At 43.6% G+C, this 57671-nt stretch carries 56 protein-coding genes and 1 pseudogene (1 of these 57 running past the window's edge); 46 read left to right on the forward strand and 11 right to left on the reverse strand.

Going from position 1 to position 57671, the window contains the following annotated elements; translation table 11 throughout:
- Positions 1-432: 432 nt before the first annotated feature.
- From QZ169_RS03485 to QZ169_RS03575, 19 genes are all read left to right on the forward strand, one after another.
- Complete coding sequence (locus QZ169_RS03485; protein WP_295504938.1) at positions 433-2181, forward strand: glycoside hydrolase family 13 protein; 1749 nt, start codon at positions 433-435, stop codon at positions 2179-2181.
- Positions 2182-2344: 163 nt separating this feature from the next.
- Positions 2345-2887: a ClbS/DfsB family four-helix bundle protein gene (locus tag QZ169_RS03490; protein WP_295504939.1), complete on the forward strand. Its 543-nt coding sequence runs from the start codon at positions 2345-2347 to the stop codon at positions 2885-2887.
- Between the two features lie 34 nt (positions 2888-2921).
- Positions 2922-3767, forward strand: coding sequence for a DUF4300 family protein (locus QZ169_RS03495; RefSeq protein WP_295504940.1), 846 nt, complete (start codon positions 2922-2924; stop codon positions 3765-3767).
- Positions 3768-3813: 46 nt separating this feature from the next.
- Complete coding sequence (locus tag QZ169_RS03500; RefSeq protein ID WP_295504941.1) at positions 3814-4125, forward strand: hypothetical protein; 312 nt, start codon at positions 3814-3816, stop codon at positions 4123-4125.
- A 200-nt stretch (positions 4126-4325) separates the two neighbouring features.
- Entirely contained in the window at positions 4326-7607 is a 3282-nt protein-coding gene (rexB, locus tag QZ169_RS03505) for an ATP-dependent nuclease subunit B (RefSeq protein ID WP_295504942.1), read from the forward strand.
- On the forward strand, positions 7604-11278 hold the full coding sequence (gene addA / locus QZ169_RS03510) for a helicase-exonuclease AddAB subunit AddA (RefSeq protein ID WP_295504943.1): 3675 nt from the start codon (positions 7604-7606) through the stop codon (positions 11276-11278). The genes rexB and addA overlap by 4 nt, the downstream gene beginning before the upstream one ends.
- A 33-nt stretch (positions 11279-11311) precedes the next feature.
- Positions 11312-11617 (forward strand): DUF4298 domain-containing protein, encoded by a 306-nt coding sequence (locus QZ169_RS03515; RefSeq protein ID WP_295504944.1) that lies wholly within the window; start codon positions 11312-11314, stop codon positions 11615-11617.
- A 474-nt stretch (positions 11618-12091) separates the two neighbouring features.
- On the forward strand, positions 12092-13150 hold the full coding sequence (hisC, locus tag QZ169_RS03520; RefSeq protein ID WP_295504945.1) for a histidinol-phosphate transaminase: 1059 nt from the start codon (positions 12092-12094) through the stop codon (positions 13148-13150).
- A gap of 55 nt (positions 13151-13205) precedes the next feature.
- A complete protein-coding gene (locus QZ169_RS03525; protein ID WP_295504946.1) occupies positions 13206-14195 on the forward strand; it encodes an ATP phosphoribosyltransferase regulatory subunit in 990 nt (329 codons plus the stop codon).
- Positions 14192-14836, forward strand: a complete 645-nt coding sequence (hisG, locus tag QZ169_RS03530; protein WP_008809347.1) for an ATP phosphoribosyltransferase — start codon at positions 14192-14194, stop codon at positions 14834-14836. Before QZ169_RS03525 ends, hisG begins: the two co-directional genes overlap by 4 nt.
- Positions 14833-16125 carry a histidinol dehydrogenase gene (gene hisD / locus QZ169_RS03535; protein WP_295504947.1) on the forward strand — a complete coding sequence of 431 codons (1293 nt, stop codon included), beginning with the start codon at positions 14833-14835 and terminating at the stop codon, positions 16123-16125. Before hisG ends, hisD begins: the two co-directional genes overlap by 4 nt.
- Positions 16126-16136: 11 nt before the next feature.
- A complete protein-coding gene (gene hisB, locus QZ169_RS03540) occupies positions 16137-16721 on the forward strand; it encodes an imidazoleglycerol-phosphate dehydratase HisB (protein ID WP_295504948.1) in 585 nt (194 codons plus the stop codon).
- 34 nt (positions 16722-16755) lie between these two features.
- Entirely contained in the window at positions 16756-17379 is a 624-nt protein-coding gene (gene hisH, locus QZ169_RS03545; RefSeq protein ID WP_295504949.1) for an imidazole glycerol phosphate synthase subunit HisH, read from the forward strand.
- A complete protein-coding gene (gene hisA / locus QZ169_RS03550; RefSeq protein WP_295504996.1) occupies positions 17357-18079 on the forward strand; it encodes a 1-(5-phosphoribosyl)-5-[(5-phosphoribosylamino)methylideneamino]imidazole-4-carboxamide isomerase in 723 nt (240 codons plus the stop codon). The genes hisH and hisA overlap by 23 nt, the downstream gene beginning before the upstream one ends.
- Positions 18080-18081: 2 nt before the next feature.
- Complete coding sequence (gene hisF, locus QZ169_RS03555) at positions 18082-18840, forward strand: imidazole glycerol phosphate synthase subunit HisF (protein ID WP_295504950.1); 759 nt, start codon at positions 18082-18084, stop codon at positions 18838-18840.
- Positions 18840-19184 carry a phosphoribosyl-AMP cyclohydrolase gene (gene hisI / locus QZ169_RS03560; protein ID WP_295504951.1) on the forward strand — a complete coding sequence of 115 codons (345 nt, stop codon included), beginning with the start codon at positions 18840-18842 and terminating at the stop codon, positions 19182-19184. Before hisF ends, hisI begins: the two co-directional genes overlap by 1 nt.
- Positions 19185-19310: 126 nt before the next feature.
- Positions 19311-19625, forward strand: a complete 315-nt coding sequence (hisE, locus tag QZ169_RS03565; RefSeq protein ID WP_002924252.1) for a phosphoribosyl-ATP diphosphatase — start codon at positions 19311-19313, stop codon at positions 19623-19625.
- A 33-nt stretch (positions 19626-19658) separates the two neighbouring features.
- Positions 19659-20408, forward strand: a complete 750-nt coding sequence (locus tag QZ169_RS03570) for a PHP domain-containing protein (protein ID WP_295504952.1) — start codon at positions 19659-19661, stop codon at positions 20406-20408.
- 11 nt (positions 20409-20419) lie between these two features.
- Positions 20420-20890 carry a GNAT family N-acetyltransferase gene (locus QZ169_RS03575; RefSeq protein WP_295504953.1) on the forward strand — a complete coding sequence of 157 codons (471 nt, stop codon included), beginning with the start codon at positions 20420-20422 and terminating at the stop codon, positions 20888-20890.
- A gap of 138 nt (positions 20891-21028) precedes the next feature.
- Here QZ169_RS03575 and QZ169_RS03580 read toward each other — a convergent pair whose 3' ends face one another.
- Complete coding sequence (locus QZ169_RS03580) at positions 21029-21199, reverse strand: DUF3042 family protein (protein WP_002895160.1); 171 nt, start codon at positions 21197-21199, stop codon at positions 21029-21031.
- Positions 21200-21281: 82 nt separating this feature from the next.
- Between QZ169_RS03580 and miaA the strand changes: the two genes are divergently transcribed.
- Genes miaA through QZ169_RS03615 form a run of 7 tightly spaced genes read left to right on the forward strand, consistent with a single transcriptional unit; the run spans position 21282 to position 27548 of the window.
- Complete coding sequence (gene miaA / locus QZ169_RS03585) at positions 21282-22166, forward strand: tRNA (adenosine(37)-N6)-dimethylallyltransferase MiaA (RefSeq protein WP_295504954.1); 885 nt, start codon at positions 21282-21284, stop codon at positions 22164-22166.
- A gap of 31 nt (positions 22167-22197) precedes the next feature.
- Positions 22198-23436 (forward strand): GTPase HflX, encoded by a 1239-nt coding sequence (gene hflX, locus QZ169_RS03590; protein ID WP_295504955.1) that lies wholly within the window; start codon positions 22198-22200, stop codon positions 23434-23436.
- A complete protein-coding gene (locus tag QZ169_RS03595) occupies positions 23429-24052 on the forward strand; it encodes a cystathionine beta-lyase (RefSeq protein ID WP_295504957.1) in 624 nt (207 codons plus the stop codon). Before hflX ends, QZ169_RS03595 begins: the two co-directional genes overlap by 8 nt.
- A gap of 10 nt (positions 24053-24062) precedes the next feature.
- Positions 24063-24992 carry a ribonuclease Z gene (gene rnz, locus QZ169_RS03600; protein WP_295504959.1) on the forward strand — a complete coding sequence of 310 codons (930 nt, stop codon included), beginning with the start codon at positions 24063-24065 and terminating at the stop codon, positions 24990-24992.
- Positions 24989-25744 (forward strand): SDR family oxidoreductase, encoded by a 756-nt coding sequence (locus QZ169_RS03605; RefSeq protein ID WP_268701690.1) that lies wholly within the window; start codon positions 24989-24991, stop codon positions 25742-25744. The genes rnz and QZ169_RS03605 overlap by 4 nt, the downstream gene beginning before the upstream one ends.
- 6 nt (positions 25745-25750) lie before the next feature.
- Complete coding sequence (locus QZ169_RS03610; protein ID WP_295504960.1) at positions 25751-26461, forward strand: class I SAM-dependent methyltransferase; 711 nt, start codon at positions 25751-25753, stop codon at positions 26459-26461.
- A 58-nt stretch (positions 26462-26519) separates the two neighbouring features.
- Complete coding sequence (locus QZ169_RS03615; RefSeq protein WP_295504961.1) at positions 26520-27548, forward strand: acyltransferase family protein; 1029 nt, start codon at positions 26520-26522, stop codon at positions 27546-27548.
- 143 nt (positions 27549-27691) lie between these two features.
- Here the strand turns inward: QZ169_RS03615 and QZ169_RS03620 are convergent, their stop codons facing one another.
- The 10 genes from QZ169_RS03620 to QZ169_RS03665 form a co-directional block, all read right to left on the reverse strand.
- A complete protein-coding gene (locus tag QZ169_RS03620; protein ID WP_295504962.1) occupies positions 27692-28768 on the reverse strand; it encodes an HpcH/HpaI aldolase/citrate lyase family protein in 1077 nt (358 codons plus the stop codon).
- Positions 28769-28790: 22 nt separating this feature from the next.
- Positions 28791-29573: an HAD family hydrolase gene (locus QZ169_RS03625; RefSeq protein WP_295504963.1), complete on the reverse strand. Its 783-nt coding sequence runs from the start codon at positions 29571-29573 to the stop codon at positions 28791-28793.
- 398 nt (positions 29574-29971) lie between these two features.
- On the reverse strand, positions 29972-32602 hold the full coding sequence (locus QZ169_RS03630) for a calcium-translocating P-type ATPase, PMCA-type (RefSeq protein ID WP_295504964.1): 2631 nt from the start codon (positions 32600-32602) through the stop codon (positions 29972-29974).
- 99 nt (positions 32603-32701) lie between these two features.
- Positions 32702-33340 carry a TerD family protein gene (locus QZ169_RS03635; RefSeq protein ID WP_295504965.1) on the reverse strand — a complete coding sequence of 213 codons (639 nt, stop codon included), beginning with the start codon at positions 33338-33340 and terminating at the stop codon, positions 32702-32704.
- A 17-nt stretch (positions 33341-33357) separates the two neighbouring features.
- Positions 33358-34053: a TerD family protein gene (locus QZ169_RS03640; RefSeq protein WP_002900105.1), complete on the reverse strand. Its 696-nt coding sequence runs from the start codon at positions 34051-34053 to the stop codon at positions 33358-33360.
- A gap of 25 nt (positions 34054-34078) precedes the next feature.
- Positions 34079-34678: a TerD family protein gene (locus tag QZ169_RS03645; protein ID WP_002900106.1), complete on the reverse strand. Its 600-nt coding sequence runs from the start codon at positions 34676-34678 to the stop codon at positions 34079-34081.
- Positions 34679-34770: 92 nt separating this feature from the next.
- The gene (locus QZ169_RS03650; protein ID WP_295504966.1) at positions 34771-35901 is read right to left on the reverse strand and encodes a toxic anion resistance protein; all 1131 of its coding nucleotides are present in this window, start codon (positions 35899-35901) and stop codon (positions 34771-34773) included.
- Positions 35902-35916: 15 nt separating this feature from the next.
- Entirely contained in the window at positions 35917-37485 is a 1569-nt protein-coding gene (locus QZ169_RS03655; RefSeq protein ID WP_295504967.1) for a YceG family protein, read from the reverse strand.
- A gap of 188 nt (positions 37486-37673) precedes the next feature.
- On the reverse strand, positions 37674-38765 hold the full coding sequence (locus QZ169_RS03660) for a cysteine protease StiP family protein (RefSeq protein WP_295504968.1): 1092 nt from the start codon (positions 38763-38765) through the stop codon (positions 37674-37676).
- Positions 38766-38776: 11 nt separating this feature from the next.
- Positions 38777-39913, reverse strand: coding sequence for a phosphoribosyltransferase domain-containing protein (locus tag QZ169_RS03665; RefSeq protein ID WP_295504969.1), 1137 nt, complete (start codon positions 39911-39913; stop codon positions 38777-38779).
- A 156-nt stretch (positions 39914-40069) separates the two neighbouring features.
- Here QZ169_RS03665 and QZ169_RS03670 point away from each other — a divergent pair, with 156 nt between their 5' ends.
- From QZ169_RS03670 to QZ169_RS03765, 20 genes and pseudogenes are all read left to right on the forward strand, one after another.
- On the forward strand, positions 40070-40660 hold the full coding sequence (locus tag QZ169_RS03670; protein WP_295504970.1) for an HD domain-containing protein: 591 nt from the start codon (positions 40070-40072) through the stop codon (positions 40658-40660).
- A 105-nt stretch (positions 40661-40765) separates the two neighbouring features.
- Positions 40766-42985, forward strand: a complete 2220-nt coding sequence (recJ, locus tag QZ169_RS03675; RefSeq protein ID WP_295504971.1) for a single-stranded-DNA-specific exonuclease RecJ — start codon at positions 40766-40768, stop codon at positions 42983-42985.
- Positions 42986-43031: 46 nt separating this feature from the next.
- Positions 43032-43559, forward strand: coding sequence for a hypothetical protein (locus tag QZ169_RS03680; RefSeq protein ID WP_295504972.1), 528 nt, complete (start codon positions 43032-43034; stop codon positions 43557-43559).
- Between the two features lie 197 nt (positions 43560-43756).
- Positions 43757-44269: an adenine phosphoribosyltransferase gene (locus QZ169_RS03685; RefSeq protein WP_295504973.1), complete on the forward strand. Its 513-nt coding sequence runs from the start codon at positions 43757-43759 to the stop codon at positions 44267-44269.
- A 147-nt stretch (positions 44270-44416) separates the two neighbouring features.
- Positions 44417-45358 carry a homoserine O-succinyltransferase gene (gene metA / locus QZ169_RS03690; protein ID WP_295504974.1) on the forward strand — a complete coding sequence of 314 codons (942 nt, stop codon included), beginning with the start codon at positions 44417-44419 and terminating at the stop codon, positions 45356-45358.
- An 8-nt stretch (positions 45359-45366) separates the two neighbouring features.
- Complete coding sequence (locus tag QZ169_RS03695) at positions 45367-46047, forward strand: DnaD domain-containing protein (protein WP_295504975.1); 681 nt, start codon at positions 45367-45369, stop codon at positions 46045-46047.
- Positions 46048-46114: 67 nt separating this feature from the next.
- On the forward strand, positions 46115-46903 hold the full coding sequence (gene yghU, locus QZ169_RS03700) for a glutathione-dependent disulfide-bond oxidoreductase (RefSeq protein WP_295504976.1): 789 nt from the start codon (positions 46115-46117) through the stop codon (positions 46901-46903).
- Positions 46904-47043: 140 nt separating this feature from the next.
- Positions 47044-47733 carry a tRNA (adenine(22)-N(1))-methyltransferase TrmK gene (locus tag QZ169_RS03705; RefSeq protein ID WP_295504977.1) on the forward strand — a complete coding sequence of 230 codons (690 nt, stop codon included), beginning with the start codon at positions 47044-47046 and terminating at the stop codon, positions 47731-47733.
- Positions 47720-48517 carry a Nif3-like dinuclear metal center hexameric protein gene (locus QZ169_RS03710; RefSeq protein WP_295504978.1) on the forward strand — a complete coding sequence of 266 codons (798 nt, stop codon included), beginning with the start codon at positions 47720-47722 and terminating at the stop codon, positions 48515-48517. The genes QZ169_RS03705 and QZ169_RS03710 overlap by 14 nt, the downstream gene beginning before the upstream one ends.
- Positions 48518-48528: 11 nt before the next feature.
- A complete protein-coding gene (locus QZ169_RS03715) occupies positions 48529-49623 on the forward strand; it encodes an FAD-binding oxidoreductase (protein WP_295504979.1) in 1095 nt (364 codons plus the stop codon).
- Between the two features lies 1 nt (position 49624).
- Positions 49625-50156 (forward strand): annotated as a pseudogene (locus tag QZ169_RS03720) (8-oxo-dGTP diphosphatase).
- A 23-nt stretch (positions 50157-50179) separates the two neighbouring features.
- On the forward strand, positions 50180-51004 hold the full coding sequence (tmpA, locus tag QZ169_RS03725; protein WP_295504980.1) for a ZIP family manganese transporter TmpA: 825 nt from the start codon (positions 50180-50182) through the stop codon (positions 51002-51004).
- A gap of 134 nt (positions 51005-51138) precedes the next feature.
- Positions 51139-52008, forward strand: coding sequence for a glucose-1-phosphate thymidylyltransferase RfbA (rfbA, locus tag QZ169_RS03730; RefSeq protein ID WP_002913447.1), 870 nt, complete (start codon positions 51139-51141; stop codon positions 52006-52008).
- A gap of 4 nt (positions 52009-52012) precedes the next feature.
- Positions 52013-52606: a dTDP-4-dehydrorhamnose 3,5-epimerase family protein gene (locus QZ169_RS03735; RefSeq protein ID WP_295504981.1), complete on the forward strand. Its 594-nt coding sequence runs from the start codon at positions 52013-52015 to the stop codon at positions 52604-52606.
- Between the two features lie 241 nt (positions 52607-52847).
- Positions 52848-53894 (forward strand): dTDP-glucose 4,6-dehydratase, encoded by a 1047-nt coding sequence (rfbB, locus tag QZ169_RS03740; protein ID WP_295504982.1) that lies wholly within the window; start codon positions 52848-52850, stop codon positions 53892-53894.
- 203 nt (positions 53895-54097) lie between these two features.
- Entirely contained in the window at positions 54098-54697 is a 600-nt protein-coding gene (locus QZ169_RS03745) for a hypothetical protein (protein WP_002920904.1), read from the forward strand.
- 90 nt (positions 54698-54787) lie between these two features.
- Entirely contained in the window at positions 54788-55648 is an 861-nt protein-coding gene (locus tag QZ169_RS03750; protein WP_295504983.1) for a GNAT family N-acetyltransferase, read from the forward strand.
- A gap of 64 nt (positions 55649-55712) precedes the next feature.
- Positions 55713-56345 (forward strand): copper homeostasis protein CutC, encoded by a 633-nt coding sequence (locus QZ169_RS03755; protein WP_295504984.1) that lies wholly within the window; start codon positions 55713-55715, stop codon positions 56343-56345.
- 34 nt (positions 56346-56379) lie between these two features.
- A complete protein-coding gene (locus QZ169_RS03760) occupies positions 56380-57051 on the forward strand; it encodes an MmcQ/YjbR family DNA-binding protein (protein ID WP_295504985.1) in 672 nt (223 codons plus the stop codon).
- Positions 57052-57138: 87 nt separating this feature from the next.
- A protein-coding gene (locus QZ169_RS03765) for an ABC transporter ATP-binding protein (protein ID WP_295504986.1) crosses the window boundary here: on the forward strand, positions 57139-57671 show its 5' portion. The gene runs 1210 nt beyond the window's last position; 533 of the gene's 1743 nt are visible here — the first part of the coding sequence; its start codon is at positions 57139-57141; its stop codon lies off the right edge, out of view.

The following is a 57671-nucleotide window of genomic DNA, read 5'->3' on the forward strand; positions in this document are numbered from 1 at the left end:
AAAAATGAAATAGAAAAAACAATCTATCTCCATAGGCATGGTTTTTACGATTATTCAAAAAAATATGGAAATCCTTTTGCTTAATTAAACTATTGATTATACCGTCAATATTATACTTTTGGACACATTAATAACTTGATACTAGCTGATTTTTATACTACACTACACTAAAGATCAATTTAAAGAAACTTTCTGTAGAAATATGAGGTGGAATAAAAGTAGAGCATACGACTATACATAGAATTAAATGAAATCTCAAGATAGAAACTAATATTAAGCCTTGTCCTCAAGGCTTTTTAATATTCTCTGCTATACCTTTTATTCCCAAACTTAAACAATAGCTTGCAATCATTTTTTTAAAATAGTATACTAGAGTCACGTTATGAAAACGTTTGCTTTAAAATTGAAAGAGAAATCTAGGAGTTGAAAAGTATGGAATTAACAGCTATTTATCACAGACCGGAGTCGGAGTATGCCTATCTTTATAAAGAAGGTCAAGTGCATATCAGAATTAGGACTAAGAAAGAGGATATAGAGAAAATCCTTTTGCACTATGGGGATCCCTTTATTTTTCTTGAGGATTCTTATGAAGATACGAAAGAGATGGTCAAGATCATCTCAGATGCTCTATTTGATTATTGGCAAGTAGCAGTATCGGTTGATTTTGCTCGGCTCCAATATTTCTTTGAGCTGAGAGATAAAGAAGGCCAAAGCATCTTGTATGGAGATAAAGGTTTCGTTGTCAATAGTCCAGAAAATCTTGCTTCGGAGGGAAACAGATTTAAATTCCCTTATATTCACGAAATCGATGGCTGCCAGATTCCAGACTGGGTTTCAAAAACGGTCTGGTATCAGATTTTCCCAGAACGATTTGCCAATGGAAATGCTGAACTTTCGCCAGAGGGAGCGTTATCTTGGAATGCTGCTATCAGTCCTAAGACTACGGATTTCTTTGGTGGGGATTTACATGGGATTATTGACCATCTGGATTATTTGCAAGACTTAGGGATTACAGGGCTTTATCTCTGTCCCATCTTTGAATCACCAAGCAATCACAAGTACAATACGACAGATTACTTTGAAATTGATCGACACTTTGGGGACAAGGAGACTTTCCGTCAACTGGTGGACCAAGCTCATCTGCGTGGCATGAAGGTCATGCTGGATGCGGTTTTCAATCATATGGGCGATCAATCTGCTCAATGGCAGGATGTTCTCAAGCATGGTGAAAAGTCAGCTTACAAAGACTGGTTCCACATTCAAAAGTTCCCAGTGACGAATGACAAGCTTATGAATCCCAAAGAACTGCCTTATCATACCTTTGCCTTTGCCAGCTATATGCCTAAGTTAAACACGGCAAATCCTGAGGTGAAAGACTATCTCTTAAGCGTTGCGACCTATTGGGTTGAACATTTTGATATTGATGCTTGGCGGCTGGATGTGGCCAATGAGGTTGATCATCAATTCTGGCGAGATTTTCGTAAGGCTGTTTTGGCCAAAAAGCCTGACCTTTATATTCTTGGAGAAGTTTGGCATACCTCTCAGCCTTGGTTAAATGGAGATGAGTTTCACGCTGCCATGAACTATCCTCTATCCGATAGTATCAAGGGCTACTTTTTGAGCAGGAGCAAGAAGACCAGTCAATTCATAGCTGAGATTAACTGCCAGTCCATGTACTACAGGCAGCAGATTTCTGAGGTCATGTTTAATCTCTTGGATTCGCACGATACAGAGCGCATCTTGACGACAGCTCAAGGAGATATCCAGCTTGTCAAATCCGCACTCGCCTTTCTCTTTTTACAAAGGGGAACTCCTTGTATCTATTATGGGACCGAGCTAGAATTGGGCGGAGCTATGGACCCGGATTGTAGACGGGTCATGCCTTGGGATCGGGTTTCTAGTAGCAATGATATGCTCAATTTTATGAAGAACTTGATTCAGCTTCGCAAAGATGTTGCGGGCATTATTCAGTATGGGAAATTTACCTTAGAAGAAATCAAGCCTAATGTGCTGGCTTTAGAATGGGAACATGATCATCAAGCAATCCGGGCTGTTTTTAATCAGTCCAAAGAGAATTATCTTTTAGACAGAGATTCAGCTGATTTGGTGAGTCATTGCCAAACTGATGACGAGAAACTTGTCATCTTACCAAAGGGATTTGTAGTTTATTCTAGCCTCTAACCGTAGCAGTAATTATCTTTCTTTCCTTCTTTCTGTTATAATATTATCAAATTTCGTTTTCGCGGGATGGAAATTATCCTACTTTAGGGCATCCCTTCTTGATGATTATTATTGTAAGGTGATTGTTTATAAGCTGAGAAACTATGCAAAGGAGTGCAATCTTATGCCTAGACCGAAAACTAAAGAAGATTTGATGCTGGCTGCTAAGGAAAACTATGAGAAGTTACAAACTCTCATTTCCAAATTGTCTGATCAAGACTTAAATACGCCTTTTGATTTTTCTCGGGATGAAAAGAAGAAAGAGGCCCATTGGAGGCGAGATAAAAATCTAAGAGATGTTTTGATTCACCTCTATGAATGGCATCAGCTCTTGTTGAATTGGGTGCATGCCAATCAAAAGGGACAAGAGCAGCCTTTTCTTCCTGCGCCCTATAATTGGAAGACTTATGGAGAGCTGAATCTGGAATTTTGGAAGAAACATCAGAATACTTCTCTTGAAGAGGCAACTGAGATCTTTCATCAGTCCCATCAAGATGTTTTGCAAATGGCAGACACATTTACAAACGAAGAATTATTTTCAAAAAATGTCTATAAATGGGTCGGAGGGACTGTACTAGGTTCCTATTTTGTAAGTGCTACCTCCAGTCATTATGACTGGGCCATGAAAAAGTTGAAGGCTCATCAGAAAAATTGTAAATTAAAGTAATTAATTGAATACGAGTAGTGGAGAAGAAAAAAATATGAAAAAATACAGCAAAATAATCATGTCCTGCGCCTGCCTAGCTTTGGCTTTTGGGCTGGCAGCATGTGCTAGTTCGCAGAAAAATAAAGAAACAAGTCAAACTACATCGACTTATTCAAATCTAAACAGTAAAAAGAGTGTCGAAGAAGTCAAGAGTTTGTTGGCTGCTGAATTGGATAAAGACAGTGTCGATAACTTTGTCAATCTAGTCAATGACTACAATGGACTTGTCGGCTCTACTGGATTAACGGGCGATTTCACTAAATTTACCAAAACCGAATATGACGTCGAAAAAATCAATCCTCTGTGGCAGGCAAAGAAGGGCGATTTTATCGGGACAAATTGTCGGATTAATACTTACACTTTGCTGAAAAATAGCATCGAAATTCCTCAAATAGAAAAAGATGACGAACTCTTGTTCATAGATAATGACTCGATTGACAAGGGCAAGCTCTTTGATGCTAAGGATAAGGAAGATTTTAATATCCTGTTTTCAAGAGTCAAGACTGAAGCGACTCAAGATGTAAAAGTCCACGCTAAGAAGATGGAGGAATACTTCAAGCAGTTCAAGTTTAGTGAAAAAGCAAGGATGCTTTCAGTCATTGTCCACGACAATCTTGACGGTGATTCTCTCTTTGTAGGCCATGTCGGTGTCTTAGTTCCAGATAAAGACGGATATTTATTTATCGAAAAGCTGACCTTTGAAGAGCCTTATCAGGCAATCAAATTTGCGACCAAGGAAGATGTCTACAAATACTTGCAGACCAAATATAAAGACTACACAGGGGAAGGTTTGGCCAAGCCCTTTATCATGGACAATGATAAGTGGGTAGAGGGTAAGTAGTCTGCTTCAGTTAGCATTAAGAAAATAGAACTGGGAGATTTAGTGTATGGAATTAAAAGATTTTACAGAAAAGGAACAGGAGCAGATCAATCAAGGCCTTAGCACTGCAGAAATTTCCGATAAGGAAGCTGCCAAAAAGATTCTGGCACTTGTGCCCCAAGAGTGGATTAAGAGAATTCCTTTCTTCGTGAGAGGGCATGCAACGACCAAGACCGTTGAGCGAGTCGCCAAGCAATATCCTGAACTTTATGCTGTCGCTAAGCAGCAAGGCGAACTTCCTGACAAGGAAAGAGAAGAATTGTGCGTGATAATGACAAGCATTTTTGAAGAAAAGATGAATAAGCATAAGATTAAATGAGCCCTTGCTTTAAAAGAAGTAAGAGCCTTAGGAAGTCACTGGAAGCAGTGGCTTCTTCGTTTTTTATAGACATGATGAGGCTAGTTACTAATGCTATCTTTGGATGCTGAATTGTAATTGGGTTTTGGGACTATTCTCCATGAGAATTATCGGTAAAAATGGTATAATGTTCCTATATTTTCTAGAGGAAAAGGCAGGCTATGAAATTACTTTATACAGATATTCGCCATTCTTTAACCAAGGTGTTGGTGGCTGAGGCTGAGAGCTTGGTGGCGGCCGGTAAGCGAGTCTTTTATATTGCGCCTAATTCGCTTTCTTTTGAGAAGGAGCGGGCGGTTTTGGAGTGCCTGAAGAACAAGGCTTCCTTTGCCATTACGGTAACGCGCTTTGCCCAGATGGCTCGGTATTTTGTCCTCAATGATGTTCGGCAAGGGCATAGTTTGGACGATATTGGTCTGGGAATGCTGATTTATCGAACCTTGACAGAGCTGGATGATGGAGAGCTTAAGGTCTATGGCCGGATTAAGAAGGATCCCCAGTTTATCCAGCAGCTGATGGATCTTTACCATGAATTGCAGACCGCCCAGATGTCCTTTGCGGATTTGGAATTTCTTGAGGAGCCTGAGAAGCGGGAGGATCTGGTCAAGATTTTTACTGCAGTGACTGCTGCTCTGAATAAGGGCGATTTTGATTCGTCTTCTCAGATTACTGCTTTTGCCCAGCATATTTTGGCTGGTGATACGGATGAGGAGTTGAAGAATTTGGCCCTGGTCATTGATGGCTTTACTCGTTTTTCTGCCGAAGAGGAATATCTGGTCGGTCTCCTGAATCGAAAAGGTGTGGAGATTGTCATCGGGACCTATGCCAGCCAAAAAGCCTATCGAGCAGCCTTTCGTGAGGGCAATCTCTATCAGGCCAGCGTGGATTTTTTGAGAAAGCTGGCCGAGGACTATCAGGTCAAGCCTAACTATATCCCTCATGCGGAAGCGGAAGATGCCTTTGGACGGATTTCTAAGATTTTGGAGAGTCGCTATGACTTTTCAGAATCAACGGTTAGTCTTAGTGAGACAGACCGCTCGCAGCTTCAGATTTGGGCTACTATGAACCAGAAAGAAGAGCTGGAGTATGTGGCTAAGTCCATCCGGCAGCGGGTTCATGATGGTGTGCGCTACAAGGATATTCGTCTGCTTTTGGGAGATGTGGAAGCCTACCAGCTTCAGCTCAAGACTATTTTTGACCAGTATCAGATTCCCTACTATCTGGGGCGGAGCGAGTCGATGGCACAGCATCCGCTGGTCCAGTTTGTCGAGTCCTTGGAGCGGCTCAAGCGCTATAATTTCCAACTGGAAGACCTGCTCAATCTCTTAAAGACAGGTCTCTATGGAGCTTTGAATCAGGAGGAACTGGATTATTTTGAGCAATATCTTCGCTTTGCGGATATCAAGGGAGCCGGCAAGCTAGCCAAGGATTTCACGGCCAATAGCCAAGGGAAATTTGACCTAAATCGTCTCAATCATATTCGTCGTCGGGTTATGACTCCACTGCTAGACTTTTTCAAATCTCGCAGCCAGACGGTGCAGGGGCTCTTAGCCAAGTTTACAGAGTTCGTCCAAGCAGCCCATTTGTCGGACGATTTGATGGCTCTGCTGCAGGGAGAAAGTCAGCAGGAGCAGGAGCGCCATGAGGAAGTCTGGAAGGCTTTTAGTCATGTCTTAGAGCAGTTTGCTCAGGTCTTTTCAGATAGCAAGGTCAAACTGGATGATTTTCTAGCCTTGATCCTGTCAGGCATGCTTTTGTCCAACTATCGGACGGTGCCAGCGACAGTAGATGTGGTTAAGGTCCAGTCTTATGACTTGATAGAACCTTTAGCCGCTCCTTACGTCTATGCAATCGGACTGACTCAAGAGCGTTTTCCGAAAATCGCGCAAAACAAGAGTTTGCTTAGTGATGAAGATCGGGCTCGGCTTAATGAAGCGACGGATTCTCAGGCGGAACTCCAGATTGCCAGCTCTGAGAATCTCAAGAAGAATCGCTATACAGCGCTTTCGTTGATTAATTCTTCTACTAAAGAGCTGGTCTTGTCTGCGCCAGCCTTGGTCAATGAAGTAGAGGACAGCATGTCGACCTATCTACTGGAATTGACTGCAGCTCCGCTTTCCTTGCCTATCATTGTCAAAAAGCCTCAGGCTTCCAGTGATGATATTGGCAGCTACCGAGCTCTCTTGTCTCAAATTATCGAGCTCCATCAGGAGGAGATTGACCGAGAGTGGACAGCAGAGGAGCAGACTTTTTGGGCGGTGGCTGTGCGGGTTCTCCGCAAGAAATTGGCAGCAGAAGGCATCAGCATTCCGCAAATCAGCAAGGAACTGAAAACGGAGTCTTTGCAACCTGAAACTCTGCAAGCTCTTTATCCAAAAGATCAGCCCCTCCGACTTTCAGCGTCAGCTCTAAACGAATATTTCCGGCATCAGTATGCTTATTTTCTCAAGTATGTTCTGCGCCTGCAGGAAGAGTGGACCATTCATCCCGATGCTCGCAGTCATGGGATTTTCCTCCATCGGATCTTTGAAAAGGTCCTGCAGGATGATTCGTCAGCTGATTTTGACCGGCGTTTAGCACAAGCTATGGAAGAGACCAGCCGAGAGGCCGAGTTTGAGAGCATCTACAGTGAGTCAGGACAGACCCGTTTTGCGCGCCAACTCTTGCTAGATACGGCGCGAGCGACCGGCCGTGTGCTGGCTCATCCAAGCGGGATTGAGACCATTGGCGAGGAGACTGGCTTTGGCTCAGCTTCTAAGCCTTTCCTGACCTTGGAAAATGGCAGAGCAGTGACCGTGAGCGGTAAGGTGGACCGGATTGACCGTCTGACCAAGACCGAGAGTCTGGGAGTGGTGGACTATAAGTCTGGCGATATTAAGTTCAGCTTTGAAAAGTTTTTTAATGGGCTTAATTCTCAGCTGCCGACCTATCTGGCAGCGATTGAGGACTTAGCAGACTATCAAGAGGATAAGGGAACATTTGGCGCCATGTATTTGCAGATGACAGACCCGATTGTGGCGCTTAAAGATACCAAGACCTTGGCGGATGCAGTCAATCAGTCTATGAAGCCACTCCAGTACAAAGGACTTTTTGTGGCTGATGCTGTCAAGGAGCTTGGTCCGCTCTATGAAAAAAATAAGACCAACTTGCTGAGTCAGGAAGACTTGGACTTGCTGCTGGCCTACAATGCTTATCTCTATAAAAAAGCTGCAGAAGGCATTCTATCAGGTCACTTTGCAGTCAATCCTTATACAGAGAATGGACGAAGCATTGCTCCTTATGTAGAGCAGTTTAAGTCCATTACTGGCTTTGAAGCCAATCTCCACCTAGGACAGGCACGCCAGCTAGAAAAGCTGGATACAAGCAAGTTTGATAGGCGGCCGACTGGTGAGAAGTTGCGCCAGGCCTGGCTAGAAAAGATGAGGGAGGAGATGGAAAAATGAAGAGAATTCCTTTTTTAACTGTAGAAGAGATTGCTCTTAAGCAAGCCCAAGAAGCGGCTTCGGACAAGCCACAGAAAAAGACGGCAGAGCAGATTGAGGCTATCTACTCCTCTGGCCAGAATATTCTGGTCTCCGCTTCGGCCGGCTCAGGTAAGACTTTTGTCATGGTCCAGCGGATAATCGACCAGATTCTTAGAGGTGTTGCTGTCAGCCAGCTCTTTATCTCAACCTTTACCGTCAAAGCGGCAGGCGAGCTAAAAGAGAGGCTGGAGAAGGAACTGGGCCAGGCCTTAAAAGAGGCCGATAGTCCTGAACTCAAGCAACATTTGGCCCAGCAATTAGCTGACCTGCCCAATGCTGACATTGGCACCATGGACGCCTTTACCCAGAAAGTGCTTAGTCGCTATGGTTACCTGCTTGGTTTGGCACCGAATTTTCGAATTCTCCAGTCTGCCAGTGAGCAGCTGGTTCTGCAAAATGAAGTTTTCAGCCAAGTGTTTGACCGTTACTATGACAGCGAGCGTCAGGCTTTGTTTAGCCGTTTGGTTAAGAACTTTACTGGTAAGCGCAAGGATTTATCAGGTTTCCGGGAGCAAGTTTATCGGATTTACAGTTTTCTGCAGTCAACCAGCAGCCCTCAGCGCTGGCTGGAAGAAACCTTCCTCTATGGCTATGAGCACAGCGACTTTGCAGCAGAGAGAGAGAGGATATTCGGTCAAATCAAATCAGCCCTTTGGGAGCTGGAAGCTTTCTTTTCCGCCCATTTGGAGCATGAAGGGAGAGAGTTTGCGGGCGCCAAGTATCAGGAAAATGTCCAAGATGCTCTGACCGTCTTAGCAGGCCTGAATGAATTGTCATCGATAGAGGACACGGCTCAGATTCTCAAGCAGATCGTGGCACTTTCCCAACTGTCCAATGGTCAAGCCTTTACAGCTCGGGTTGGCAAGAATGCAGACGAGCTCAAAAAAGAAATGGCCAAGGACTACAATGAAGCCAGAAAGCCTATGATTGAACGGCTGCGTAGCTTTGACCAGCAGCTTTATCAACTGGACTTTATCGAGCAGCATCAGGATGAATGCCTGCCTCTGGTTGAGCTTCTGCGGGGCTTTGTGGCGGACTTTGCACAGGCTTACTTGGAGCGAAAGAAAGCGGAAAATGCCTTTGAATTTGGTGACATCAGCCATTTTGCTATTGAGATTTTAGAGACATTCCCAGAGGTGCGTCGCTTTTATCAGGAACGCTACCACGAGGTCATGGTGGATGAGTATCAGGATACCAACCACACGCAGGAGCGCATGCTGGACTTGCTTGCCAGAGGGCAAAATCGCTTTATGGTGGGTGATATCAAGCAGTCTATCTACCGTTTCCGTCAAGCTGACCCGCAGATTTTCAGTGATAAGTTTAAGGCCTATCAAGAGGATAGCAGTCAGGGCAAGCTAATCGTCCTTAAGGAAAATTTCCGTAGTCATCTTGAGGTACTGGAAGCGACCAATGATGTTTTCAAACGCCTGATGGATGAAGAAGTTGGGGAAATTGACTACAATGAAACCCACTATTTGGTGGCGGGAAATCCAGCCAAACGTGAGCCTAATCCAGCTAACCGCGCTTCTTTCTTAATCTATGAAGGCTCTAAGGAGAGTCCGGAAGAGGAGGCTGATGAGGGCTTGCCACAGGCAGTATCAGCTGGGGAAGTGGACCTAGTCATCAATGAAATCATTCGCCTGCACAATGAAGAAGGAGTGGCTTTTAAAGATATCACGCTGCTGACGGCATCCAGAACCCGAAATGATTTGATTTTAGCTGCCTTTGAGCAGCACCAGATTCCGCTGGTACCAGATGATGGTTCAGCAAACTATCTGCAGTCGGTTGAGGTCTTAGTCATGCTGGATACCCTTCGGACTATCAATAATCCGCTGAATGACTATGCCTTGACCGCCCTTCTTAAGTCTCCTATGTTTGACTTTGGTGAGGACGAGCTGGCTCGGCTGTCCCTGCAGGCCAGTCAAGAGCGTTCTCAGGAAAATCTCTATGAAAAATTGCTCAATGCCCTTGAAGGTAGAGGTTTGCACCCTGCTTTAGTCACCCAGGAACTGCAGAAAAAATTGCAGCATTTCCATGAAACCCTGCAAAGCTGGCGGACCTATTCCAAGACGCATTCCCTGTATGATTTGATTTGGAAGATTTATCAGGACCGTTTCTACTATGACATGGTGGGAACTCTAGCCAATGGTGCCCAGAGACAGGCCAATCTCTATGCTCTCTCTTTGCGGGCCAATGAGTATGAAAAGTCCAGCTTTAAAGGCTTGTCTCGCTTTATCGGAATGATAGACCGTATCTTGGAAAATCAGCACGATCTAGCCAGTGTGCCAGTGGCGGCGCCTAAGGACGCCGTTCGTCTCATGACCATTCATAAGAGTAAGGGGCTGGAGTTCAAGTATGTCTTCCTGCTCAATATGGACAAGGCCTTCAACCGTCAGGATAGCAGCTCTGCTATTATCCTCAGCCGAACCAAGGGAGTCGGCATCAAGTATGTGGCGGATGTATCGGTGTCTGTGGAAGATCCTTATGCGCCAAATCAGTTGCGCATTTCCATGGATACGCTGCCTTATCAGCAGAATCTAGCGGAGCTGCAGTTGGCCAGTTTGTCTGAGCAAATGCGTTTGCTTTATGTGGCCATGACGCGGGCTGAAACCAAGCTCTATCTGGTCGGCAAGGGCAGTCAAGAGACCTTGGATAAGCGTAAGTGGGGCAAGAGCCAGCAAGGGCGTTTGTCTGCCAGTCTGCGCAGCCAGCTCAGTAATTTCCAAGACTGGCTCTATGCCATTCAGGCTGTTTTTTCTGATGAGAATCTTGCCTACGAGACCCGTTTTGTTACTGATAAGGAGCTAACTGCTGAAGAGATAGGGCGAATTAATGAGCCTGTGCTCTTTCCAGCGGATGATTTGGCGGATAATCGTCAGTCGGATGACATCCGTCGGGCTCTGGATATTTTAGAAAGCGTGGATCGACTGAATAGCCAGTATCGCTCTGCTATTGAATTACCTAGTGTACGAACTCCAAGCCAGATTAAGAAGTTTTATGAGCCAATCATGGATACGGATGGCCTGGATATCATGGATGAGCGAGCAGTTTTTCGGCCTCAGCCCAGCTTTGAGTTGCCTGATTTTGGCAAGAAAGCCAAGGTGACTGGGGCGCAAGTCGGCAGTGCCGTTCATGAGCTCATGCAGCGGATCCCTTTGGATAGCAAACCCAGCATGGCTGTACTTCGTTCTGCCTTGGCTCTGGTTCAGGCTGATGACGCAGTCAAAAAGCAGATTCAGCTGTCTAAGATTGCATCTTTCTTTGAGACTGATTTGGGACGCCTCTTGATTGAGAACAGTGACAGAGTTCGTCGAGAAGCACCATTTGCCATGCTCAAGAGGGATGACGCTAGCGGTCAGAACTTTGTTTTGCGGGGGATTTTGGATGGTTACCTGCTCTTTGAGGACCGGATTATCCTCTTCGACTACAAGACGGATAAATATAAGGATTCATCTGAGTTGATTGCTCGCTACCATGGCCAGCTAGACTTATATGCTCAAGCTCTCAGCCGTTCTTATGGTATTTCTCAAATTGAAAAATATTTGATTTTGCTAGGCGGTGAGCAGCTGCAGGTGGTTCAGGTGAATTGATTATTTTGTCGTGTCCAGAAAGGAAGGAAGCCTGTGGAACAGTTAGAACGCATTCAAAAAATGGAAAAGCACCTGAATAAATATTCTCAGGTATTGGCAAGAGCCCAGGAAGCTTTAGCTGAGTTGGAGCGCTGCCAGTCAGATTATATCCAGTTGAGGGACTACTATACTGGTCAGGAATTTTTTGATGATTTAGAATTCTCGAATGGACCGGATTTCCCAGAAAATACAGCTTGCGGCGTCTTAAGCGAAGATGCTGTCTATGACCTGATGGGAGAGCATTTTGAAACAGCGATTAATCTGTTAGATTTGTCCAGTGCCATGCTGAAAGAGCGTTAATTCATTTAGAAAGAAAAAAATATTTAATTTTTTTCAATTTTCCTCTTGCTTTTTAATAAAAATTCATGTAGAATATTCAACAATAAATTGAAAGCGATGAGAGAAAAAGTCTAAGACAAGAAACAGAGAGTGCCTAATGGTGAGACGGCATGCAATCCTTAGATGACACATTCTTGAGTGCGGATGCGAAATCAGTCAGCAGTCTGAGACTAGTGTCCGACGGCTGATTGCCGTTATCAATCTGGAGTCTCGTACTCCCAGAGGGTCCTCAGGCGACTGAGGTCCGAATAAAGGTGGAACCGCGTGTCAACGTCCTTGCAAAGTTTTTTTGCGAGGGCTTTTTATTATTTTTAAATCATAGGATTCCCCCTATTTTCCTTTACTAAAGCGGTAAATTTCGTCTTTCATTTATTAGAAGTTCTAAAAGATAATCAGAGTCAGATAATGGCTAGTGTGTGAAAGAGAGGTGGCAAGATGGTTAAGCTAAAAGGTCTCAGGCAGATCAATCCCTATGTGGCAGGGCAGCAGCCCAATGAGCCAGACATGATTAAGCTCAATACCAATGAAAATGCTTATGGGCCAAGTCCTAAGGTGGCAGAGGCCCTGCAGAACTTTGACGCCCAGGAGTTGCGCAAGTATTCCAGTTTGGACCAGGCGGAGCTCTGTCAAGCTTTGGCGGCAAACTTGGGTATTTCGCCCGACCAGCTCATTATTGGTAACGGCAGTGACGACATCTTGTCCATGGCTTTCCTGGCTTTTTTTAACAGCGGCGAGTCGGTCTTATTTCCGGACTTGACCTATGGTTTTTACAAGGTCTGGGCCGACCTCTACCATGTGCCTTTTCGAGAAATCCCACTGACAGATGGTTTTGAGGTCCATCCGTCAGATTATTTTGGAGACAATGGCGGCATTATCCTAGCCAATCCCAATGCTCCGACGGGGATTTATCTGCCGCTAGATCAGTTGGAGGAAATTCTGGCGTCCAATCAGGATGTGGTAGTGGTGGTGGATGAGGCCTATATTCACTTTGGCGGTCAATCTGCCCTGCCTCTGCTAGACATCTATCCCAACCTCTTTATCACACGGACCTTTTCCAAGGATGCGGCCTTGGCTGGTCTGCGGGTGGGCTACGGCATCGGGCATCCAGACTTAATAGCTGTCATGAAAGCCGTTAAGGATTCCATCAATCCTTACTCAGTGGATATGTTAGCAGAGAGATTAGCTCTTGCGGCAGTGGAAGACTGGGAGTATTATCTGGAGACCGGTAGAGCCATTCAAGAGACCCGAGATTGGTTTGCTGGAGAATTGGCTGCGCTGGATTTTCAAGTCCTGCCTAGTCAGACCAACTTTGTCCTAGCTAAGCCTACTAGAATCTCTGCAGCAGAGCTTTTTCAGCAACTAGAGGAGCGTCAGATTTATGTGCGGTATTTTCCAAAAGCGGAACGAATCAAAGACTTTTTACGCATCTCTATCGGACGGCGAGAGGAGATGGAGACAGTTCTAGCAGCTATCAAAGAAATTTGCAGCAGCTGAGAGTTTGACTCAAAGCCAGCCGGTGTAAGAATAGAGCAAGAAAGGAAAGCAGCCTATGAATAAAATCACCCTTCCGATTGGCATGCATGACAAGCTTTTCAAGAGGGCGCGTGTGACCTACGAGATTGAGCGGGACATCAGTGATTTTCTGATGGCTCAGGGTTTCAATCGGATTGACACGCCGACTTTGGAGCACTTCGAGGTCTTCAGTGACCATGTGGAGCCCCATCATTATCATCTTTTCGATAAAAAAGGCGAGCTATTGGTGCTGCGGCCTGATGTGACCAGCCAGATTGGTCGGGTTATTGCTTCGACCAGGGTGCATACGCCGACCAAGTTTTCCTATTCGGGCAAGGTCTTTCACTATCAAGAAGAGCTGCGTGGTCTTGCCAACGAGCTCAGTCAAGCTGGTATTGAGATTATCGGCTATCCAGCTCGCGAGGCGGTGCTTGAGGCTATCAAGACAGCCAAGCAGTCGCTGGATTTGGCGCAGGTTAAGTCTTATCAGTTCGAGTTTTCCCATGCAGCAATCCTGCAGAGAATTCTAGAGAGTCTGGCCTTGGATTCGCAGGGGGAGGCCCAGCTGCTAGATTATATTCGCAAGAAAAACAGGACGGGACTCTTTGAATTCACCCAGACCAGACCTAGTGAATTTGATGATTTTTTGCAGGAGCTGCCCTATTTGTTTGGTCCTAGCCAACAGGTTTTAGCTAGGGCTAGAGAGATAGTTGACAATGAGCGGATATTGACGGCTCTAGATGATGTGGAGCAAGTCCTGCAGAGCCTATCAGGCTTGCTGGAGCAGACAATTATGGACTTGGGGCAGGTAGCAGCCATGCCTTACTATACTGGATTGACCTTCAAGGTCTTTGGTGACCGAGTGCCAGATGCTTTTCTATCTGGTGGTCGCTATGACCAGCTTTTCAAGCGCTTCGGGGCAGCAGAGCTGACAGCTATCGGCTGGTCCCTAGACATTGACAGTGTCTATCAGGCCATTCATGATGACCTGCCGGACGAGGGCGGAAAGGAAGGTGATGGCAGATGAGTCAGATTACCATTGCCCTGACCAAGGGGCGGATTGAGGAAGATACGGTCAAGCTCTTGACCCAGGCTGGCTTTGATATGTCCTTCATGGCAGACAAGGGGCGCAGCTTGATTTTTGAAAGTCCAGACAGTCGCTTTCGCTTTCTCTTAGTTAAGGGGCCTGACGTGACGACTTATGTGCGGCATGGAGTCGCTGATTTGGGTATTGTCGGCAAGGATATTCTCTTTGAGCATCCGACCGGCTATCTGGAACTGCTGGATCTGAACTTTGGGCTTTGTAAATTCTCACTGGCCTCGGTGCCCAGCTATGACCCTCATGATCACAAGCGCAAGCGAATTGCGACCAAGTACCCAACAGTGGCGACTGATTATTTTAATCAAAAAGGGGAAGATGTGGAAATCATCTCCATTCAAGGAAGTGTGGAGATTTCACCAGTGCTGGGTCTGGCGGATGCCATTGTCGATATTGTGGAGACAGGGCATACCCTATCAGCTAACGGCCTGTTGGTTTTTGAGGACATATGTCGGGTGTCAGCCCGGCTCATTGCCAATCAGGCTTCCCTGAAAAATAACCCGGATATCATGCCTTTTGTGGCAAAGATTGAATCCCTAGTAGGAAGAAGAGAGGTGGCTTTTAAATGACAATTATCAAACGTTTAAGCGGAAGTAACGAAGAAATTTCACGGATTTTATACGAAGAGCAGCTGCAGCTTAGTCAACAAAACTTAGATGTGGAAGAAGCGGTGGCTGAGATTATTGAAACGGTCAAACAGGACGGTGACCAAGCTTTAAGAGACTATACTATGCTCTTTGATAAGGTTGAGGTGACAGATTTTGAGATTGGGCAGGAGTTGATTGACCAGGCCTTTGAGGAGATTGATCTAGAGGTCTTGACCGCCCTGAAAAATGCCCAAGTTAATATCGAATCCTACCACCGCCAGCAGTTGGAGACTGGTTTTGAGGATAGTCCGAGTGAGGGTATTATCCGTGGTCAGTTGATTCGGCCGATTGAGCGGGTCGGCATCTATGTACCTGGCGGCACCGCAGCCTATCCCTCCTCCGTCCTCATGAATGTTATCCCAGCAAAGATTGCTGGTGTCAAAGAAATCATCATGATTACTCCGCCCCAAGAGCACTTTACTCCAGCGATTTTGGTTGCAGCCAAGCTGGCTGGTGTGGATCGGATTTTCCAAATTGGCGGAGCCCAAGGTGTAGCAGCTCTGGCTTATGGAACTGAGACCATTCCCAAGGTGGATAAGATAACTGGACCGGGTAATATCTTTGTGGCTACGGCCAAGAAGATGGTTTATGGTGTCGTGGGAATTGACATGATTGCTGGGCCTTCGGAGATTGGAGTCATTGCGGATCGTTCAGCTAGTCCTGTCTATGTGGCAGCTGACCTCCTGTCGCAAGCTGAGCACGACAAGCTGGCTCGAGCTATTCTAGTAACCGACTCGGAGGAGTTGGCGGACCAAGTCGAAGCAGAGCTGGATAGACAGCTCAAAGAGCTGCCGCGGGAGGAAATCGCGCGTGCTTCGATTGAGAACAACGGCCGCATCATCCTTGCGCCTTCTAAGGAAGCCATGTTTGAGCTCATGAATCAGGTGGCACCGGAGCATTTGGAAATTGCCATGGATGATGCTTACAGATATCTAGATCAGGTTGAAAATGCCGGCTCTGTCTTTCTGGGGCATTATACCAGTGAGCCAATTGGTGACTACTATGCGGGAGCCAATCACGTTTTGCCGACAACCAGCACCAGCCGTTTTTCATCAGCTCTGGGTGTCTATGACTTCATCAAGCGCATCCAGTACACCCAGTACAGTCGTGCTGCTGTAGGAGCAGCTGACAAGGATATTACCAGTCTGGCCTATGCAGAAGGCCTGCAGGGACATGCCAAGGCCATCGAAGCCCGCAGACAGGAAAAATAGAAGGAGTTGCCATGAGACAAGCTGAAATCAAGCGTAAAACACAGGAGACTGATATTGAGCTGGCTGTCAATCTGGACCAACAGGAGCCGGTAGCCATCGAGACCGGTGTCGGATTCTTTGACCATATGCTGACCCTTTTTGCCCGCCACAGTCGGATTTCTCTGGCGGTCAAGGCTGAAGGCGATCTTTGGGTGGACAGTCATCATACGGTCGAGGATGTAGGAATCGTGCTGGGGCAGGCTCTGCGTCAGGCTTTGGGAGACAAGGCAGGTATCAACCGCTATGGCACTAGCTTTGTGCCTATGGACGAAACGCTAGGCATGGCCAGCCTGGACCTATCCGGCCGCTCCTATCTGGTCTTTGAGGCAGATTTTGACAATCCCAAGCTTGGGAATTTTGACACCGAGTTGGTGGAGGAATTTTTCCAAGCCTTAGCTTTTAATCTGCAGATGAATCTGCACCTGAAAATCCTTCATGGCAAGAACAGCCACCACAAGGCGGAAAGTCTCTTTAAAGCGACTGGACGAGCTCTGCGGGAGGCTATTACGATCAATCCAGAGATTCATGGAGTCAACTCCACCAAGGGCTTGCTCTAGCTTGTCCTTCTGAGTGAAAGGAGTTGATGTAGTAATGATGATTGTTATTGATTATGACGCGGGAAATACTGCCAATGTCCTCCGTGCTCTGGCTCAGGTCGGAGTAGCAGCGCGTCTGTCAGCTGTTCCGCAGGAAATTTTAGCTGCCGATGGTTTGATTTTACCAGGTGTCGGTGCTTTTCCTGCGGCTATGCAGGAGTTGGAAAGGCGAGGGCTGGTCTCCGTTATCCAGCAGGCGGTGGCTGATGGCAAGCCTCTCTTGGGCATTTGCTTAGGCATGCAGCTCCTGCTGGAGTCTGGATTGGAGAATGGTCAAAGCTCTGGACTGGGCTTGATTCCAGGTGTTTGCCGCCGGATTCCGGATCAGGCTGGTCTGCCTGTGCCTCACATGGGCTGGAATGACTTACAGGTCCAGCAGTCGTCTGCTTTGACAGCTGATCTTGAGGGCCAGTCAGTCTATTTCGTCCATAGCTACTATACGGATGTTCCGGAGGAGTACTTGGATGTGACGTCTGATTATGGGCTGCCTATCCCAGCTATGATTCATAGAGGTTCGGTCTTTGGCTGTCAGTTTCACCCAGAAAAGTCTGGCGCTGTAGGTCTCGGTATCCTAGAGAAGTTTAAGGAGTATGTCTATGAAAATACTGCCCGCTATTGATATCAAAGACGGCCAGGCCGTCCGCCTTTTTAAAGGGGATTTTAGCCAGAAGACGGTAGTCAATCCCGATGTCTTGAAGCAAGCTCGAGTTTTCAAAGAAGCCGGGGTTACCATGATTCATGTGGTTGACTTGGACGGAGCCTTAGAAGGTCGGGCGGCCAATCGGGATTTGATTGCCCGAATTAAGTCGGAGACTGGTCTAGCTATCCAAGTCGGGGGTGGTATCCGCAGTCTGGAGCAGATTGAAGATTACCTGGCGGTTGGCATTGACCGTGTCATCATAGGCTCTATGGCTGTGAAGAATCCTGAATTTGTTGAGGCCGCACTGGAGCGCTTTGGAAGCAGCAAAATCGTGATTGGCATTGATGCGAAAGCAGGGCTGGTTGCAACTGAGGGTTGGCTGGAAACCAGCAATCAGGACTATATCAGCCTAGCATTGGCCATGGAAAAAATCGGCGTCCGTCTCTTTGTCTATACGGATGTGGATCGAGACGGGACTCTTACTGGCCCCAATATCCAGCATTACCAAAAATTGCTGGAAGCGCTCAAGGATGCTCAAGTCATTGCCTCTGGCGGCATTCAGTCAGCAGAGGATTTGGAAAAGCTGAAAAAGCTGGGCTTGGCTGGTGCCATTGTGGGCAAGGCCTATTACAGTGGACGAGTTAGCCTAGAGCAGATCAAGGAAGCAGAAAGGAGCTAGCCATGCTGAAAAAACGAATCATTCCTTGTCTGGATGTCAAGGACGGTCGGGTGGTCAAGGGCATCAACTTTGTCAATCTGACTGATGTGGGCGATCCAGTTGATGCTGCCAAGGCCTACTATGAAGCCGGCTGTGATGAGTTGGTCTTTCTGGACATTACAGCCACCCACGAGGAGCGGGACACGACGGTCGAGATGGTCCGGCGCGTGGCGGAGCAGGTTTTCATTCCCTTTACCGTTGGTGGAGGAATTCGTACGGTTGAGGACATGAAGCGGATGCTCCAGGCTGGGGCGGATAAGGTTGCGGTTAATTCATCAGCACTGGCAAATCCTCAGCTTTTAGCTGACTGTGCTGAAAAATTCGGCAGTCAATGCGTGGTGCTGGCCGTGGATGCTAAGAAAGAAGCGGATGGTAGCTGGCATGTCTATCTGGCTGGCGGCCGCAAGGACAGCAGTCGCGACCTGTTAGACTGGGTTCAAGAAGCTGTCAGTCTTGGAGCGGGGGAAATTCTTTTGACCAGTATGGACAAGGATGGGACCAAGTCTGGTTTTGACTTGCCAATGCTGGAAGACGTCTCTCAAGTGGTTTCCGTTCCTATCATCGCCTCTGGTGGTGCTGGCAGTAGCCAGCATATCCTAGAAGTTTTTGAAAAGACTGCAGTGACGGGTGCTTTGGCAGCCTCGATTTTCCATTATGGGCAGGTCTCCATCTCAGAGACCAAAAAAGCCATGCAAGCAGCTGGATTGGAGGTGCGCATCTGATGACAGAAGTAAAGTTAGATTTTCAAAAGCAAGGCGGTCTTATACCTGCCATTATCCTAGACCACACCAGCAAAGAAGTCCTTATGCTGGCCTATCTCAATGAAGAAGCCTACCATCTGACTCGCACCAGCGGTCAGATGTGGTACTGGAGCCGGTCACGTCAGGAACTTTGGCATAAGGGGGCCACTAGCGGCCACTACCAGACTGTCAAAAAAATCACAGCTGATTGCGACCTAGATACCCTGCTGATCGAGGTAGACCAGCTGGGAGCAGCCTGCCATACCGGTGCTAAATCCTGCTTTTTTCATACAATCTGGGATGAAGAAGATGGCCAAACTGACTAAAAGCTCCCTTGCTTTAGTACTTGGTTAATGCAAAAATAAAACTAAGAAGTTAGTATCGAGCTTCCGGCCTGCCATTGGAAAGAATTGCTTTTTATAGTAAAATAAGGACAGTAACAAGGAGATACTATGTTAGAAACCCTCTATCAAGAAGCCCTCAAACGCAAAAAAGAGCCCAAGGAAGGCTCCTATACCAGCTATCTCTATGACAAGGGGCTGGACAAGATTCTCAAAAAAGTCGGTGAAGAAGCGACTGAAGTGGTCATTGCGGCTAAAAATGCTGATAAGAATGAGATGGCCAATGAGACAGCTGATCTGCTCTACCATCTGGCGGTTGCTCTCGTCGAGACTGGCGTCAGTCTGGAAGAGGTAGAGGCCGTCCTTCAGGCCCGTCAAGGCAAGCAGAGCCGGATTCACGACCGACCTGAAATTGACCAATACTAAAGGGACACAAGATTTGCAGAAAGGCGGCCCAGCATGCGCGACAACCATCTTCATACCTATTTTTCCTATGATTCTGAGGCAGATTTCTGTGACTATCTGGACCATTACGAGGGCGAGATTGTCACCACTGAACACTATGATTTGTCTAACCCCTACCCTTACGAAGCTGCCTCGCCCCACGATGATGTGCCTGACTATGAGGCCTATTCAGCAAAAATAGCAGAGCTGAACCAGCAATATGGCAACCGCATCAAAAAGGGGATTGAAATTGGCTATTACGCTCCGCGTAAAGACGATATCCTAGCCTTCCTAGCGGACAAGGACTACGACTTGAAACTATTGTCTGTCCACCACAATGGCAGTTTTGACTATCTGGAAGATCCGGTCCTGCAGCTGGATAAGATGGAGCTGATTCCCTCCTATCTGAGAGAGTTAGAGGAGGCTATTGAGGCTGTGCCAGCAGATGTACTAGCTCACTTTGACTATGGTTTTCGCAAATTTGTGCTTACCGTAGAGGAGTTAAAAACTTTTGAACCAGAGCTGCGACAGCTTTTTCAAAAGATGATTGACCATGGTCTGGCTTTTGAGCTCAACTGCAAGTCCATGTATCTATATGATCATGAGGAACTTTTTATCTACGCTCTTTCGCTAGTCAAGGAGCTGGGCGGCCAGCGTTTTTCAGTGGGATCGGATGGCCACAAGCTGGAGCATTTCCGATTACAGTTTGACCGAGTTTCCAAAATCTTAGCGGAGGCTGGCATAGGTGAGAAGCAGTTGATCTAGAAGGAGAAATCATGGCTAAGATTAGGCCCTTAAAATCAGAGGAAATCCCACTCCTAGAGGAATTTCTTTACCAAGCTATTTTTATTCCCCAAGGTCTAGCACCGCTGCCCAGAAGTATCTTGAATGAGCCAGAACTAGAAATGTATATCAAGGACTTTGGTCAGCAACCAGATGATTGGGCTTTAGCGGCAGAAGTGGCCGGCCGGCTGGTCGGAGCCGTTTGGGTTCGTATCATGAAAGATTATGGCTATTATAACGACCGGACGCCCTCTCTATCCATTTCATTCCTGCCTGAGTTCAGGGGTCAAGGTCTAGGGCAGCAGTTGATGACGGCCATGCTGGACTTGCTCAAGGCCAAAGGCTATCCAGGTGTCTCCCTCTCCGTTTCCAAAAACAATCCCGCTCTTCGCTTTTATCAAAGACTGGGCTTTGTCACGGTTGAAGAGAGGGAAGATGATTATTTGATGCTGTGCCGATTGTAGCAAGAAGCAAGACCGCCCAAACGAGCGGTCTTTTTGTATTATCGTGTGTTCTAGATGGAAACTCAATTTTGACTAAGTTTTCTCCTTCAAAAGAAAAAAGCCTGGATTTTTCCAGGCTTTTTAGTGAAATGTGCAGGCTTAGTGTGCTACACGTTTGCGAGCTGCTTTTTTACGGTTTTCTTCGATGAAAGCCGCTTTTTGTTCTTCAGGTTCGATGACTTTTTTCTTGACTGCATATACTGCGCCTGCCACAGCAGCAACAGTAGCCGCAACTCCTGTAAGAACGCCTTTTCCAAATCCTTTAGCCATGTGATTTCTCCTTTTCTGAACTTTTATTATTTATGTTATAATTAATAGTAACGAAAAATCAAAATTTTTTCAAGGAAAAAAGATGAAAACCAAGATAATTGTGATAGTGGGGCCTACAGCAGTTGGAAAAACAGCTCTGAGTATCGAGGTAGCCAAGCGCTTCAATGGCCAAATCATCAGCGGTGACAGCCAGCAGGTCTATCGTGGCTTAGATATTGGCACGGCTAAGATTCGTCCGGAGGAGCAAGAGGGCATTCCCCATCATCTGCTGGATGTGCGGGAGGTTGGAGAGAGCTACTCTGCCTATGATTTTGTGACTGAGGCAGCTCAGGCTATTCGTGAGATTGAGTCTCAAGGTCAGCTTCCCATCATTTGCGGTGGCACAGGGCTCTATATCCAGAGCTTGCTCGAGGGCTATCATCTGGGCGGCTCCGTCCCTCACGAGGAGATTCTGGTCTATCGGGCGCAGCTAGACAGTTGGTCAGATGAGGCTTTGTTTGGAAAAATAGCAGAGCTGGGTATCGAAATTCCACAGATGAATCGACGTAGGGCTATGAGGGCGCTGGAGATTGCTCAGTTAGGTGGTCAACTAGAAAACAGCCAGCCAGATTATGAAGCTTTGTTGATTTGTCTAGATGATGAGCGGGATCGACTTTATGAGCGAATCAATCAGCGGGTTGATCTGATGATAGAAGCCGGACTTTTAGAAGAAGCTCGCTGGCTGTTTGAGCAGGCTCCAACCAGTCAAGCCAGCAAGGGTATCGGCTACAAGGAACTTTTCCCCTACTTTGAAGGTCAGATGAGCCTAGAAGAGGCTGTGGATAAGCTCAAACAGAATACCCGCCGTTTCGCCAAGCGCCAGCTGACTTGGTTTCGCAACCGGATGTCCGTGACTTTTTATCAGGTGGGAAATCCAGACTATAAAAATCAGGTCATGGAAGACATCAAGAATTTTCTGGACAAGTAGCTGGCTGACCAAATCTTAGTAAGGATATGAGATGATAGAAACAGAGAAAAAAACAGAGCGTGTCTTTCTGGTCGGTGTGGAACTGGCAGACACGGAGAATTTTGACCTATCTATGGAGGAGCTGCAAAGTCTAGCTAAGACTGCAGGAGCTGAGGTAGTCGGCTCCTATAGCCAGAAGCGGGAAAAGTATGACAGCAAGACCTTTGTCGGATCTGGCAAGTTAGAAGAAATCCGACAGATGGTTGATGCCGAAGAGATTTCGACTGTCATTGTCAATAATCGCCTGACACCTCGGCAAAATGTCAATCTGGAGGAAAACTTGAGCGTTAAGGTCATTGACCGTATGCAGCTGATTTTGGATATTTTTGCCATGAGAGCTAGGAGTCATGAGGGCAAGCTGCAAGTTCATTTGGCCCAGCTCAAGTACCTCCTGCCTCGCTTGGTTGGGCAGGGTATTATGCTCAGCCGTCAGGCAGGTGGAATTGGCTCCCGCGGGCCTGGTGAAAGCCAGCTGGAGCTCAATCGACGCAGTGTCCGCAATCAGATTCATGATATTGAGCGCCAGCTCAAGGCAGTGGAGAAAAATCGGGCTACCGTTCGTGAAAAACGGCTAGAATCCAGTATTTTCAAAATCGGTCTCATTGGCTATACCAATGCTGGAAAGTCCACTATTATGAACTGCTTGACCAGCAAGAGCCAGTATGAGGCGGACGAACTCTTTGCGACGCTAGATGCCACGACCAAGAACATCAACCTCAGTGGCCAGCTCAATGTCACGCTGACGGACACAGTTGGCTTCATTCAGGATTTGCCTACAGAGCTAGTATCCAGCTTTAAATCCACACTGGAAGAGAGTAAAAATGTCGATTTGCTGGTCCATGTTATTGACGCCAGCGACCCTCATCATGAGGAGCACGAAAAGACTGTCCTCGACATCATGAAAGAGCTGGACATGCTGGATATTCCCCGGCTGACTCTCTATAACAAAGCGGATAGGGCGGAGGATTTTACTCCGACCTTGACTCCTTATTCTTTGATTTCGGCTAAGGCGGAAAATAGCAGAGCTCTTTTACAGCAAGTCCTGCTGGAGCGGATGAAAGAGCTCTTTTTGCCTTTTACTATCAAGGTAGCGCCGGCTAAAGCCTATAAAATTCATGATTTAGAGAAAGTCGCAATTATGGGGAACCGAGAATACATAGACGATGTCGAAACCATTTCAGGTTGGATTGCCGAGAAAAACAAATGGAAACTGGAAGAATTTTATGACTGATTATATTGACTTGGCCCTCAAATACGGCGGTTTTACTAGTCTAGACAGGGTCTACTTAGAGCAAGTATTGGCTGGCCTGACAGAGGAGCAGAAGCGTAGTTTCATCACACCGCCGCCCAGCGTTATCAATGCTTACTTTGCTGAGCTTTATCAAAAGAAAAGTCCGGAAGCCGCAACAGCCTATTTTCTAGAAATTACTCAAGCGCTGGACTTGTGGAATGCGGAGCCTAGCTTTGTAGAAAGCAAGCCTTTTGTACGACTTAATCTATCTGGCAAGTCCTATGGATTTTGCTATGAGAGTGAGGAAGTCGGCTTGGTCTTCCCTGAAAAGCCAGAGCCGGTAACAGACGACTTGCTCTTTGAAATTGCTCAAGTCTTTTCACAATACTTGGTCTATGAAGAAGCTGGGAGAATAAAAATGGTGCCTCTCAAATCTGAGTCGCAAGTCGTGGACAGTCAGGCGCTGACTGCTTTGACAGATTGGCAGCAGCTAGCAGATGGCAGCCAGAGAGTTCTGGGCTACAATCAAGATGAAGTCAGTCAGCTGGCCCAGGCCTATGCTGGCAGAAAATACTATCACTCGCAGAATCGCTCTGCCATGATTTATATCATTTAGAAAGAAGAACATGCAATTACAATTTTTAGGAACCGGAGCCGGTCAGCCCTCCAAGGCTCGCAATGTGTCCAGCCTTGTCCTCAAGCTTTTGGATGAAATCAATGAGGTCTGGATGTTTGACTGCGGTGAAGGAACCCAGCACCAGATTTTGGAGACGACGATTAAACCCCGCAAAATCAGCAAGATTTTTATCACGCATCTGCATGGCGACCATATTTTTGGCCTGCCAGGTTTTCTATCCAGTCGTTCTTTTCAGGCTAATGAAGAGCAAACAGACCTAGAGATTTTCGGTCCCAAGGGTATTAAGAACTTTGTCCTATCTAGCCTGCGCGTGTCTGGTTCCCGCCTGCCTTATAGGATTGATTTTCATGAGTTTGATGAAAACAGCCTGGGCAAGATTCTGGAAACGGACAAATTCACTGTTTATGCGGATAAGCTGGATCACACGATTTTCTGTGTGGGTTATCGGGTCATGCAGAAAGATTTGGAAGGAACGCTGGATGCGGACAAGCTGCGGGCAGCAGGCGTTCCCTTTGGTCCCCTCTTTGGTAAAGTCAAGAACGGTCAGGATATCGTACTAGATGATGGAACCAAAATCATCGCAGCTGACTATATCTCAGCCCCTCGTCCGGGCAAGACCATTACTATTCTGGGTGATACTAGGAAGACTGCTGCCAGTGTCCGCCTGGCTGTATCAGCAGATGTGCTGGTCCATGAAGCGACCTATGGCAAGGGAGACGAAAAGTTGGCCCGAAATCATGGTCATTCGACCAATATGCAGGCTGCAGAAGTAGCCAAGGAAGCTGGTGCCAAGCGCCTCCTTCTGAATCATATCAGTGCCCGCTTTCTAGCAAAGGACATCAGCCAAATGCGCCGAGATGCTAGCGCTGTCTTTGAAAAGGTCCATGTGGTTAAGGACTTGGAAGAGGTGGAGTTGTGAGAAATATCATCATCACAGGAGCTAGCGGTGGGTTGGCTCAGGAAATGGTTAAGCTCTTACCCCATGACCGACTGATTTTGGTAGGAAGGAGCAAGGCTAAGCTGGAAAAATTATATGGACAAAAAGAAAACCTTGATCTAGTGGAGCTGGATATTACAGACAGCTCAGCCTTGGATAGCTTTGCTGAGCGGATTGACAGCCAGTATGGCCACATAGATGTCCTAGTCAATAACGCTGGCTATGGGATTTTTGAAGAATTTGATAAAATCAGCTCCAGCGATATCGAGGCCATGTTTGAAGTCAATACCTTTGCCCTGATGAACCTGTCCCGTATCTTTGGAGCTCGCATGAAGCAGGCAGGTCAAGGACATATCGTCAATATCGTTAGTATGGCCGGCCTCATTGCAAGTAGCAAGTCAAGTCTTTACTCAGCGACCAAGTTTGCAGCTATTGGCTTTTCTAATGCCCTGCGTTTGGAACTCCTGCCTTTTGGGGTTTATGTCATGACAGTTAATCCCGGTCCTATCAAAACAGCCTTTTTTGATCAGGCAGATCCGGATGGTTCCTATGTAAAAGCAGTCGACAAGTATATCCTTGAGCCTGACTTTGTAGCGGACAAAATTGTCAGTTCCTTTGGTAAAAAGAAGCGGGAAATTAATCTACCTGGGATTCTCAATCTAGCACACAAGATTTATACCCTTTTCCCAAGAATTGCCGACAAGTTGGCGGCCAATATGTTTAACTATAAGTGAGGTTTTATGATAGCTAATCTACAAGCTTACAAAGCTCATCTGCAGGCGCCTTGGGGCAAGCTTCAGTATGATATTGTTTTTGCCTTTCTTGTGTCGCTGAAGGACCAGAAAATTCTTGATTTCGGTAGCGGTTTTGGGATTGTGGCTGATTTTCTAGCGGAAAAGAACCAAGTGACTGCCATCGAGCCAAGCCCAGAAATGATTGCTGAGCGCAAGCAGGACTTTTCCTATGAGCAATTGCAAGGCAGTTTGAACCTTCTGCAAACATTTCCAGACCAGTCTTTTGATGTCATCATCTGTCATAATGTCTTAGAGTATGTATCAGACCCTGCTCTCTATTTAGCAGAATTTTCCCGCCTCTTAAAAAAAGACGGCAAAATTTCTCTGATCAGGCATCACGAGGTCGGGCGTATTATGCATACGGTGGTTTTTGAAAATGATCCAGAAAAGGCCCAGCAGCTTTTGGCGGGTGAGACATATCAAACCCACAGCATGGGAGCCGCTAAGGTTTATCAGATTCAGGAAGTGATTTCAGGTCTGCCTTTAGAAGTTGAGGATTATCAGGGAGTACGAATTTTTTACGGGCTGCAGGCCAATGAATATAAAACTGCCCCTAACTGGGCTGAAAAGATGCTTGAGATGGAGCTGGCAGTCTGCAACCAATCTCCTTATCGGGACATCGCTGCCTTTCAGCATGTTTGGCTAGACAAGTCCTAGGTCAAAGGAAAAAAGTGCTCATTTACATCTTAAACAAACCTCGTAAGGAGAAAGCTTGATGCAAAAGAGAGAAGTCATAGGGCCAGGGCAGCCAGTCAATTATGCCTTGCTTAGCCTTTTTCAATATATTGCTTCCATTTTGGTAATTTTGGTCCATTGCCAGAGGCTTTTTGAACATGAAGCCCTGCATTTTGTTCAAAAGAGTATGTTTGGTCGCATGGCGGTTCCTTTCTTTTTAATTTCTTCAGCCTATTTTTTCCGAGTACGCTGGAAGCGAGAGCACGGTTCTACGAAACTGACTCTGTATATTAAAGGCATTTTAAAGGTCTATGGCTTTTGGAGTTTGGTCTATCTCCCCTATGCTTTGACTTATTTCCAATCACTGCATTTGCCCCTCTATCTAGCTCCTCTGGCTATTCTAGCAGCGCTCTTTTACATTGGAATGAGCTACCAGCTCTGGTATATTCCTGCCTTTCTCTTAGGTTTGCTGCTGGTCCATTTCTTGTATAGGAAGTTGGGTCCAAAGAAAACATTTGCTCTTTTGTTAATTCTTTACGCCTTAGGTGCTATTGAGACATATCACGCTTACCTTACGCCTAGTCTGCTGACGGACTGGTACGATGCCTATGCCAAGCTCTTTTTCACCAGCAGAAATGGCCTCTTCTATACGCCCATTTTTATCTATTTAGGTTACTTTCTAGCTGATTACGGGCACGTAGCACTATTTCAGAAAAAACGCTGGCTGTCTCTTCTGCTGGCAAGTCTTTTCCTGGTAGGTGAAGGAGTTCTGGTTTACATCAGGCAGGGATTAGATAAAAACTTTTTCTTTGCTCTCATTCCCTTTACACTTTTCTTATTTAATTGGCTACTAAAAACAGAGTGGAAGCGCGAAAAAAACTGGCGACATTTAAAAGATCTAAGTATCCTTTATTTCTTCCTCCATCCTATCTTTATTGAGTTATCTTTCTTTCTGCTCAAATCCCGGCAGTTGACCAAGTGGGAAACTGGCCGTTGGGCGTTCCTTCTGACGATTATCCTGACCCACCTGACGTCAGAGTTGGTGATTGGATGGCGAGGGAAAGGTTAAATGTATCACTAAAAAATTTGTCATGTTTAAGATGAATAGTTACTACTTCTTTATCTAAAATAAAACACACGCATTAAGTTTAGTTTAATGCGTGTGTTTTTAGTTAAGGAATAAGTTAAGCAGAACACCTTTTATATGTCCTTCTACGATTTCAGTGAATTATCCTTTGTGTTATCTCCTTCAGCTATGCCATAGACTGTTGCTAACTGGATTATTTTCTTTGCCCATTTGCTATGCGGCTTCATTTCATTCATCCGGTTTTCTTTATATCCTTTTATTACACCAATTTGCTGCTGATTTGTATTAAGAATTGTCAGAGCATCTTGGTAGTCTTCTAAACTAACAATGTTATTCTCAGCAATAAGGCTTAGCTGAGAAGGATGGATGCAAGTTTTTCCAATGAATCCATTAAGTCTGTCTAATTCTAGCTCTTTTTTCAATCCATGAGCCCAATTCCCGTCTTGAAAACGGCTATTAAAGTATTCCCATACTGGTCCTGAACAGATATAATCTGCGGAAAAAATATTTAAGATATCTGTTAGACAGTCAGCAATAAGTTTAACATCGTAGATAGTCTGGTGGACATTACGACGAATACCGAAAATATTACTAAAATCAGTTGCTCCCACACGGATATTTAAAACTTGCTCTTTATAGGGTTTTAATAACTCTGATATAAAAAGAAGTTCTTCCATTCTGGTATTCTTTTTCATGATGCTCTCGCTTTCAAGAATTGGCATTATGTAAAATGTTTGATTTGTTCTTTTGCTAAAATTGTCGAAAACTTGAAGGTAGGCAGGAGCAGTAGTAGAATCAAATTTAGGAAAATTAAATCCAGAAACTAGTTTAAAGATATCAGGAGAAGAATGCTTGAGCATTTGATTAAATTGTTGGGAAGAACGGACTCGGATAAAAATTAAAGGAAGAGAATCAAAATCTAGTTGGCCGGTTTCCAAAGCTTGATTCAGTTTGTCTAAAGTCTCAAAGAGCTGTGATTCAGCTTGATGAACAGTTCCATCTCCGATAGAATCTTCTAGATCTAGACAGATTGAGCTACTGCAAGGATGGAGGCCGGCAATGATTTCATCAACTATCTGAGTTCGATGAGCGGGCATATAAAGAAGTCCAGATATTGCATATTGCAATAAATCTTTAGGGGAATTTTGATTAAATTGGCATCCTTCTTTAAATAGGGGTATAGAATCATAAGTAAATTTCATTCAAATCTTCCATTCAACACTTTTAAGTTTTTTGTTCGAGGACTACTGAAAGAATATCCTCAGCGCCTTCTATTCCTTGATTAACTATCATATAGTCATCTTTATTATCGATAAGCTGGTAAACTTCACTGTTCTTTGGTATCATTTTTATATCGCCTAAAGATAAGAATCCAGCATCTAATTTTCCGTCACCCGAAGTAATAAGAAATTCTTCTTTGAGATAGTCTTGTAAAAAAGAAAGAGCGTTTTCTTTAGAAATTTCTTTAGGGATGATGTAAAGTTTAAGCCCCTGAAGAGTGAAAGTCCATTCTAAATTTTTTAAATCTTTTTCAAGACTTGGCAAGATAAACTCTTGAACGATATCCTGATCTTCGGTAACTTTAGTAAAAAAGAATAAATTGTCAACCAAAGATGGAGTTCTAGTTAAGTATTTTTGATATTTAGTTAAAATGTCTAAGATTTTAGGATAATCTAAAGCTTGTATTTGTCGAGTTCTTTCGATGTGTTCCTGCCAGACTTTTAAAGGTTGACCGTTATGTAAAATGATTCCACCATTAGCAACAACAGCATAAGGGCAGTCCTGTAGGGGTATAATTCGGGAGAATTGCGCTAGAGAGCGAGTTGTAATTGGAAGTAAATGGATATCGGAGCGAGTTTTGACTTGAGCCAATAATTCCAATGCTCTATGGCTCATATAGGAGATTTCACGTCCGTCTAGATGTTCTACACAAGAAACAGTCTGATAATTTTCAACAAATTTATTAGAATAAATAATGGTTCTATCTAAATCAGTAGCAAAAAGCATAATATTCCTCTCTTTATTGGGACTGATATTTGTAAAGGTCTAATTGAAAACAAAATTTTTAAAATTTTAATCAGTTATATTTAATAGTTATTATAGTTAGATTGATTGTCTTAAATTTTGGGTCAAACTAAAATGATAGAATAGTTTAATCTCAAATGTCTTAAGAGAATAAATTTTAGTTTTCAAAGAGTACAATTCATCAAACTATACCAATCTTACTATAAATGAGCTAATAAGTCTAGTCTTCAAGTATTTTATAAAAAATTCTAGAAGATTATTGGAATGTATAATTAGAATGAGCAATTTTTCCTATTTATTAAACATTCATACACACTTCTGCAAAAAATGATAAGTAAAAGGCCGAAACACTATTGTCTCAGCCTTTTCATAACTAACATTTATTTCGTAAGAGCTTTTCGAATAAAGTCTATAGGAATAATCAGAACAGCAATAGCAAGAGCTACAATATAGTGTTCAATATCCATAGGAACTGTGTTGAAGACCTGCCCACCAAACTGAATGATTAAAGATTGGACGATAGCAATAGAAATCATAACAATAGAGAACTTTTTGTTTTCTGAAATATGTTCAAAAACATTAAGTCCGGTACTTCGAGTATTGAGGGAATTGAAGATAATCGCATAGATAAATACAGTAAAAGTGAAGGTAGTTACCATTTCAAAGTTTCCAGTTCCATTAGTGATGAAATCTTGAATACCAGCTACATTTTTAAGAATAGCAAGACAGACAAGAGTAATGAAAATACTAGCAACTCCAATAGCAGACTTCATATATTTTGTCAGGATATTAGCTTTTTTAGCTACTGGCTTTTCATTCATATACCGTTCTAAGGTAGGTTCTTCACCAAATGCTAGAGCAGCTAGAGTATCCATGATAAGGTTAATCCAAAGGATTTGAATGATTGTAAATGGCTCTTTCAGACCAAAAAGAGGAGAGAGAAGAGACATAGCAATAGTAGTTACATTAACTGTCAGCTGGAAAATAATGAATTTGCTAACTGATTTGCTCATTGTCCGGCCGTAAAGCACAGCTTTTTCGATAGACGTCAAACTATTGTTTAAAATAACAATATCAGAGGCTTCACGGGCAACCTCAGTTCCGTCTCCCATAGAGAAACCAACATCAGCAGCTTTAAGAGCAGGTGAGTCGTTTACTCCATCACCAGTCATACCACAAACCATATCAAGGTCTTGTGCTGCTTCGATTAAGCGCTTCTTATCCATAGGTAAGGCGCGGCTTACTACTTTCATATTAGGGAGTTGCGCTTTTAATTCTTCGTCAGAGAGGTTTTCTAGCTCATCATGAGTTAGGATTAAATCTGTACCACTGGTAACAATTCCAGCTTCTTTAGCAATGGCAATAGCTGTTTCTTTACGGTCTCCTGTAACCATAACTACTTGAACTCCAGCTTTGTTCATTGTTTCAACAGTTTGTTTAATAGAATCTCTTACATTGTCTCGAATACATACAATAGCAATCAAGATTTTATCTGAGCCTTCTTTTTTAAGAATAGCAAGAAGACGCATAGAACGATTAGCCTGTTCCAAAGAGAGTGCAGAGAATTTATCTTTATCAGCTGCAGTAAAAGCAGTCTTATTTCCGTCTTTATCAAGATAGAAATGACAATCGTCTAAAATAAATTCTGGTGCTCCTTTGATGTAAATTTCGCCTGACTTAGTTGTAACACTAGCATATTTTTTAGCAGAATTAAACTGTTCTTTTTCAGCAATAGTGTTTGTATCGAAATCTAAGAGATTACGGTTGATTAGAAAATCTAAAAGAGCACGGTCAGTTGCGTTACTTCCGACAGCTATACCGTCTGCAACATTAGCGTCATTATTCAAACCAATACCATGAATAACTTGCTTGAGTAACTTTTCAGACATACTAGAGAAATCAGCAGCAGAACTCTCATCAGTTGTCTCATAAAGAGTTCCATCGCCAAGGAAGAAATCAACAACAGATAGTTTTCCTTCTGTAATTGTTCCAGTTTTATCGCTGAAAAGGATATTCATATAACCTGCTGTTTCAATAGTATCTGGATGGCGAACCAGAATATTCTGAGCTAGCAAGCGGCCTGAGTTCATTGAAGACACAAGAGCCAGCATCATAGGCAATCCTTCTGGAACTGCCATGATAATGATAGTCACTGCAAAGAGAATTGTTTCAATGACTAATAAGAAAATAGATGAAAGATTCAAATTGTTTGCAGCATTTAAAGCAAGAAAACCAAGAACAAGGTTGATGACAGAGTAAGCCGCACCAGCACTGTATCCAAGAACGCCAATATTTTCTGCCAGTTTATTCAATTTCTCTTTCGATGGAGAATCTTTCCCATCCTCTTGGAGAGAGGTATTGATGCTTCCAAGAACAGTATGGTCACCAACCACAGTCGCTTCCATAACAGCTTCACCAGATGTTACCACAGTTCCACGGAAGATTTTTAATTCTGTAAAGAGGTCCTGACTATCTGGTTCTGCATTATCACCTAAAGCGATTTTTGTAGCATCTTCACTTTCTCCATTCAAGACAGCTTGATTTACCTTTAATTCTCCAGCAAGAATAATACCATCAACAGGAATTTTATCACCAGTTTGAAGAAGAATTTGGTCTCCTTTGACAATATCATCTACTAAAATTTCTTTAAGTTTACCGTCACGATAGACTTTAGCATTTGTTTTGCTGGCTTCTTCTTGTAACGTATTAAACTTTTGCTCATTCTGATATTGTGAGATAGCAGAAAATCCTGTTGACAGGAGAATGGCAAAAATCAAGGAAATTGCTTCGTACCAATTTGCTTCACCAATACCTGGGAAAATCATACCGATAAAGTTGAAAATAATTTTGAGACCTAAGGCCGCCAGCAGAATCAAAATCCACTGATCTTTGAAAGCTTCAATAAATATTGAAAGAAGTGAGTTGGCTTCTTTACTGGAAAGTTTATTATCTCCATGGGCTGACTTACTTGCTGCAACCTCAGCTGAGCTTAGCCCTTTAAAGTTATTCATTTGGTTTGTTTGTCCTTTCTAAAAATAAAGAGGCTGAGACAATAGTGTTCAGTCTCTTTTTTGTATGTCAATAAAACTTGATTTGACAACTGTCTGTCTTTAGCTAAAGAGTGCAGCTATACCATTTAAATCAGCTTGCTTACCTTCACCGATGGTGTGGAAGGCCCAGGATGAACCATCTTTTACAAGTTCTGCAAAAACAACAGCTGTGTCGGTAGAATAATCATCTTTAAGCTGGAACTTGCAAAGTTCAGAATTGTTCTCTGCATTAACTAAGCGAACATAGGAATTATTAACCATACCAAATGTTTGACGACGGGCGATAGCCTGATCGATAGTAACGGCGCAAATGACCTTATGGGTACTTGGTGAGAGAGCGGCTAAATCTAAACTGATAACTTCATCGTCACCTTCACCTGCGCCAGTACGGTTATCACCGTTTAAGTGAATACCGGGAGCAGTTTTGTTATTATAAAAAATAACATCATTAGCAGAAGTAATTTTACCTGCCTCATTCAATAGGAAAGCAGAAATATCAAGGTCAAAATCTGCACCACCAGCAGAGATATCCCAACCAGCGCATAAGTCAACTTTTGTAAGACCTGGAGCCGCTTTGGCTAAGTCCAGAATAGTATTTTTTTCTAAATCAAGAGACACACCTCCTGTTGCAGGAGCAACTTCAGTGGGTGTTGGAGTAGGATTGGCAGGTCCGCCAAGTGAAGTGAAATTAATAGCCATTAGAGATTCCTTTCTAATTAACGATAAGATTTTTCAATGTCTTGGATTGAAGCGTTTAGGTATTCTCCAACTGCTTTGAAAGTCCACCCATTGACAGTACGTGTAAGTTCAGCAAATTTAACGGCCGTTGCTTTGCCACCATCTTCTGATAGATTGAAACGGGCGATTTCTTTCTCAGGACGTTGTGCCTGATCAACTAAACGAACGTAGGCATTCTTTACTTGGCCAAAATATTGTTTGCGATTTTGACCAGAATAGATAACAACTGCTACAACGATTTGAGCCACGTCTGGATGAATATTATTGAAATTCACAAACATGTTTTCATCATCACCGTCACCAGCACCGGTGAGGTTATCATGATCTAATTGAATACCTTGAGATTTCTTCTTGCTGAAATAGACAAGATTATTAACTGAACGAGTCAGATGGCCAGAAGAATCAAGAAGGAAGGCACAAAGATCAAGGTCAAAGTCAGAGCCAAAGAGACTTGTCTTAACATCCCATCCTGCTGATACGCGAATATTTTCTAAAGAGAAATCTGTTTTAGAAAGATTAAGGAAGTCATTTTTTGCAAGGTTAAGCATGCCTCCTTTATTTAAATCAAGTGTAACTTCGCGCCCTTCCGTACTAGCAGTTTGAATAGGTGTGTTAGCAGCAGGAGCTTGAGTTTGTTGCTCATCTCCACCAAATAATTTACCAAAAAGTCCCATAATATTTTCCTTTCTATTTTCTTAATTACATATAGCGAGACAAGAGTTGGTTGAGGTCAGCGATAGCTCCCTCACCGATTGCTTCAAAAGCCCAGCCATTAGCTGTCCGACTAAGGGAACAAGCTGTTACAGAAGTATCAGCAGAATAACTGTCACTCAATTCATAGCGGCAGATTTCCTGCTCGTTATTATCGGCATCTAGAAGTCGGACAAAAGCATTTTTAATCATGCCAAAAGTCTGACGTTTAGTGACTGCATCAAAAATAGTAATGAAGAAGACAATTTTCTTAATTCGAGGTTCGATTGCATCAAGATTAATTTGGATTCGTTCATCGTCGCCTTCGCCTTCTCCAGTGCGATTATCACCTTCAAGACGAATTCCAGCTGCAGACATATTATTGAAGAAAATAACATCATTCGGTACTTGTGCAACACGACCGCTTTCTTCAACTAAGAAGGCAGCTAAGTCTAGGTCAGCAGTTGGTCCTGCAACAGCCATATCCCAGCCGCCGCCTAGAATACAATTTTTTAATGCAGGAGCCTGCTTTGTTAAATCTAAAACGCTCCCTTTAGAGAGGTTAAGAGGAGCAGCAGAGCTGCCAGAGTTTAAATTAGTGAAATCCATACAGATATTCCTTTCTGAATCATAATATTATTAAAGCTCTTTAGCTTAAGGGAAGCCAAGTAAGAGTTATCGTTACCATATTTTAAGTCTTATCAATGACTGCTTATAAACCCTTTTTCAGCCATGTCAGATTTCATATGTTCCAACTCAATAGAATCACTTTTTCGTTTTTCAGCAATTTGATTGTTGATTTGTTTAGTTTCTTCAATTCCTTTTTTGATTGTCTCATAAGTTGTACGAAGAGTCTCCATTTGAATAGAGCTTCCTCCAGCCATACGAGCAATATTTACAGATTGATTTGCAGTATTTTGTGCATTACGAATTAGAAGTTCGTTGGTCTTCTCATCTAACTGTTTGATAGACTTAGCTTGAATTTCCTGTCTTTTTAATTGGATAGCTTGAACCAAACATTGCTTGAAGATTGGCAAAGTGATAATAAAGGAAGAATTGATTTTCCGCATCAGATTAAAGTTAGACATTTGCATGGTCTGAATCATAGGACAGGTTTGCATTGCCACGTTTTCAGCAATTTGCAAGTCATATGTTCGCTGAGCAAGCATATCTTTAATCATGCTTAGTTTTTGCTGTTGCGTTTGTTTTTCTTGCTCTGTTATATCAGTACGAGCCAAAATCTGATTACTGTATGCTTCGATTTCTTCTTGAGCAATTTCACCAGCAACAATATATTTTTCTAATTCTTCATAGTAAGCTACATTAGTTTTATATTGTTTTTCCAAATTCTCTTGAGTTTGGTGAATCTGAACTTCATATTGCTTCAATATGGTATAAATCTGATCAACCTCTTTACCCATATCTTCATATTTGGCAAAAAGTTTATCAATACTATTCTTTATTTTGCCAAATAATTTTTGCAGAGCAGATGCTTTTTCTGGATTTTCAATTTCTTTAATATCGAATTTATCCATGATTTTAGTAAGTTGAACGAGCATTCGAGAAGCTTCCTCTGCATCTACCCTTCGCATGGAAGATAATAGAGCATCAGACATTTGAGAAATTCCTTCACTCGGTTTTTGACCGAAAGCCATAATTGAGTTGACATTAGTAATATCAATCTCATTGGTGAGGTTCTGAACCTCAGGCAGTGATCTTAGCTTCTGCTTATAGGCTAAGTTGTCAGCTAGGACTTCTGGTTTAGCAAGTTCAAGTTCAGTTGATTCAATCTCTTGTGGAGTTGAATCAAAACTTCCTGTGTTGATAGGCATATTGTTTTCCTTTCTTTAATTAAAAAGTTTACTGAAGAAATTTTGTTTTTTCAGCTTTCGTTGAATAGCTTGAAAATTTTGCTCATAGTTTATAACATCTAACCTGATAGTATTAAAGTACTCTGCATTAATGTAAGAGTTCAGGTCAGATAAGCCGGCAGGTGAAAAAATGATGATGTCAAAACCAATTTTTCCAAGATAGGCAAGGACATAGCATGTATTTTTTGATAATTGAGTTTCGCCTTCCAAGAAAAAGACAATCTTGGGTATAAAGCTAGTAAAATCAAAGCTATCTATGAGTCGTATTACTCTTTTATCCAACTGTAGAATCAACAGTGCAAAGTTTAATATTTCTTCTTTGGATACTGTCAATGGTTGTTTAAACAGTTGAGTATCTGCAATGGTTTCGTTAATCTTATTGAGAAGGAATTTTTCTGTTTCATCGTTATAAGGAGCATAGCGATAGAATGGGAGCTTCATAATCTCCTCAATATCAAAACTTCCATTACTGAGTTGACAAAACATAAGCTGATACTTATCGGAATCATTTATTTCATGAGTAACCAGTTCATTACCATTGGATGTTAAAACGAGCGTATTGTCAGACGAAGAGCAGATATTGACCAAGTGGGCATACTTGTCAATTGGATTATATTCTCCCTCTATTTCAAAAAAGAAATGTGGGACATAGACTGTTTTCTCAACGGCCTTAAATCCGTTCCGAACTTTTGCGGGTGCGTTCCAATTTTGTTCAACATCAATTAAAGTTGAATTGAAAAAAATTGGGTTTGTCGTTCCATTTCGGAACTGCCAAGGCTTATAAATACCAGAATTTGTAAATAATTGTTCTTCAATTTGGGTTTCTATATCCAAAGTAATTGAGCGATTTTCCTCAATAATCTGTCCATTTTTAGCTCTTTCCGCCCAACTTTGGATAGGCAATATTTGAGTATTTTTATGGATTGTACTGATTTGATCAGAGTCTACTAGAGCAAAATTTTCATCATCTTTTAGTGGATTGATATAAATGACATCAAATCCAAAGCGATTTAGTAACAGCAAGAAATATATATCGTGTTTGGAGATACTACCATAGTAGATGCACTTGTTTGTAAGGTAATCTCTATCTTGATAGGATAAACTGTAAATATGTAAGTATGCATAGAGGAGCATTTTGCAAATAAAATTATTTCTTACGCTGTTATTCAGGAAATTTTCCTGACGGATAGCAAGGTTTGTTATATATTCTAGAGCAATCAGAAATTGACGATTGAGCTCTGCATCTTCAAAGAGTGTAATATCCTGACTGGCTATTTGACTAACTTCCATTGAAGCAAGCTCGTTTTTTATGCTGTTAATGAAATCAAAATCTGCATCCATTGGGATTTGGCCATCAAAGTAAATAGTGTGAGTTGAATCATCTTGAGCTTTTACCAAAATGGTTTTTAATACACTATCATATTTACTTTGATTTTCAACCCCGATATATCGTGTAAAAACAGGAGCGAAAGTGGCTTGTATTCCTTTTCGTTCTGTGATTGAACGCCAAAGTTCAAAGGGCAGATTTTGCAGACTGGTCGACATGAAATATACCTGCTTTCTACGATTGTAATGTCACATCTTTTGTCTTCTTTGTATAAAAATTAAACGAAGAGTGCAGATGGTTTGCTTTTTACCTCCTAAATCACTGGAGATAGCTTATTAAAGTCTGCTCTCCCCTGCTTTATAGATACCATTGTATATTTATAAAATGGTCTTTGTCAAGAGATAAACTATAAATCTGCGACTTCCTTTATAATGCCACAGACATTATATTTCTGTAGGTTGACATATTCGACTGGGATTTGCTTTTCTTCACATAGTTGAAGGATATGTTTAAGGTATTTTTGATTAGCCTTTTCTCTAATTAATACCCTATCTGGAAGGCGTCTAAGCAGAACTCTAGTTGTCTCACCAACTCCTGGTTTTATTTTATTGATATCACTAATGCTGTAGGATTGAGCGATTTTCTTAACTTCGTCCAATCCTTTGAAATCTTCATTGAGCTCTTCTTGTGAAGGATTGAAATAATCTAATTGAACATGGTCAAAATAGGATTGCACTTTATCTAAGAATTCCAATGAATGGTCGTAAGCTTCGTTTTCTGCATAATAAACGGCTCCGTGAAGCTCGTCATCACTCATTTCTTTTAATTTGACCGTCCTGCTGACGAGCCCGCTGACAGTAGCATTTAAGCAAGCGCTAGGAATTAAAAAGTCCTGACGCGTACCATAAAGCGGTGTTACCGAAGCTGGATCACTGAGTACAGCTAGAGTAGGATCTAGTTCGGAAAAGAGTTTGTTTTCCTCTGCTAACCTATGGCAGGCTTCTTCCAAGACAGTATTTATTGCTCCTTTTCCAACCCAACCATCCACAAATTGAATATCCTTAGGATGGTGCTTGTTGGCTATAATATTCATGGCAGCTATGTCAATCCCTTTACCTCTAATGATAGAAATACTATAATGCGGCACATCAAGCTGATATTTATAGTGAAGGTACCTTTTTATTAAAATACCTATAGGAGTCCCTGCCCTTGCTAAGGAAACTAAAACAAGATTTTCTCCTTTTTTCTGGAAAATCTTTTCAGAAAGACTTGCTATAGCGTTAGCAGTTTCAAAAGAAAGAGTTGCGAGGCTTTCTTGATAGATTTTCATATAGCGATCTGTTGGGGCATATTCTAGAGGTAGCATTTCGGAATAATGAACTCCCTGCTGATTTAACTTTTCTCTTTCGGCCGTGTCTAATACAGGAACCTTTCCACGCACATCTTGTAAGAGGATGGTTACATCGGATTCAGGGTAACTAGTTTTTACTAAATTCATAAAAGCCTTTCTTATTGTTTAACAAAAATTAGTGTTTGCTTACTAAAGGGCTGCAGTTTATTCTGAAGAGCTGCTCGAAACGCATCAGTCATAACCTCATAGACAATGATAATTTGGTCATAATGACGTTCAATATCGTAAAGGAAAGTCATTCTATTAGTTTCGTAAGCACTGGCTAAAGCTAAGCCGTTATGGAAAAGATAATTGTCATCACTGGAGAGGGAAATAGGACTTCTTGTAGTGGAGCGAACCTCTGCGTCAAGTTCTTGGGCTAGTCTAATTGGTAACCACATGTTTTCCTCAGTTCCAATGACAGCTATTGTTTCTTCTTTAGATTTCCGAGAGACTTGCGAAATCAATCGATTTAGAGCAGTTTCTTGGAAGACTAAAAACTCTTCTTTAGTGAGACCTGTTCGAGGATTGAGGTTGTCAGATAAATGATAGTGAACGTCTGAAGTTAGTCTTGGTTTTTCCAGTGTTCTTTCTTTAAGCTCTATGAGAGGAGTATTATCTCTCATTTGACCACTGACTAGGTATATTCTTTTGATTCCTTTTTCTTGAAAAAACTTACGATTCTTTGTATTTTGCCAGTTTAATATAGAAGCGGCAGCAAAAGAAATACCGTCTTTAATTTTTTGAAATTTCTCAATAAAGTTAACAATTGTATTTCCTGTTGTTATTTCATCTTCGATAAACAAAACAGTATCGTAGTCAGGAATATCTGATCGGTAATATAATTTTTGTGTACTTGCATGTGAATGCTCTTCTTCGAAAGAGATATTTTGGATATCCGTATTAATGCTTTCTCGAGTAGTCTGTAAATAAAAGACAGTTTTCAAATCTTTATTTTCCAAGGCCATATGCATGATTGCCTGGGCGATTCCAGTAGCCGTCTCAGAAAAACCAACAACTAAAATACGCTTGTCAGAAGGAATTTGTCTTTTTATTTCTTGATAGAGTTCGGAAAATAGCCGTAGCGTGTTATGGGCTTTAACAGGATAATGTTTAGCTTGATATTTATTAACAAATAAATAGTCTCGATTGGGATTATTTCTCCGTTTACAAATAGCAACCATATCATTGATATCGAAAGAACTCTTATTTTCTTCTATTTCAATGAAATCTTCTACTTTTAAAAGATAGGTCATTACTTAATTCCTTTCAAAGTTTACGATTGATTAACCTTTATTGTCTTAGTATATCACTAATTAGCTCAACTGTCACTTTAATACTTCAAACAACTTACAACAATTTTATTGGAGCTATTATGGTATAATAATAAAAACATTTCAAAGGAGTTCCACATGCTTGAACGTCTGCAACAGCAGCTGGCTTTTACCAATGAGCTGGAAAAATTGAAAGCCACTCATCGTAACAATCGTACCTTGGACGCCTATCGTTTTGAAAATTCTGCTGAGCATAGTTGGCAGGGGGCGCTCATGGCGCTAGTCTTTCGAGAATATATCCCCGAAGAGGTCAATCTGGAAAAGGTCATGTCTATGTTATTGATTCATGATTTAGGCGAAATATATGCTGGTGATACCTTTATCTTTGACGACGTGGGCAAGAGCGATTCTTACGATAGAGAGCTTGAGTCCTTGAAAATCAGTTTAGACAAGCTGCCATCAGATCAGCAGGATTCATTTTTAGAGCTTTGGCAGGAATTTGAAACCGGCATTAGCATAGAGGCTAAATATGCCCGAGTGTTGGATGCTCTGGTTCCCCTACTCAATCACTTGGAAGTCGCTCAACCTCATGACAACCCTCATGGCCTGACCAAGTCGCAGGTCATCGCTAAGAAATCCTTTATCCAAGAAACCTCTGAAACTCTTTGGGAATTGGCTCAGGAAGTTATTAATCAAAGTGTTGCTAAGGGGCTTTACCTAGATGAGTGAGGCTGAGAGTTTTGCTCGAAGATAAGAAGTTTGAGACTGGTTGAACCAGTCTTTTCATGTTATAATATTCAGACAAGATTGAACGGAGAAAGTGTTTCACTCATCATGATTAGCTCAAAATATGACTGGCAGTTTGCCACTAATTTTACAGACGAGAAATTTTTAAAAAAGGCTAAAAAAGCTGGATTGGAAGTCACAGCTGCCAGTCTTCTTTACCAAAGAGGTGTGCAGACTGAAGAGGCTTTACAGGAATTTTTGGAGCCTAGTTTAGACCAGCTTCACGACCCTTATGATCTGCATGATATGGAGCGGGCAGTGGAGCGAATTCGCTCAGCCATTGAGAATTACGAACAGATTTTGATCTATGGTGATTATGATGCTGATGGTATGACCTCGGCATCTATTGTCAAGGAAACCTTGGAGCAGCTGGGGGCTGAGTGTCAGGTTTATCTGCCAAATCGCTTTACGGACGGCTATGGTCCTAATAGCAGTGTTTACAAGTATTTTATTGAAAATCAAGATATCTCGCTCATTATTACAGTGGATAATGGAGTGGCGGGCCTTGAAGCTATCGAACTGGCCCAGTCTCTGGGCGTAGATGTCATCGTGACGGATCACCACTCTATGCCTGAGCAGCTGCCAAACGCCTATGCGATTGTCCATCCAGAGCATAGCGGAGCGGATTACCCTTTCAAGCATCTAGCTGGTTGTGGGGTGGCTTTTAAGCTGGCAACAGCCTTGCTGGAAGAAGTCCAAGTCGAACTTTTGGACTTAGTTGCCATCGGTACCATTGCCGACATGGTTAGTCTGACGGGGGAAAACCGGATTTTGGTCAAATACGGCCTTTCTGTTCTCAAAAACACCCAGCGAGTAGGACTTCAGGAACTTTTCAAAATCGCAGGAATTCAGCCTGATGAACTGGATGAAGAAACAGTTGGCTTCCAGCTTGCTCCTCGACTCAATGCACTGGGACGGCTGGATGATCCAAATCCAGCGGTTGAGCTTTTAACAGGCTTTGACGACGAAGAAGCTCGTGATATTGCGCTTATGATCAACCAAAAAAATGACGAGCGCAAGGAAATCGTCCAGCAGATTTATGAAGAAGCACAAACCATGCTGGATCCTAAGAGACCAGTGCAGGTGTTGGCCAAGGAAGGCTGGAATCCTGGTGTACTAGGAATTGTCGCAGGGCGCTTGCTGGAAGAGCTGCACCAGCCAGTCATAGTGCTTAATATTGAGGATGGCATCGCGAAGGGCAGCGCCCGCAGTATTGAAGCGGTCAATATATTTGAGGCTTTGGACAGTCACCGTGACCTCTTTGTTGCCTTTGGTGGTCATGCTGGAGCAGCTGGGATGACTCTCGAAGCAGATAAGCTGGCGGAGCTTGCTGACATCTTAACAGCTTACATCTTAGACAATGATTTGGATTTGACTGGCAAAACAGCCCTGTACATAGACGAGGAACTGCATCTGCCAGAACTGACCCTTGACACACTCAAAAGTTTTGAGAGACTGGCTCCTTTTGGTATGGATAATAAGAAGCCGCTTTTTTACCTCAAGGACTTTAAAGTGGACAATGCTCGGACTATGGGGGCTGGCAATAGCCATCTCAAGCTGAAAATTTCCCAACAAGATGCATCTTTTGAAGTAGTAGCTTTTGGGCAAGGAAGCCTGGCGACAGAGTTTGCCCAGACCAAGAACCTGGAGCTGGCCGTCAGCCTCTCTGTCAATAAATGGAATGGACAGACCAGTCTTCAGCTCATGCTGGTAGATGCGCGTGTTGACGGAGTTCAGCTTTTCAATATCCGCAGCAAAAATGCGACGCTGCCTGACAAGGTTCCTGTCTTGCGTTTCACAGAGGAGTTTCCAGATTTGACAAATAGCAGAGCAGTTGTGGTTTATGACCTTCCCGATGATTTGCAGGACTTGAAGAAGATTCTTCAGTCTCAGGATTTTGAAGCGATTTACTTTAAGAATGAGATTGCCAAGCCATACTATCTGACAGGTTACGGTTCCCGTGAGCAGTTTGCTAAACTCTACAAGACTATCTATCAGTTCCCCGAGTTTGATGTTCGCTATAAACTCAAGGATCTAGCAGCTTATCTGAAAATAGACCCTATTCTCTTGGTCAAAATGATTCAGATTTTTGAAGAGCTGGGCTTTGTCAGCATTACCGAAGGCGTCATGAAGGTCAATAAAGAAGCAGAAAAGAAAGAAATTGACAGCAGTCGTATTTATCAAGATCTCAAGCGCCTGGTCAAGGAACAAGAACTCATGGCTCTGGGCACCGTGCAGGGGATTTATGATTATTTGATGGAGAGATGAGAGGATACCAGACTAAGCCAAAGCCTTGCAAAGGAGAACATTTTAGATGAATGAAATTATCCTGAGCTTTAAACCAGAATTTTTTAAAGCTTTGCTAACAGGAAAAAAGCATTTTGAATATCGTTCAAGGATTCCTGAAAAAGAAACGGTAGCTTATTTATATCTTTCTTCACCCGCTAAGATGATTGTAGGTAAAATGGTTTTAGGTCAGCGTAATAATATCCAAGACTTTTTAGAAAATTCAGATTTAGCAAATAGTAGTCGTTCATATTTGGAAAACCATTTGCAAGAAGGTGCTAAGTATTTTTCTCCAATTTACTCCCTATCTCTTCTTGACTCACCTATATCATTAAAACAAGCTAAAGAATTATCGCCGAGATTTAACGCTCCTCAGGGGTATAGCTATGTGACAAATTATAAAGAATTGCATAATTTTCTTGAAAACTCTGTATTTTCAACATTTGAGATTAATCCATCTAATGGTTTGGACTTATTAGGTTTATTTACGAAGGATATTGTAAAAAATTATGAACAAGAAATAGCAACACCTCTTTATTTAGAGCTATACATCTGATTTTGACTTGCCTAGAAAAAACGATTTTAAAGATTAACCAACTCAATCCCAGCCTCAATAAAGTGGTCTATAAATGACTCAGGCATGATTTTTCAGATTAAATAATAGATACCAATAAAAAGTAAGTTTTCTGTTACCATTTGGATGAAAAAGTGATATAATAGAGAGTAAAAAATTTTTTTGAAAGAAAGTATATCATGAATTTAAAAGACTATATTGCAACAATTGAAAATTATCCTAAGGAAGGCGTGACATTCCGCGATATCAGCCCACTGATGGCAAACGGAAATGCGTACAGTTACGCTGTTCGTGAGATTGTTCAGTATGCGACAGACAAGAAGATTGACATGATTGTTGGACCGGAAGCTCGTGGCTTTATCGTAGGCTGTCCAGTTGCCTTTGAGTTAGGAATCGGCTTTGCTCCAGTCCGCAAGCCTGGTAAGCTTCCTCGTGAGGTTATCTCAGCTGACTATGAAAAAGAGTACGGTGTTGATACCCTAACCATGCATGCGGATGCTATCAAGCCAGGTCAGCGTGTTCTGATTGTCGATGATCTCCTTGCGACTGGTGGAACAGTGAAGGCAACGATTGAGATGATTGAGCGTCTTGGCGGTGTAGTAGCTGGCTGTGCCTTCCTTATTGAGTTGGATGAGCTCAAGGGTCGCGAAGTTATCGGCGATTACGACTATAAGGTTCTGATGCACTATTAATACATAGTTTCTAGCTATATCTAGTTAGAGAAAAAGTATAATTGAAAACTATATCTCCTTTCAGTATAATGAAAGTACATTCTATAAACAAAGAATAGGCTGGAAAAGTATTTCCAAGCCTTTCTAACGATTGAAGGAGATATTTTCATGCCAATTAAGATTGATAAGAAACTGCCAGCTGTTGACATTTTAAGTTCTGAGAATATCTTTGTCATGGATGACGACAGGGCGGACCATCAGGATATCCGCCCTCTGAATATTCTGGTACTCAATCTCATGCCCCAGAAAATGGTGACGGAAACTCAGATACTGCGCCACTTGGCTAATACTCCGCTGCAGTTGACTATTGACTTCCTCTACATGAGCTCTCATCAGTCTAAAACGACACGTGCAGAGCATATGGAGACTTTTTATAAGACTTTTGATGAGGTTAAAAATCGCTATTTTGATGGCTTGATTATCACTGGTGCACCGGTAGAGCATCTGCCTTTTGAAGCGGTGGACTACTGGGAAGAGTTCCAGCAGGTGATTGAATGGTCCAAGACCCATGTCTTTTCGACTCTGCATATCTGTTGGGGAGCTCAGGCTGGACTTTATGCTCGCTACGGCGTGGACAAGCAGCAGATGACGCGCAAATTATCGGGTGTCTATAGCCAGTCAGCTGACAGCAGTAATCTACTTTTCCGTGGCTTTGACGATGAGTTTTATACGCCGCATTCCCGTCATACCGAAGTTCTAAAGGAAGATATTGTCAATCTGACTAATCTGGAAATTCTCTCATTTGGAGAGGATACGGGCCTCTCTGTATTGGCTAGCCGGGACTTGCGAGAGGTGTATAGTTTCGGTCACATGGAATACGACCGCGATACTTTATCTAAGGAATATTTCCGCGATTTGAAGGCAGGGAAGAATCCACATATTCCAGAGAATTATTTCAAAAACGATGATGTCCATGCGACGCCGGCCTTGCGTTGGAGTTCGGCCGCAGCACTCTTTTTCAGCAATTGGGTCAATTATGCTGTCTATCAGGAGACGCCTTTCGACTGGGAGAGTCCTGAAAATGATGTATCGTTTTTTGCTTATCTATAAGAGGTGACATGACTTATTTATCAGCTTTTAAATCGGGCAATCTAGTAATCCCGAGTGCCCTTCTTTTACATTTTAAGGACATCTTTGATTCCAGCGATGATTTTTTGGTCTGGCAGTTTTTCTATCTGCAAAATACGACTTCTCTGGAAGAGCTGGCGCCTAGTCAGATTGCGGAGCATATTGGTAAGACCCTGTCAGAAGTCAATCGCTCTATGTCCCATCTGACGGAGAAAGGTCTCTTGCAGTATAAGACCATTGAGCTGAATGGAGAGACAGAGGTTATCTTTGATGCTTCACCGGCTTTAGAAAAGCTGGATGAACTGCTGACAGCTAAAAGCGGTCCGCAGACTGTGGCAAAGGCGCCACAGAATGTTTTGAAAGACTTGGTGGAGACCTTCCAGCAGGAGCTGGGCCGTCTCTTGACACCCTTTGAAATTGAGGATTTGACCAAGACTGTCCAAGATGATAAAACCAATCCTGACTTGGTCAAGGCTGCCCTTCGTGAGGCTGTGTTTAATGGCAAGGCCAACTGGAAGTATATTCAGGCCATCTTGCGCAATTGGCGCAAGGAAGGCATCACAACACTTGCTCAAGTAGAAGCTAAGAGGGAAGAGCGTGAAGCAGCTAACCCTCAAAATGTGACAGTTTCTGATGATTTCCTCAATGCCATGAATTTGTGGAAGGACTGACTTTATTAGATTTATGGTGGCCTGTTAGATATGACAGGCCCTTGGTTTTATAAAAAAGGAGAAAAGTATGACCTATCAATTACCAAAAGTCTGGTCCGCTGCGGACAGCGACCAAGGAAAATTTTCAGGTATCAATCAGCCTACTGCAGGCGCGCGCTTTGAGCAGAAGCTTCCTGTCGGTAAAGAGCCTTTTCAGCTTTATTCGCTTGGAACTCCAAATGGCGTTAAGGTGACCATTATGCTGGAGGAACTACTGGCAGCGGGTGTGACGGAGGCTGCCTATGACCTCTATAAGATCAGCATTATGGATGGCGACCAGTTTGGCTCAGATTTTGTGAAAATCAATCCCAACTCTAAGATTCCGGCCTTGTTAGATCAGTCAGCTGATAAGCCGATTCGTGTCTTCGAGTCAGCCAATATCCTGCTCTATCTGGCAGAGAAGTTTGGAAAGCTGATTCCGTCAGATTTGTCCGGTCGAACTGAGGTGCTCAACTGGCTCTTCTGGCAGACAGGAGCGGCTCCTTTCTTGGGAGGCGGATTTGGTCATTTCTTTAACTATGCTCCAGAAAAGTTAGAATATCCTATCAACCGCTTTACAATGGAAGCCAAGCGACAGCTGGATTTATTGGACAAAGAATTAGCCAAGAAAGCTTATATCGCTGGAGATAACTACAGTATTGCTGATATTGCTATCTGGTCTTGGTATGGGCAGTTGGTACAGGATAAGCTCTATCCAGGCGCAGCTGAGTTCTTGGATGCTGCATCCTACAAACACCTATCTGCTTGGGCGGAGAAGATTGCAGCTCGTCCGGCAGTCCAGCGTGGTTTAGCTGCCGAGTATCAGGAAATCAAATAAAAAAGCGATGGGTAGAACACCCCATCATTAAGTGGCGAGACAAAATCAGTTTATCAACAGACTGATTTTTCCTCCGCTGCTTTTTTTATACCCTTAAAAATGATATACTGAGTAGAAGAATGTTTAGAAAAGAGTAAGCAATGCAAAAAAAGACTATTTCCCAACGCTTGGAGCGAGTAGCTACTTTTGTGCCGGATGGGGCAAAGTTGCTGGATGTTGGGAGCGATCACGCCTATCTGCCTATTTACCTGATTCAGGAAGGACGGATTGAGAAGGCTCTGGCCGGTGAAGTGGTAGAAGGGCCTTTTCAGTCTGCCCAGAAAAACGTAGCAGAGCATGGCTTGACGGAGCAGATTGAGGTTCGTTTGGCCAATGGTCTGGCAGCTTTGGAAGCCGAAGATCAGATTGACACCATCGTTATCGCTGGCATGGGTGGTCGCTTGATTTCAGAGATTTTGGAAAATGGCAGAGCTAAGCTGGGTTCTATTTCCCGTTTGATTTTGCAACCCAATAACCGAGAGGATGAGCTCCGCAGCTGGCTGGTGTCTAAGGGCTTTCGCTTGCTAGCTGAGGATATCCTAGAAGAGGCTGGTAAGTTTTACGAAATCCTGGTTGCAGAAGCAGGCCAGCAAACTTTGACAGAGCAAGAAAAGCGTTTCGGACCTTTTCTGATGAAGCAACAGTCATCTGCTTTTCAGCTAAGATGGCAGAAAGAACTGAAGAAACTTGAAGGAGCTTTGACTCATATTCCAGAAAAGAATGAGCTGGAACGCTCTGCTATGTCCCAAAAAATCGAAAGTATCAAGGAGGTGCTCCATGCTAGCAAGTGAAATCATTGCCCGTTATGAAGCCTATTGCCCGCAAGAACTATCCATGGAGGGCGACATTTCAGGCCTGCAAATCGGAACATTGGATAAAGAAGTAGCCAAGGTTCTAGTGGCATTGGATATTCGTGAGCAAACGGTGGTGGAGGCTATTGAGGCAGGTGCTGGACTGATTATTGTTAAGCATGCGCCTATCTTTCGCCCGCTTAAGGACCTAGTGGCGGATAAGGCGCAAAATCAGATGATTTTAAGCCTCATCAAGCATGATATTGCTGTCTATGTCAGTCATACTAATATCGATGTTGTGGAGGACGGTCTTAATGACTGGTTCTGCCAGCTTCTTGAGATTGAGGAGACAAGTTATCTTAGTCAGACGGGGCCAGATTACGGTATTGGCCGCGTAGGGAAGATTGCTCCTCAGACCTTTGGGGACTTTGCGGCTAAGATCAAGGCAACTTTTGGACTAGATAGTTTGCGTCTGGTCGCTTATGAAGAAGCGGATCTCGAACGCATGATTGAGCGTGTAGCTATCTGCGGTGGCAGCGGTCAGTCCTTTTATCAAGAGGCCATTGCCAAGGGAGCGCAGGTCTACATAACAGGTGATATTTACTATCATACTGCCCAGGAAATGCTGACAGAAGGTCTTTTGGCGCTGGATCCTGGGCACCATATCGAGGTTCTTTTTACGGAAAAATTGAAAGCAAAGCTTGATTCTTGGAAGGCAGAAGAGGGCTGGGAGATTGAGATTCTGGCTAGTCAGGCTTCGACCAATCCTTTCCGACATATTTGAGAGGATGCGACATGAAAAGAGTAGCAGTGATTGGTGCTGGGATTGTTGGCTCAACAGCGGCTTACTATCTGTCCCAATCCCCAGATGTGGAAGTGACTGTCTTTGATGACGGCAAGGGGCAGGCAACCAAGGCAGCCGCTGGCATTATCAGTCCTTGGTTTTCCAAGCGGCGCAATAAGGCTTGGTACAGGATGGCGCGTCTGGGCGCTGATTTTTATCAGGACTTGATTGCGGAACTGAAAGCGGCTGGAATCCAGACAGACTTTTACCAACAGACAGGTGTTTATCTGCTGAAAAAGGATGAGAGCAAGCTGCAGGAGCTTTATGATTTGGCTGCTAATCGTCGTGAAGAGTCGCCCTTAATAGGGGACTTGAGTCTTCTCAGCCTTCAGGAAGCCCATGAGAAATTTCCAGACTTGCAAGGCTTTGAGCGGCTTCTTTATGCTTCCGGTGGTGCCCGTGTGGAGGGAGCACTTTTGACGGAGACGCTTGTGAAAGCAAGCAAGGCAGAGTTGGTTGAGAAAAAGGCAAGCTTGACAGTAGATGGAGAGCAACTTCTTGTGGACGGACGCAGCTTTGACTGTGTCATCTTAGCTGTGGGTGCTTGGCTAGGAGAAATCTTGCAGCCACTGGGCTATAAGACAGATGTTCGGCCGCAAAAGGGACAGCTACGTGATTTTAAACTGGCTGAAAAGACGGATGACTACCCTGTTGTTATGCCTGAGGGCGAGCTGGATATCATTCCCTTTCTGGCAGGCAAGGTTAGTGTCGGAGCCAGTCATGAAAATGATCAGGGCTTTGATTTGACGATCGATAAGAAAGTGCTGGATCTGTTGCAGCAAGAAGCGGAAACTTACTTGCCGAGGTTGGCTACTGCAGAGATTTTAGGCGAGCGCGTGGGAACGCGGGCTTATACCAGTGACTTTGCGCCTTTCTTTGGATCCGTTCCAGACTTGCCGCATGTCTACGCTGCCAGCGGATTAGGCTCTTCTGGTCTGACAACTGGCCCGCTCATCGGATGCCAATTGGCTCAGATGGCTTTAGGAGAAGCGGGGGTGCTGAATCCAGCTGACTATCCTATTGAGCGGTATGTAAAGAAGGTTTGATATGACAGAAACTATTTTGAATTGGGTCAATGTTTGTGTGAAAAAAGATGATGAAATTTTACTGCTTAATCGCCAGCATGATAACTTTAAAGGGTGGATACAACCAGGTGGCTTCACCAGTCTGGGGATAGACTGGTGAAGGTTGAGGATAGGAAAAGCTTAGCTTTTTACCTTCGTAAAAGTTTCCAGAATCTTTTTTTGAAGCTGCAAGGCGCGAGTTAAAAGAAGAAACGGGGCTGACTGCTCTAAACTTGGAATTGAAGGGGATTTCAGGCTTCACTAATCCAAGTAAAGAAGAACGGTATGTATATTACGATTTTCTTTGTACTGCATTTGAAGGACAAGTCAGGGGAAACGATCATGAAGGAGAGCCCAAATGGTGGAAGATTTCGGAACTTGACCAAATAGATATGCAGGATGACATACGTGAACGTTTGCCTCTCTACTGGCGGAAAGGCTCTTTCGAGCGGATTCATTACTGGAATGAGGAAAAACGCTGTATCGGGGAAACCAAGACGATTTTGTATGATTGATTTCAGAGGATAAGGAGAAGTTTATGGACTGGTTACGATCGCAGCCTGTAGTTATGCAGGCTTTCTTGGCTGGACTTTTCACGTGGGGATGTACCATTGTAGGCTCGGCTGTTGTATTTTTCTTTAAGAATATCAGCAGAAAGCTGCTGGATATTATGATGGGCTTTGCAGCAGGGGTCATGATTGCGGCTTCCTTTTGGTCGCTTCTGGCGCCGTCGATTGAATATGCGCAAAGTTCTTATGGCAAGCTATCCTGGTTGCCTGCAGCGATTGGTTTTTTAGTGGGAGGTTTTTTCCTGCGGCTGATTGATGCAGTGGTGCCTCACTTGCACTTGAGCAAAGACATTTCGGAGGCTGAGAGTGTTCCTGAACATAGCCGAAAGAAGCTGTCCAAGACGGCTCTGCTCTTTTTAGCCATTACTATTCACAATTTTCCAGAAGGTTTGGCAGTTGGAGTAGCCTTTGGTGCTTTAGCGGCCAATCCTAGTCCAGAGGCCTTTGTCGGCGCGATTGGCCTAGCTTTGGGAATTGGCCTGCAAAACGTCCCAGAAGGAGCGGCTCTATCCATTCCGATTCGGACGGACGGCAAGTCTCGGCTTAAAGCCTTTTACTGGGGCTCTATGTCTGCTATTGTGGAGCCAATTGGTGCTGTTCTGGGAGCTGTTGCAGTTCTGGCTATAACGGCGATTCTGCCTTATGCTCTATCCTTTGCGGCAGGGGCTATGATCTTCGTGGTGGTTGAGGAGCTAATACCTGATTCGCAGACCAATGGCAATACTGATGTGGCGACTTTAGGTCTCATGGTGGGCTTTGTTCTCATGATGGTCTTGGATGTAGCTTTGGGGTGATGCCAACTTGGAATAAAAAAGCGGAAGAAAGCCGAATTTCCGCTCTTTTTCTTTTATTTAAGGGTAGTGAAAAGGATGACATCCGCTTTCAAAAATGGTAGAATAAGGAGAATACATTAAGAGAGGAAACTCATATGAAAGGTATTATTCTTGCAGGTGGTTCTGGTACACGATTGTATCCATTGACCCGCGCTGCGTCAAAACAGCTCATGCCGGTTTATGACAAACCCATGATTTATTATCCACTGTCAACTCTTATGCTGGCTGGTATCAAGGACATCTTGATTATCTCAACTCCGACAGATTTGCCTCGTTTTGAAGATCTGCTGGGTGATGGCTCTGAGTTTGGTATCAAGCTCTCTTATGCAGAGCAGCCAAGTCCAGACGGACTGGCACAAGCCTTTATCATTGGGGCTGATTTTATTGGAGATGACCGCGTGGCGCTGATTCTTGGGGATAATATTTATCATGGACCAGGTCTGAGTAAAATGCTCCAAAATGCTGCTGCTAAGGAAAAAGGAGCAACTGTTTTTGGCTATCATGTCAAGGATCCAGAACGTTTTGGTGTAGTAGAATTTGATGAGAATATGAATGCTATCTCCATCGAAGAAAAACCGGAACAGCCGCGCTCTAACTATGCCGTGACTGGACTCTATTTCTACGATAATGATGTCGTAGAAATTGCCAAGAACATCAAACCAAGTCCTCGCGGAGAACTGGAAATCACAGATGTCAACAAGGCTTACTTGGAACGTGGCGATTTGTCTGTTGAGCTTATGGGACGTGGTTTTGCTTGGTTGGATACAGGTACCCACGAAAGTCTCTTAGAAGCTGCTCAATATATCGAAACAGTTCAGCGGATGCAGAATGTTCAGGTGGCAAATCTGGAAGAAATTGCCTATCGTATGGGCTATATCACTAAAGAGCAAGTGCACGAATTGGCGCAGCCATTGAAAAAAAATGAATATGGCCACTACCTCTTGCGCTTGATTGGAGAAGAATAAGAAGATGACGGAACAATTTTTTGATAAGGAATTAGCAGCGCGTGAGGTTCCTGGAATTCCAGGTATGCTGGAGTTTGATATCCCTGTTCGCGGTGACAACCGAGGTTGGTTCAAGGAGAATTTCCAAAAGGAAAAGATGCTGCCGCTAGGCTTCCCTGAGAGCTTCTTTGCAGAAGGAAAACTGCAAAATAATGTCAGCTTTTCTCGTAAAAACGTGTTACGTGGTCTTCATGCTGAACCATGGGACAAGTACATCTCTGTTGCAGATGGCGGCAAGGTTTTGGGAACTTGGGTAGACCTGCGTGAAGGTGAGACCTTTGGCAATACCTACCAGACAGTAATCGATGCTAGCAAGGGTATTTTTGTGCCACGCGGCGTAGCTAACGGCTTCCAAGTCCTTTCTGATACTGTTTCCTACAGCTATCTGGTCAATGACTACTGGGCTTTGGAACTCAAACCTAAGTATGCCTTTGTCAACTATGCAGACCCAGCTCTAGGCATCCAGTGGGAAAACCTAGAAGCAGCAGAAGTCTCAGAAGCAGACAAGAACCATCTATTACTTAAGGATGTCAAACCTCTAAGAAAAGAAGATTTGTAAAAAAGAATTCTTTTCTGACGCATTAATTTATATTGAAATATATGATTTAGCTCAGCTCCTATCCGAGCGAAGCGAGTGGAAGAAATGATTGCCGCTGTGGTGTAAGTCATGTAACAAATTGTTTAGTTTGTTACATGATAGGGGATTTTTGAGACATGAGGCTCAAAAATAAGCGATGAAACCGAAGGTTTGCTTGCGTCTCCACCACTTAAGGCAATTATAAAAAAGTTAAGGAATAAAAATGACAGAATACAAAAAAATTATCGTGACAGGTGGAGCTGGTTTTATCGGTTCTAACTTCGTCCACTATGTTTACAATAACTTTCCTGATGTCCATGTGACAGTGCTGGACAAGCTGACTTACGCGGGTAATCGTGCCAATATTGAAGAAATTTTAGGCGACCGCGTTGAGTTGGTTGTTGGAGATATTGCTGATGCAGCCTTGGTAGATAAGCTGGCAGCTGAAGCTGATGCTATCGTTCACTATGCGGCAGAAAGCCACAATGATAACTCGCTCAATGATCCGAGTCCATTTATCCACACCAACTTCATCGGAACTTACACACTTTTGGAAGCAGCTCGTAAGTACAACATTCGTTTCCACCATGTATCAACTGACGAAGTCTATGGTGACCTGCCTCTGCGTGAAGATCTGCCAGGTCATGGAGAAGGTCCTGGTGAGAAATTTACCGCTGAAACCAAGTACAATCCAAGCTCGCCTTACTCATCAACTAAGGCAGCTTCAGACTTGATTGTCAAAGCTTGGGTGCGCTCATTTGGTGTCAAAGCGACGATTTCTAACTGTTCAAACAACTATGGTCCTTACCAGCACATCGAGAAGTTTATTCCGCGCCAGATCACCAATATCCTGAGTGGTATCAAGCCAAAACTCTATGGTGAAGGCAAGAATGTCCGTGACTGGATTCATACCAATGACCATTCATCAGGTGTTTGGACGATTTTGACCAAGGGTCAAATCGGTGAAACTTACTTGATTGGTGCTGATGGTGAGAAGAACAACAAGGAAGTGCTGGAGCTGATTCTCAAGGAAATGGGACAGCCAGCAGATGCTTATGACCATGTGACAGATCGTGCCGGCCACGACCTCCGCTATGCCATTGATGCCAGCAAGCTCCGCGATGAGCTAGGATGGAAGCCAGAGTTCACCAACTTTGAAGCAGGTCTCAAAGAGACCATCAAGTGGTACACAGACAACCAAGAATGGTGGAAATCTGAAAAAGAAGCAGTCGAAGCCAAGTATGCTAAGACTCAGGAAGTGATTAAATAAGAATAGGCTATCTATGATGAGCCTTGTAAAACTAGCGCTATGTGATTAAGAGGCTGGGATTATCTGTCCCAGCCTTTTCTCACAGGATTGTTAGCTTTTTAATATGTTTGTTACAGAAAATTATGCAAAAATAGTGTAAAATAAGATAAATCCTTTCTGTGTTTTTAGCTAAAGGGATTTTCTCAAATTAAAGGAATACAAACATGAAAATGGTAAAAAGAGTAGTGGGAATTGCTTTGGTGCTGTTGCTTGCAGCGGTGCTATTTCTGGTTCCTGCATCTGTTAATCAAAGTGAACAATTAAAGAATGTTCAAGGCAGTGCTTCTTGGATGAGTATTATTGAGCCGGCTTTGAGCAATGCCAATGTAACGGCTCAGGGAGTTAGCACAGAGGTTTCTCTCAATAGCGTCCAGCTTAATCAGGTGCTCAAGTCTTCTCTGACTGACTCTGAGAATCAGGAGCTGCTGAACAGTGTTTACAGCATTGAAGGCAATAAGCTACGCATTCAGTATCCAGTCAAACTGCTCTTTATTGACAGTAAGCTGGACCTAGAGGTGGATGTGACGGTGAGAGATAATGTCTTGCATATCACAATTGATAGTGCTAAGCTGGGCTCTCTTCCTATCCCTAAATCTTGGGTGACAGGCATGCTGAAGCAACAAATGCAGGCCTCTAATTCATCTATCACAACAGAAGGAGATAGTTTCCTTCTAGCTCTGCCGCAGAGTCAATTCAGCATTAACAAAATCAGCTTCCAGAACGGAGCTGCTAAAATCCAGTTCAGCATGGGTTATGGAATCTAAAAAAGAAAACTTCATTTGAGGAAGAAGTCTTCCGAATCAAATGGAGTTTTTATACTATTATTTGAGCAGTAGCATTGTGAGGGAGAAAAGATGCCCATTCCTAATATCCAGCAAGAGGAGCTGATTGTTATTGATGACAATCTGCGTTTGCGGGCCTATGATGGCCAGTTTGAGTTAGCCTTAGATTGGTACCAAGATCCAGATACGATTTATATGATCGATGGCAGAAGAGACCCCTATCCGCCAGAGCGAGTTCAAAGGATGTATGAATATCTTGCCAAGCAAGGTGAAGTGTATTTTATTGAGGTTTGGGAGCAGGAGTGCTGGCTGGCCATTGGGGATGTGACCTTTTGGCAAGATGATTTGCCCATTGTCATTGGAAATGCGGACTATCGGGGGAAAGGCATTGGTAAAAAAGTGCTTTCTGCTTTGATACAGCGCGCACGCAATCTAGGCTATCAGAAAATAACAGTTCAAGAAATTTATGATTTCAATCGGCCCTCTCGCAGTTTGTTTGAGTCGCTTGGTTTCTATCCAACTCATGCTAGGGAGAAAGGCAGATCCTATACACTTGATTTGACTTTGCCCATAGCGCAGATTCAGCCCAGTCAGTCCTACCTTTCACGGGAAAAGCTGGACAGGATTTGTATTGATTTTGACCAACAAGAACTTGAAGCTTTACCTGTCAAGCGCATGGATGGCAAAATTTTCTTTACTGATGGACATAGCAGAGCCTTTAAGGCTTATCAGGCTGGCCTCTCTCATATTCCCATCTATTATGATAGGGACGATCTTAACTGGGATTTTTATCAATACTGTGTTCAAGCTTGTCAAGAAAGAGGCATCTTCTCGATAGCTGATTTACAGAACCGCATCTTGTCCAAGGAAGACTATCAGACCAAATGGCTTGATTGGTGTAAGAGAGAAGCTGGAAAATTTGATAAGAGCTGATATTGCGAAGTTCTTGTGTTATAATAGATAGAGGAAATCAATATATTAAATCAGAGGTGAGATGATGCTTTATGAATTTTGTGCGGAAAATGTAACCTTGTTAGAAAAGGCTATGAAGGCGGGAGCGCAACGGATTGAGCTCTGTGATAATTTGGCTGTCGGTGGCACGACACCCAGCTATGGCGTAATTCAAGCAGCAGTTGACTTAGCCAAGCTTTATGGTGCGACTGTGATGACCATGATTCGGCCACGAGGCGGTGATTTTGTTTACTCAGATCTTGAAATTGAGATTATGCTGACAGATATCCAAAAAGCCAAGGAAGCTGGCAGTCAGGGAGTCGTTTTTGGTGTCTTGACGGAGAAGAACGAAATAGATGTTCCGAAGATGCAGCGCCTGCTGGAGGCTTGCAAGGGACTGGAAGTAGTTTTTCACATGGCTTTTGATGCGATACCAGCTGAATACCAGTTTGGCGAAATGGATTGGCTAATTGAGAACGGTGTCCAGCGAATTTTGACCCACGGAGGATCTGCCAGTGAGCCAATTGAGGAGCATTTTGCTTGGCTGGATGAGTTAATCGAGCATGCTGCTGATCGGATTGATATCATGCCGGGTGGTGGCATTCATCTGGGAAATCGTCAGAAAATTATAGACAGTCTGGCAGTAGAACAGCTGCATGGAACTAAAATTGTATTTTAAGGAGGGGTAAGCTGCGCTAGCAGCGGCTAAGTAGATGTTGGAACTATTTGAAAAATACAAGGCTAATCCAGATAAGCTTCAGACTCACGGTTTTAAGGAGTCTGATGGAGCTTATCATTTCTCGCAGAAGATTATGAAGGGTGACTTTCGCTTGGAAGTGACTATCAGAGATGGGAAGCTGGACTATCAGGTTTTTGACTGTGAGACTGATGACGCCTATCTGCAGGTCAAGATGGAGCAGGTGACGGGTGAGTTTGTCGGTCAAGTTCGTGAAGCTTGTCAGGAAGTACTGCTGGCTATCCGTCAGTACTGTTTTGATGAGGTTGGCTTTCTCTATGAGCAGAGTAAGCGACTGCGGGATCATGCGGCTGAGGTTTATCAGGGTCAGATAGAGTATCTCTGGGAGAAGTCTTTCAGAAAGAGCTCGACTAAAGCTGGGGTTTTCCGCCACCAGGACAGTAAGAAATGGTACGGAGCCTTTCTGACCACAGACTGGTCTAAGTTTGAAGCAGAGCGAAGCGGCGCTATTGAGGTGCTGAATGTTAAGAATGACCATGTGGCAGAGCTGATTCAGAAAAAGGGGATTTACCCGGCCTTTCACATGAATAAGAAATATTGGCTCAGCCTGCCCTTAGATGATAGCCTGAGCGATCAGGAAATCTTTGATTTACTGGCGGTTAGTTACCAGCTGACCAGTAAAAAATAGAATCGAAGCACAGCGCTCCAATCCGCTGTGTTTCATTTTTCCTCAAAAAACAGTATAATAAAAAGACCAGTAAGAATAGGAGAAATTATGAACCTCATTAGAAAATTAGCCTGGTTTTTTAAGTTGGAAAAGCGGCGCTATATCATCGGTATATTGGCCTTGTCTTTGGTCAGCGTCTTCAATCTGATACCGCCTAGAGTCATCGGTCAGGTTATTGACCGAATTGCTAGCAAACATCTGACTTCTCAAGAGCTGCTCTTTAATTTGCTGTTGCTGATTGCTTCAGCTTTTATCATGTACGGCCTGCGTTATGTCTGGCGCCTTTACATCTTAGGGACGTCCAATAATCTGGGACGGATTCTGCGCTCTCGATTGTTCGAGCACTTTACTCACATGTCTCCCTCTTTTTATCAGAAATATCGAACAGGGGACTTGATGGCTCATGCTACCAATGATATCAATGCAGTTGTCAGTCTGGCTGGTGGCGGAGTCATGTCAGCTGTGGATGCTTCTATTACAGCCCTGGTGACCCTGCTGACTATGTTTTTCATTTTGGACTGGCGGCTGACCTTGATTGCCATTGTGCCCATGCCCTTCTTGTCATGGGGCACGGGCTTGAT

The organism is uncultured Streptococcus sp. (assembly GCF_905372115.1).
Lineage (GTDB): Bacteria > Bacillota > Bacilli > Lactobacillales > Streptococcaceae > Streptococcus.

Bases quoted from the DNA above. Each gene is read 5' to 3' on its own strand.
- QZ169_RS03485 (WP_295504938.1), top strand. From the start codon at position 433: ATGGAATTAACAGCTATTTATCACAGACCGGAGTCGGAGTATGCCTAT.
- QZ169_RS03490 (WP_295504939.1), top strand. From the start codon at position 2,345: ATGCCTAGACCGAAAACTAAAGAAGATTTGATGCTGGCTGCTAAGGAA.
- QZ169_RS03495 (WP_295504940.1), top strand. From the start codon at position 2,922: ATGAAAAAATACAGCAAAATAATCATGTCCTGCGCCTGCCTAGCTTTG.
- QZ169_RS03500 (WP_295504941.1), top strand. From the start codon at position 3,814: ATGGAATTAAAAGATTTTACAGAAAAGGAACAGGAGCAGATCAATCAA.
- rexB (WP_295504942.1), top strand. From the start codon at position 4,326: ATGAAATTACTTTATACAGATATTCGCCATTCTTTAACCAAGGTGTTG.
- addA (WP_295504943.1), top strand. From the start codon at position 7,604: ATGAAGAGAATTCCTTTTTTAACTGTAGAAGAGATTGCTCTTAAGCAA.
- hisC (WP_295504945.1), top strand. From the start codon at position 12,092: ATGGTTAAGCTAAAAGGTCTCAGGCAGATCAATCCCTATGTGGCAGGG.
- QZ169_RS03525 (WP_295504946.1), top strand. From the start codon at position 13,206: ATGAATAAAATCACCCTTCCGATTGGCATGCATGACAAGCTTTTCAAG.
- hisG (WP_008809347.1), top strand. From the start codon at position 14,192: ATGAGTCAGATTACCATTGCCCTGACCAAGGGGCGGATTGAGGAAGAT.
- hisD (WP_295504947.1), top strand. From the start codon at position 14,833: ATGACAATTATCAAACGTTTAAGCGGAAGTAACGAAGAAATTTCACGG.
- hisB (WP_295504948.1), top strand. From the start codon at position 16,137: ATGAGACAAGCTGAAATCAAGCGTAAAACACAGGAGACTGATATTGAG.
- hisH (WP_295504949.1), top strand. From the start codon at position 16,756: ATGATGATTGTTATTGATTATGACGCGGGAAATACTGCCAATGTCCTC.
- hisA (WP_295504996.1), top strand. From the start codon at position 17,357: ATGAAAATACTGCCCGCTATTGATATCAAAGACGGCCAGGCCGTCCGC.
- hisF (WP_295504950.1), top strand. From the start codon at position 18,082: ATGCTGAAAAAACGAATCATTCCTTGTCTGGATGTCAAGGACGGTCGG.
- hisI (WP_295504951.1), top strand. From the start codon at position 18,840: ATGACAGAAGTAAAGTTAGATTTTCAAAAGCAAGGCGGTCTTATACCT.
- hisE (WP_002924252.1), top strand. From the start codon at position 19,311: ATGTTAGAAACCCTCTATCAAGAAGCCCTCAAACGCAAAAAAGAGCCC.
- QZ169_RS03570 (WP_295504952.1), top strand. From the start codon at position 19,659: ATGCGCGACAACCATCTTCATACCTATTTTTCCTATGATTCTGAGGCA.
- QZ169_RS03575 (WP_295504953.1), top strand. From the start codon at position 20,420: ATGGCTAAGATTAGGCCCTTAAAATCAGAGGAAATCCCACTCCTAGAG.
- QZ169_RS03580 (WP_002895160.1), bottom strand. From the start codon at position 21,199: ATGGCTAAAGGATTTGGAAAAGGCGTTCTTACAGGAGTTGCGGCTACT.
- miaA (WP_295504954.1), top strand. From the start codon at position 21,282: ATGAAAACCAAGATAATTGTGATAGTGGGGCCTACAGCAGTTGGAAAA.
- hflX (WP_295504955.1), top strand. From the start codon at position 22,198: ATGATAGAAACAGAGAAAAAAACAGAGCGTGTCTTTCTGGTCGGTGTG.
- QZ169_RS03595 (WP_295504957.1), top strand. From the start codon at position 23,429: ATGACTGATTATATTGACTTGGCCCTCAAATACGGCGGTTTTACTAGT.
- rnz (WP_295504959.1), top strand. From the start codon at position 24,063: ATGCAATTACAATTTTTAGGAACCGGAGCCGGTCAGCCCTCCAAGGCT.
- QZ169_RS03610 (WP_295504960.1), top strand. From the start codon at position 25,751: ATGATAGCTAATCTACAAGCTTACAAAGCTCATCTGCAGGCGCCTTGG.
- QZ169_RS03615 (WP_295504961.1), top strand. From the start codon at position 26,520: ATGCAAAAGAGAGAAGTCATAGGGCCAGGGCAGCCAGTCAATTATGCC.
- QZ169_RS03620 (WP_295504962.1), bottom strand. From the start codon at position 28,768: ATGAAATTTACTTATGATTCTATACCCCTATTTAAAGAAGGATGCCAA.
- QZ169_RS03625 (WP_295504963.1), bottom strand. From the start codon at position 29,573: ATGCTTTTTGCTACTGATTTAGATAGAACCATTATTTATTCTAATAAA.
- QZ169_RS03630 (WP_295504964.1), bottom strand. From the start codon at position 32,602: ATGAATAACTTTAAAGGGCTAAGCTCAGCTGAGGTTGCAGCAAGTAAG.
- QZ169_RS03635 (WP_295504965.1), bottom strand. From the start codon at position 33,340: ATGGCTATTAATTTCACTTCACTTGGCGGACCTGCCAATCCTACTCCA.
- QZ169_RS03640 (WP_002900105.1), bottom strand. From the start codon at position 34,053: ATGGGACTTTTTGGTAAATTATTTGGTGGAGATGAGCAACAAACTCAA.
- QZ169_RS03645 (WP_002900106.1), bottom strand. From the start codon at position 34,678: ATGGATTTCACTAATTTAAACTCTGGCAGCTCTGCTGCTCCTCTTAAC.
- QZ169_RS03650 (WP_295504966.1), bottom strand. From the start codon at position 35,901: ATGCCTATCAACACAGGAAGTTTTGATTCAACTCCACAAGAGATTGAA.
- QZ169_RS03655 (WP_295504967.1), bottom strand. From the start codon at position 37,485: ATGTCGACCAGTCTGCAAAATCTGCCCTTTGAACTTTGGCGTTCAATC.
- QZ169_RS03660 (WP_295504968.1), bottom strand. From the start codon at position 38,765: ATGAATTTAGTAAAAACTAGTTACCCTGAATCCGATGTAACCATCCTC.
- QZ169_RS03665 (WP_295504969.1), bottom strand. From the start codon at position 39,913: ATGACCTATCTTTTAAAAGTAGAAGATTTCATTGAAATAGAAGAAAAT.
- QZ169_RS03670 (WP_295504970.1), top strand. From the start codon at position 40,070: ATGCTTGAACGTCTGCAACAGCAGCTGGCTTTTACCAATGAGCTGGAA.
- recJ (WP_295504971.1), top strand. From the start codon at position 40,766: ATGATTAGCTCAAAATATGACTGGCAGTTTGCCACTAATTTTACAGAC.
- QZ169_RS03680 (WP_295504972.1), top strand. From the start codon at position 43,032: ATGAATGAAATTATCCTGAGCTTTAAACCAGAATTTTTTAAAGCTTTG.
- QZ169_RS03685 (WP_295504973.1), top strand. From the start codon at position 43,757: ATGAATTTAAAAGACTATATTGCAACAATTGAAAATTATCCTAAGGAA.
- metA (WP_295504974.1), top strand. From the start codon at position 44,417: ATGCCAATTAAGATTGATAAGAAACTGCCAGCTGTTGACATTTTAAGT.
- QZ169_RS03695 (WP_295504975.1), top strand. From the start codon at position 45,367: ATGACTTATTTATCAGCTTTTAAATCGGGCAATCTAGTAATCCCGAGT.
- yghU (WP_295504976.1), top strand. From the start codon at position 46,115: ATGACCTATCAATTACCAAAAGTCTGGTCCGCTGCGGACAGCGACCAA.
- QZ169_RS03705 (WP_295504977.1), top strand. From the start codon at position 47,044: ATGCAAAAAAAGACTATTTCCCAACGCTTGGAGCGAGTAGCTACTTTT.
- QZ169_RS03710 (WP_295504978.1), top strand. From the start codon at position 47,720: ATGCTAGCAAGTGAAATCATTGCCCGTTATGAAGCCTATTGCCCGCAA.
- QZ169_RS03715 (WP_295504979.1), top strand. From the start codon at position 48,529: ATGAAAAGAGTAGCAGTGATTGGTGCTGGGATTGTTGGCTCAACAGCG.
- tmpA (WP_295504980.1), top strand. From the start codon at position 50,180: ATGGACTGGTTACGATCGCAGCCTGTAGTTATGCAGGCTTTCTTGGCT.
- rfbA (WP_002913447.1), top strand. From the start codon at position 51,139: ATGAAAGGTATTATTCTTGCAGGTGGTTCTGGTACACGATTGTATCCA.
- QZ169_RS03735 (WP_295504981.1), top strand. From the start codon at position 52,013: ATGACGGAACAATTTTTTGATAAGGAATTAGCAGCGCGTGAGGTTCCT.
- rfbB (WP_295504982.1), top strand. From the start codon at position 52,848: ATGACAGAATACAAAAAAATTATCGTGACAGGTGGAGCTGGTTTTATC.
- QZ169_RS03745 (WP_002920904.1), top strand. From the start codon at position 54,098: ATGAAAATGGTAAAAAGAGTAGTGGGAATTGCTTTGGTGCTGTTGCTT.
- QZ169_RS03750 (WP_295504983.1), top strand. From the start codon at position 54,788: ATGCCCATTCCTAATATCCAGCAAGAGGAGCTGATTGTTATTGATGAC.
- QZ169_RS03755 (WP_295504984.1), top strand. From the start codon at position 55,713: ATGCTTTATGAATTTTGTGCGGAAAATGTAACCTTGTTAGAAAAGGCT.
- QZ169_RS03760 (WP_295504985.1), top strand. From the start codon at position 56,380: ATGTTGGAACTATTTGAAAAATACAAGGCTAATCCAGATAAGCTTCAG.